The sequence below is a fragment of the Adlercreutzia sp. CNCM I-6215 genome (assembly GCF_977072315.1).
Genome location: NZ_CDRVMA010000005.1, coordinates 1 through 57,671 on the forward strand (window position 1 = coordinate 1; position 57,671 = coordinate 57,671).

42 protein-coding genes are annotated in these 57,671 nt (G+C 63.4%); 32 read left to right on the plus strand and 10 right to left on the minus strand.

The window, feature by feature from the left end:
* Both ACW4LP_RS05045 and ACW4LP_RS05050 read left to right on the plus strand, forming a co-directional pair.
* Positions 1 to 456, plus strand: a 456-nt coding sequence (locus tag ACW4LP_RS05045) for a DDE-type integrase/transposase/recombinase (RefSeq protein ID WP_455803539.1), incomplete at its 5' end; no start/stop codon positions are given.
* A gap of 226 nt (positions 457 to 682) precedes the next feature.
* Entirely contained in the window at positions 683 to 1,477 is a 795-nt protein-coding gene (locus tag ACW4LP_RS05050) for an amidohydrolase family protein (RefSeq protein ID WP_114548516.1), read from the plus strand.
* Positions 1,478 to 1,576: 99 nt separating this feature from the next.
* Here the strand turns inward: ACW4LP_RS05050 and ACW4LP_RS05055 are convergent, their stop codons facing one another.
* From ACW4LP_RS05055 to ACW4LP_RS05065, 3 genes are all read right to left on the minus strand, one after another.
* The gene (locus tag ACW4LP_RS05055) at positions 1,577 to 3,280 is read right to left on the minus strand and encodes an FAD-dependent oxidoreductase (protein WP_114548526.1); all 1,704 of its coding nucleotides are present in this window, start codon (positions 3,278 to 3,280) and stop codon (positions 1,577 to 1,579) included.
* A 142-nt stretch (positions 3,281 to 3,422) separates the two neighbouring features.
* Positions 3,423 to 4,517, minus strand: a complete 1,095-nt coding sequence (locus tag ACW4LP_RS05060) for a helix-turn-helix transcriptional regulator (RefSeq protein WP_412324262.1) — start codon at positions 4,515 to 4,517, stop codon at positions 3,423 to 3,425.
* Positions 4,518 to 4,898: 381 nt separating this feature from the next.
* The gene (locus ACW4LP_RS05065; protein ID WP_455803540.1) at positions 4,899 to 6,209 is read right to left on the minus strand and encodes a hemolysin family protein; all 1,311 of its coding nucleotides are present in this window, start codon (positions 6,207 to 6,209) and stop codon (positions 4,899 to 4,901) included.
* A gap of 187 nt (positions 6,210 to 6,396) precedes the next feature.
* Here ACW4LP_RS05065 and ACW4LP_RS05070 point away from each other — a divergent pair, with 187 nt between their 5' ends.
* Both ACW4LP_RS05070 and ACW4LP_RS05075 read left to right on the plus strand, forming a co-directional pair.
* The gene (locus ACW4LP_RS05070; protein WP_451917264.1) at positions 6,397 to 8,358 is read left to right on the plus strand and encodes an MDR family MFS transporter; all 1,962 of its coding nucleotides are present in this window, start codon (positions 6,397 to 6,399) and stop codon (positions 8,356 to 8,358) included.
* 333 nt (positions 8,359 to 8,691) lie between these two features.
* A complete protein-coding gene (locus tag ACW4LP_RS05075) occupies positions 8,692 to 9,633 on the plus strand; it encodes a serine O-acetyltransferase (RefSeq protein WP_114538884.1) in 942 nt (313 codons plus the stop codon).
* A 101-nt stretch (positions 9,634 to 9,734) separates the two neighbouring features.
* On the opposite strand, the gene ACW4LP_RS05080 is transcribed toward ACW4LP_RS05075, so the two are convergent.
* Entirely contained in the window at positions 9,735 to 9,890 is a 156-nt protein-coding gene (locus ACW4LP_RS05080; protein WP_173111157.1) for a polysaccharide deacetylase family protein, read from the minus strand.
* A 163-nt stretch (positions 9,891 to 10,053) separates the two neighbouring features.
* Here ACW4LP_RS05080 and ACW4LP_RS05085 point away from each other — a divergent pair, with 163 nt between their 5' ends.
* From ACW4LP_RS05085 to ACW4LP_RS05095, 3 genes are all read left to right on the plus strand, one after another.
* Positions 10,054 to 10,425 carry a hypothetical protein gene (locus ACW4LP_RS05085; RefSeq protein ID WP_451917265.1) on the plus strand — a complete coding sequence of 124 codons (372 nt, stop codon included), beginning with the start codon at positions 10,054 to 10,056 and terminating at the stop codon, positions 10,423 to 10,425.
* Positions 10,422 to 10,922 (plus strand): type II toxin-antitoxin system VapC family toxin, encoded by a 501-nt coding sequence (locus ACW4LP_RS05090; protein ID WP_455803541.1) that lies wholly within the window; start codon positions 10,422 to 10,424, stop codon positions 10,920 to 10,922. Before ACW4LP_RS05085 ends, ACW4LP_RS05090 begins: the two co-directional genes overlap by 4 nt.
* 211 nt (positions 10,923 to 11,133) lie before the next feature.
* Entirely contained in the window at positions 11,134 to 12,306 is a 1,173-nt protein-coding gene (locus ACW4LP_RS05095; RefSeq protein ID WP_451917267.1) for an iron-containing alcohol dehydrogenase, read from the plus strand.
* Between the two features lie 18 nt (positions 12,307 to 12,324).
* Here ACW4LP_RS05095 and ACW4LP_RS05100 read toward each other — a convergent pair whose 3' ends face one another.
* On the minus strand, positions 12,325 to 13,014 hold the full coding sequence (locus ACW4LP_RS05100) for a hypothetical protein (protein ID WP_451917268.1): 690 nt from the start codon (positions 13,012 to 13,014) through the stop codon (positions 12,325 to 12,327).
* Between the two features lie 250 nt (positions 13,015 to 13,264).
* Here ACW4LP_RS05100 and ACW4LP_RS05105 point away from each other — a divergent pair, with 250 nt between their 5' ends.
* From ACW4LP_RS05105 to hydF, 9 genes are all read left to right on the plus strand, one after another.
* Positions 13,265 to 14,638, plus strand: a complete 1,374-nt coding sequence (locus tag ACW4LP_RS05105) for an ATP-binding protein (RefSeq protein ID WP_451917269.1) — start codon at positions 13,265 to 13,267, stop codon at positions 14,636 to 14,638.
* A gap of 389 nt (positions 14,639 to 15,027) precedes the next feature.
* Entirely contained in the window at positions 15,028 to 16,308 is a 1,281-nt protein-coding gene (locus ACW4LP_RS05110) for an ATP-binding protein (protein ID WP_114538890.1), read from the plus strand.
* 114 nt (positions 16,309 to 16,422) lie between these two features.
* Entirely contained in the window at positions 16,423 to 16,914 is a 492-nt protein-coding gene (locus ACW4LP_RS05115; protein WP_114548512.1) for a helix-turn-helix domain-containing protein, read from the plus strand.
* A 199-nt stretch (positions 16,915 to 17,113) separates the two neighbouring features.
* Positions 17,114 to 18,424, plus strand: a complete 1,311-nt coding sequence (locus ACW4LP_RS05120; RefSeq protein WP_302222648.1) for an aminotransferase class I/II-fold pyridoxal phosphate-dependent enzyme — start codon at positions 17,114 to 17,116, stop codon at positions 18,422 to 18,424.
* Positions 18,425 to 18,552: 128 nt separating this feature from the next.
* Positions 18,553 to 20,391, plus strand: a complete 1,839-nt coding sequence (locus ACW4LP_RS05125) for an NAD(P)-binding protein (protein WP_451917270.1) — start codon at positions 18,553 to 18,555, stop codon at positions 20,389 to 20,391.
* Positions 20,385 to 22,259, plus strand: coding sequence for a [Fe-Fe] hydrogenase large subunit C-terminal domain-containing protein (locus tag ACW4LP_RS05130; protein WP_451917271.1), 1,875 nt, complete (start codon positions 20,385 to 20,387; stop codon positions 22,257 to 22,259). Before ACW4LP_RS05125 ends, ACW4LP_RS05130 begins: the two co-directional genes overlap by 7 nt.
* Entirely contained in the window at positions 22,259 to 23,479 is a 1,221-nt protein-coding gene (gene hydE / locus ACW4LP_RS05135; RefSeq protein ID WP_412668982.1) for a [FeFe] hydrogenase H-cluster radical SAM maturase HydE, read from the plus strand. Before ACW4LP_RS05130 ends, hydE begins: the two co-directional genes overlap by 1 nt.
* Positions 23,476 to 24,921 (plus strand): [FeFe] hydrogenase H-cluster radical SAM maturase HydG, encoded by a 1,446-nt coding sequence (gene hydG / locus ACW4LP_RS05140; RefSeq protein WP_451917272.1) that lies wholly within the window; start codon positions 23,476 to 23,478, stop codon positions 24,919 to 24,921. The genes hydE and hydG overlap by 4 nt, the downstream gene beginning before the upstream one ends.
* Positions 24,922 to 24,932: 11 nt before the next feature.
* Complete coding sequence (gene hydF / locus ACW4LP_RS05145; RefSeq protein WP_451917273.1) at positions 24,933 to 26,237, plus strand: [FeFe] hydrogenase H-cluster maturation GTPase HydF; 1,305 nt, start codon at positions 24,933 to 24,935, stop codon at positions 26,235 to 26,237.
* Positions 26,238 to 26,689: 452 nt separating this feature from the next.
* Here the strand turns inward: hydF and ACW4LP_RS05150 are convergent, their stop codons facing one another.
* Positions 26,690 to 28,864, minus strand: coding sequence for a YhgE/Pip family protein (locus ACW4LP_RS05150; protein ID WP_451917274.1), 2,175 nt, complete (start codon positions 28,862 to 28,864; stop codon positions 26,690 to 26,692).
* Positions 28,861 to 31,455: a YhgE/Pip family protein gene (locus ACW4LP_RS05155; protein WP_451917275.1), complete on the minus strand. Its 2,595-nt coding sequence runs from the start codon at positions 31,453 to 31,455 to the stop codon at positions 28,861 to 28,863. The genes ACW4LP_RS05150 and ACW4LP_RS05155 overlap by 4 nt, the downstream gene beginning before the upstream one ends.
* Positions 31,456 to 31,834: 379 nt before the next feature.
* Here ACW4LP_RS05155 and ACW4LP_RS05160 point away from each other — a divergent pair, with 379 nt between their 5' ends.
* From ACW4LP_RS05160 to ACW4LP_RS05235, 16 genes are all read left to right on the plus strand, one after another.
* Entirely contained in the window at positions 31,835 to 32,431 is a 597-nt protein-coding gene (locus tag ACW4LP_RS05160; RefSeq protein WP_114548524.1) for a hypothetical protein, read from the plus strand.
* A 1,081-nt stretch (positions 32,432 to 33,512) separates the two neighbouring features.
* The gene (locus ACW4LP_RS05165) at positions 33,513 to 34,421 is read left to right on the plus strand and encodes a homocysteine S-methyltransferase family protein (RefSeq protein ID WP_237975237.1); all 909 of its coding nucleotides are present in this window, start codon (positions 33,513 to 33,515) and stop codon (positions 34,419 to 34,421) included.
* A gap of 27 nt (positions 34,422 to 34,448) precedes the next feature.
* On the plus strand, positions 34,449 to 35,360 hold the full coding sequence (locus ACW4LP_RS05170) for an energy-coupling factor transporter transmembrane component T (protein ID WP_227069386.1): 912 nt from the start codon (positions 34,449 to 34,451) through the stop codon (positions 35,358 to 35,360).
* On the plus strand, positions 35,333 to 37,327 hold the full coding sequence (locus ACW4LP_RS05175) for an ATP-binding cassette domain-containing protein (RefSeq protein ID WP_451918289.1): 1,995 nt from the start codon (positions 35,333 to 35,335) through the stop codon (positions 37,325 to 37,327). The genes ACW4LP_RS05170 and ACW4LP_RS05175 overlap by 28 nt, the downstream gene beginning before the upstream one ends.
* A complete protein-coding gene (locus ACW4LP_RS05180) occupies positions 37,315 to 38,103 on the plus strand; it encodes an ECF transporter S component (protein WP_227069388.1) in 789 nt (262 codons plus the stop codon). Before ACW4LP_RS05175 ends, ACW4LP_RS05180 begins: the two co-directional genes overlap by 13 nt.
* A 410-nt stretch (positions 38,104 to 38,513) precedes the next feature.
* Positions 38,514 to 40,847, plus strand: coding sequence for an anaerobic ribonucleoside triphosphate reductase (locus ACW4LP_RS05185; protein ID WP_451917276.1), 2,334 nt, complete (start codon positions 38,514 to 38,516; stop codon positions 40,845 to 40,847).
* 166 nt (positions 40,848 to 41,013) lie between these two features.
* Positions 41,014 to 42,099, plus strand: coding sequence for a hypothetical protein (locus ACW4LP_RS05190; protein ID WP_451917277.1), 1,086 nt, complete (start codon positions 41,014 to 41,016; stop codon positions 42,097 to 42,099).
* A gap of 309 nt (positions 42,100 to 42,408) precedes the next feature.
* The gene (locus ACW4LP_RS05195) at positions 42,409 to 43,692 is read left to right on the plus strand and encodes a Fic family protein (RefSeq protein ID WP_451917278.1); all 1,284 of its coding nucleotides are present in this window, start codon (positions 42,409 to 42,411) and stop codon (positions 43,690 to 43,692) included.
* Between the two features lie 144 nt (positions 43,693 to 43,836).
* On the plus strand, positions 43,837 to 44,724 hold the full coding sequence (locus ACW4LP_RS05200; RefSeq protein ID WP_455803542.1) for an alkaline phosphatase: 888 nt from the start codon (positions 43,837 to 43,839) through the stop codon (positions 44,722 to 44,724).
* A gap of 438 nt (positions 44,725 to 45,162) precedes the next feature.
* The gene (locus tag ACW4LP_RS05205; protein ID WP_451917280.1) at positions 45,163 to 46,131 is read left to right on the plus strand and encodes a substrate-binding domain-containing protein; all 969 of its coding nucleotides are present in this window, start codon (positions 45,163 to 45,165) and stop codon (positions 46,129 to 46,131) included.
* Positions 46,132 to 46,143: 12 nt separating this feature from the next.
* Positions 46,144 to 47,136, plus strand: a complete 993-nt coding sequence (gene pstC, locus ACW4LP_RS05210; protein WP_451917281.1) for a phosphate ABC transporter permease subunit PstC — start codon at positions 46,144 to 46,146, stop codon at positions 47,134 to 47,136.
* A complete protein-coding gene (gene pstA / locus ACW4LP_RS05215) occupies positions 47,133 to 48,131 on the plus strand; it encodes a phosphate ABC transporter permease PstA (protein WP_455803543.1) in 999 nt (332 codons plus the stop codon). The genes pstC and pstA overlap by 4 nt, the downstream gene beginning before the upstream one ends.
* On the plus strand, positions 48,128 to 48,955 hold the full coding sequence (gene pstB / locus ACW4LP_RS05220; protein WP_455803544.1) for a phosphate ABC transporter ATP-binding protein PstB: 828 nt from the start codon (positions 48,128 to 48,130) through the stop codon (positions 48,953 to 48,955). The genes pstA and pstB overlap by 4 nt, the downstream gene beginning before the upstream one ends.
* Before the next feature lie 282 nt (positions 48,956 to 49,237).
* On the plus strand, positions 49,238 to 50,281 hold the full coding sequence (locus tag ACW4LP_RS05225) for a Na/Pi cotransporter family protein (protein WP_451917283.1): 1,044 nt from the start codon (positions 49,238 to 49,240) through the stop codon (positions 50,279 to 50,281).
* 206 nt (positions 50,282 to 50,487) lie between these two features.
* Positions 50,488 to 51,219: a response regulator transcription factor gene (locus ACW4LP_RS05230; protein WP_412324309.1), complete on the plus strand. Its 732-nt coding sequence runs from the start codon at positions 50,488 to 50,490 to the stop codon at positions 51,217 to 51,219.
* Positions 51,216 to 52,130, plus strand: a complete 915-nt coding sequence (locus ACW4LP_RS05235) for a sensor histidine kinase (RefSeq protein WP_418133406.1) — start codon at positions 51,216 to 51,218, stop codon at positions 52,128 to 52,130. Before ACW4LP_RS05230 ends, ACW4LP_RS05235 begins: the two co-directional genes overlap by 4 nt.
* A gap of 72 nt (positions 52,131 to 52,202) precedes the next feature.
* Here ACW4LP_RS05235 and ACW4LP_RS05240 read toward each other — a convergent pair whose 3' ends face one another.
* From ACW4LP_RS05240 to ACW4LP_RS05250, 3 genes are all read right to left on the minus strand, one after another.
* Positions 52,203 to 52,865 carry a 4Fe-4S cluster-binding domain-containing protein gene (locus ACW4LP_RS05240; RefSeq protein ID WP_455803545.1) on the minus strand — a complete coding sequence of 221 codons (663 nt, stop codon included), beginning with the start codon at positions 52,863 to 52,865 and terminating at the stop codon, positions 52,203 to 52,205.
* Between the two features lie 108 nt (positions 52,866 to 52,973).
* Positions 52,974 to 53,987, minus strand: coding sequence for a DUF4430 domain-containing protein (locus ACW4LP_RS05245; RefSeq protein WP_455803546.1), 1,014 nt, complete (start codon positions 53,985 to 53,987; stop codon positions 52,974 to 52,976).
* Complete coding sequence (locus ACW4LP_RS05250) at positions 53,977 to 56,649, minus strand: hypothetical protein (RefSeq protein ID WP_451917286.1); 2,673 nt, start codon at positions 56,647 to 56,649, stop codon at positions 53,977 to 53,979. The genes ACW4LP_RS05245 and ACW4LP_RS05250 overlap by 11 nt, the downstream gene beginning before the upstream one ends.
* Between the last annotated feature and the right edge of the window lie 1,022 nt (positions 56,650 to 57,671).

Sequence of the window (57,671 nt, forward strand, 5' to 3'; positions counted from 1 at the left end):
CGGAAGGTGTACCTCTCGCCGGCCGTCGACCTGTTCGACGGCGACGTCGCCGCCTTCTCGGTGGGCACCTCGCCGTCCAAGGCGCTCGTGGCCGAGATGCTCGCCGGCGCCGTGGCCGCCGCCGGGGGCGGCTTCACGCTCCACAGCGACCGCGGCTGGCACTACCGCACCCCCGACTGGGTCCGCGCCTGCGGGGAGGCCGGGGTGGAGAGGTCGATGTCGCGCAAGGGGCACTCGCCGGACAACGCCGCCTGCGAGGGGTTCTTCGGCAGGCTCAAGGTCGAGTTCTTCCACGGGAGGGACTGGCGCGGGGTCTCCGCCGAGCGGTTCGCCGCCGAGCTCGCCGAGTGGATCCGCTGGTACCGGGAGGGGAGGCTGAAGGCGTTCGACGAGGGAGGGCGCAAGGTGTACGATACGATAGCCGGCCGCAGGAGGCGGCTGGGGCTGGCCGCCTAGGCCGTCCGGAAAAACGTCCGCACCCCCTTTTAGCACTTCAGGACTCGCATAATCGCACTTTTCTTTGCATTGAAATCAAAAAAGTTGTTTTTGGCCGGTTTAGCATCGCGTGGTTGCAGTCGCCGCTGACTGATTTTGGCGATAAACTGGGCAAGTTGGTCATTTTTTTGCAGCGTGTCCTTCCTTACAATAAGGGAAACTACTGCTGAATACCGAAGGATCCACTATGCCCGTCATTGATGCCCATTCCCACATTTATCCCGACAAGATCGCCTGCAAGGCCTCCTCGGCGGTGGGCGATTTCTACGGCGTGGACATGAACGCCAAGAACGCTTCCGCCGCCTCGATGCTTGCGGCCTGCGAGGGCTCGCCCATCACCCATCATCTGGTGCATTCCGTGGCCACAACGCCGGGCCAGGTGCCCATCATCAACGACTTCATCGCCGAGCAGTGCCGCGAGCACGAGAACTTTATCGGCTTCGCTACCATGCACCAAGATTTCGAAGACATGGAAGGCGAAATTGATCGAGCGATTCAGCTGGGACTGAAGGGCGTGAAGATTCACCCCGACACCCAAAAGGTGAACATGGACGACCCGCGGCTCATGCGCCTGTACGAGATTATCGAAGGCCGGCTGCCCATCGTCATTCATACGGGCGACTACCGCTACGATTACTCGCATCCGCGCCGCCTGAAGCGCATCCTACACACGTTCCCGAAGCTGGTAGTAGATGCGGCCCACTTCGGCGGCTGGTCGGTGTTCGATTATGCCCTGGAGTATTTGGAAGACGAGAACTGCTACGTAGACACCTCAAGCGCCCTGGAATTCTTGGGCCCCCGCCGCACCGTGGAGATCGCCCGCGCCTACGGCATCGAGCGCGTGATGTTCGGCAGCGACTTCCCCATGTGGAGTCCCGTCAACGAATACAACATGCTCGCCGCCATGCCCTTCACAGAAGACGAGTTCGAAGCCATCACCTGGCACAACGCCCAACGCTTCATTGGCCAAAAAATCAAGTAGCTGCTGTTCAGCTTAGAACAACGCACGAGCCCCGACGCGCGCTATGGGGGAGGGAGTTGCGCGTCGGGGCTCGAGTTATCGCAATGGAGTATGCATCGCTTAGGCTTGCTCGGCTAGATATTTACCAGTCAGATAGCCGTAAGTGAGCGCAGCAGCATGGCTGGCGCCGGATAAGGTGAAGGGGTAGTCCTCCACGAAGCGTCCGCCTTGCACGTTGCCAACGGCAAACAGGCCGGGAATGGGCTCCATGTCGTCGTTGAGCACGCGAGCATTGTCGTCGGTTACGAGGCCGCCCATGGTAACGAGCAATCGCATGCAGCTCACATCTTCCACCGACGTGTGCTTGAGCATATCGTAGGTGATCGCGTAGAAGGGAGGATCGACCACGGGGAACATCTTCTCTGCTGCCTTGCCGAAATCCTCATCGACTCCTTTTTCGCACAGCTCGTTGTAGCGCGCGACCGCTGCGGTTAAATTCTGGGTGGCATCTGCGCTGAGTTCCAGCTGAGAGGCGAGCTCTTCGAGTGAATCGGCTTGAGCTGAAAAACCCTCGCCGTCGCCATAGCTGCGGATATTTTCCATGACCATCTCGAGCATCGGGTACTGCTCGGGCCAGTGGCTGTCTATGATTTGGAAAACCTTGCTGCCTGGTTGGTTCTGCATGACCTTAGCGATATTGGTCATGCTGAGGTCTTCGTTGGTGAAGCGCTCGCCGTGCTCGTTGACCTGCAGGAAGAACTCCTGGCCGAACTGGAGAATATGAGCCATTACCGCATGGGGTCCCACGTCCAGGTGGCCGCCGACGTTCATGCCCATCTGCTGGCCGTCGCCGGTATCGGCGGGGTTGCCGTCGTGATCCGTCACCTCGTATGAGAACAGGAATTTGTCCTGGTTCTTCAGAATCCACGGAGCATACTGCCCCAGCATTTTCTCGTTGTGGGAATAGCCGCCCGTGGCGAGCACCACGCCCTTGGAGACACGATAGCGCGTGTAGCCCTCGCCCTCATCATTGCGGCAGATCACGGCGGTTATCTGGCCGTCAGCAGCCTCGAGCTTCACGGCTGGCGAATAGAATTGTACCTGCGCGTTGCCGGTGGCCACGGCTGTATCGACATTGGCCTGCAGAATGGGCGTATGGGTCTCGTCTCCTCCGCTGATGCAGCAGCATCCGGCAAAGAGGCGCTCGTGGTCGATGCCGAAGCGATAGATGCCGCTCGTGAGCGTATCGGCGCAGACGAACAACTGACTAGGATCTTCGGGAAGCTCGTCTTCCATGCCGAGCCACAGGAGTCCGTCGTATGCGGAGGTGTACCACTCGAAAGCCTCTCCGCAGTTCTTCAGCCACTTCGTGGTTATGCGATAGTCTGCGCGATGCGACATTTGCGTCATGAGCTCGTTGGCCACCTCGGTGGGGCTGATGTCCTCGATTCCGATGGAGCGCGTCTTCTCGGTGCCGAAGGCGGCGAACATGTTCGAGCGAGCACTGGGCTTGCTGCCCTTCTCGACGCCGATTACCTTGAGTCCTCCTTCAGCGGCAGAACGCAGGGCTCCTACCCCCGCCACGCCCAGGCCAACCACGCACACGTCGCAATCAACCGTCTCGATAATCTTGTCCTCGGGGATGTCGGTTTCCACCAGGGTGCCAGTGTCAGCGAGGGCGGTCTGGTCGTCGCCAGCTGCCTCGGTTGGCTGCTTCGGGGCGCAGCCGGCGAGGCCTGCGCCGGCTGCTGAAGCGCCTGCCAGGCCGAGTGCTGCTAAAAAGCTTCGACGGCTGATTGCTCCCTTCTTCCCAAACTCCTTCATCGTCACGGTATCCTCCTTTTGTCGCATATCAGGACGGCACCTATATCACCGCATTCGGAAGTCGCGCAAAACAGGAGAAACGTATGAAATACAAGAAAAAGCACCCTATACGAAAAGTACGACAATCATCTGACCAGGTGGTTTATTCCTTCGAGGTCGTTTCAACGAGTGAGATAAGCTCTTGGCGCGAATGGACGCCGCATTTGGTGTAGATGTGCTGCAGGTGAGATTTCACCGTGCTCTCGCTGATTACGAGCTTCTCTGCAATGTAGGGGGCGCTTCGTCCGACGATATAGAGATTGAATACATCGCGTTCGCGAGTAGTCAGGCCCCTGCTGTCGCTGAATGATTCAAGGAGACGACCCGAGAGTGAGGTGAGCTTCGCGCCGCCGCTTGCGGACAACAGCAGCGACATGGTTCGATCCTCCAGAATCCAAATGGATGCCACGACGAGCAGAAGGGCCATGAAGAGCATGGCGACCCTGCTCGCGATGTGGGGTCCGAAAAAAGCGGAAGCCAGCAGGGGGAGGGACCCTAAAGTCCCCACACACCAAGCAGTGGCTAAGATTCTCACACGAGTACCAGGATACAGTCGCCCCAGGAGCAATCCCATGTAGAGGGCGCCGCATTCCAAAAGAGAGTATGCGATGCCGGCCAACACGTAGGCAAGGTAGGTGAGAGTCGATGAGAACAGCACTAAGATAAGAGCGACCAGCGAAAGGGTCGCAACTACTTTCGTCCATACCGGCAGATTGAAGTCTCGCCCGCGGTTAAAGAGCCAGAGCACGAGTGCGAGCGATATGGCGGTAATGATGACGGGGAACATCTCTCCTTCTGCCTGCTGCAGGAAGACCGAGTACTGCAAGGATCCTACCACCAGTCCGATAACAAAAAAGCTGCAGAGGATTTTCGCCAACGAAGATGGCTCGAGGGTAAAAGACCGCTCGGCCTCCGATGAGGAAGGCGCGGGGCGCTGGATGAGGCAAAGTGCCACCGCAGAGGCTGCCACGCTCATGCCGGCGAGGGCTTGGCACCATGACGCAGACAGAAGCGAGGGGAGAATCGCCGCCGCCGATGCGAGCACCTCGACCTCTATCATCAGTTCGACAATGCCGATATCGCGCTGGGCGCAGACTGCCGCCAGCCAGCAGAAGAGAAGAACGGTTCCCCCGGCAGACATGAGGATGAGTCCGAAAATGGAGAGGGGCTCTCCTGTGCCTTGTACGGCCAGGCCCATTAGGCAGCATGAGGCGCTTGCTATGGCGAGGGGAACACTCGCGAGTGCGCGTCCCCCTCGGTTGCCCGCGATGATCAAAGCGCAAGAAACGAGGGAGGCGACGGCTACGTCTACAATGGTCGCCGGCACGCTGCCTTGTCCCAGGGGAAGATACCAGGAAATCTCGCAGGGCGCCTCAAATGACTGGGCCGCCAGAAGGGCGGAGATACCCGCCACAGCTATCAGGAGATTTCTGCCGAGCCACCGCCCATGATTGCGCTGCAACGGTATGCCCCTTCCTGTTGTGGCCCTCGATCATACGGGGACATTATACATGGGGCCGTCGCTCGGTCGAAGGGCGGCCCGAAGACCGCCCGGATACGAAGCTCTCGGGGCCGCCCGCTACTCCTCCTCGGGACGGTCGATGGCCATGCAGATGCGGTCGATGCGGAGGCGGTCCATGGCGAGCACGGTGAACGTCGCCTTCGTGCCGCGATCTTCCAGCACCGCCACGTCGCCCTCCTTGGGGATGCGGTCGAACAGCGACAGCAGAAGGCCGCCGGCGGTTTCCACGTCGTTGGCCGCCTCGGGCTCGAAGCCGAGCAGTTCCACCAAGTCGTCGATGGCCAAGGTGCCGTTGATCTGGTAGGTGCCGTCAGGCAGTTCCTCGATGTCGTCGTCGGTGTCGTGCACGTACTCGTCGTCGATGCGGCCGACGATCTGCTCCATGATGTCGCTCATGGTGACGATGCCCGCCGTGCCGCCGTGCTCATCCACGACAACGCACATCTCGGTGCGACCCTCCTGCATGGCCTGCAGCAGCTTCGCGATGGGCGCGCCCTCGGGCACGGGCGGCAGCTCGCGAATCTTCCAATCGCTCATGGGCGCGTCCTTGGGCACGTCCACGAGGTCCTTGGTGTGCACGAAGCCGACGATGCGGTCCTTCGAGCCGTCGCACACCGGGTAGCGCGTGTACTTATACTGGCGCACGATGTCCCAGTTCTCTTCCAGCGTGTCTTCCAAATCGAGACAGATGACGTCGGTGCGCGGGGTCATGATCCCCTCGGCGTCTTTGTCGCCCAGATCGAAGATGTTGTCGACGAACTCGTTCTGCTCCGGATCGATGAGGCCGCTTTCCGTGGACTCGTCAATGAGCAGCTTGATCTCCTCGCCGGTGTACACCTCGTGCTCGTCGGCCGGGTCGTGGCCGAACAGCCGCATGACTCCGTTGGTGATACCGTTGAAGATGACCATGATCGGGTAGGTGACGCGGTAGAACACGCGCAGGGGGCCGGCGGTGTGCAGGGCGTACTTTTCGGTGGCGAAGATGGCGAAGGATTTCGGGATGAGCTCGCCGACCACTACGTGCAGGGTGGTCACGATGAAGAAGCCCACGGCCACGCAGATGGGATATATCGTCGCCTCGGGGAAGCCCCAGGCCAGAAGCGGTGCTTCCAGAACGGCGGAGACGGCCGGCTCGCCCAACCAGCCGATGGCCAGCGATGCCAGCGTGATGCCGAGCTGGCAGGCCGACAGGTAGGCGTTGATGTGCGTGGTCACGTCGCGGGCGGCCTCGGCGCCGCGGCGCTTCTCGGCGACGGCCATGTCAATCTGGCTCTTGCGCACGCGCACCAGCGCGAATTCCGCGATGACGAAGAACGCGTTCATCAGCAAGAAGAACACCACGAGCAACAGGCATATAGCGGTTTGCATACCGATCAATCATCCTTTCAGGGCAAAAACTCTGTTCCGCATTATAGAGGTGCGGGAGATAACATGAGCGAATCTATAGATGATTTTCCCAAACAGTCGCCGAACTGATACCGCAGAAGATACCGGCGACGCTCATACTAGGAAAAAACAAGCGAGAGCGGGGCGAGAAGCGAGTGAGGTGTTGTGTATGAAGCTAACGCGCAAACAATGGATGATGCTGGTAGTGCTCGTGCTGGGCGCCTTTGTGACGGTGCTGAACCAGACGCTGGTGACGCCGGCGCTGCCGTCCATCATGACCGAGATGAATGTCGATCAGTCCACGGCCCAATGGCTGACCACCGGGTTCACGCTGGTGAACGCCATCATGATCCCCATCACGGCGTTTCTGCAGGATCGGTTCTCCACGCGGAAGCTGTTCGTGTTCTCGATGAGCTTGTTTGCTGTGGGCACGCTGTTGGCGGCTGTGGGCCTCAACTTCCCGGTGCTTCTGGGCGGGCGCCTCGTGCAGGCCGCCGGCGCCGGCATCCTCATGCCGGTGACCATGACCGTGCTCATGCTGGTGTTCCCGGTTGATCGCCGCGGCTCGGCCATGGGCATCTTCGGTTTGGTTATCGCCTTCGCGCCGGCCATCGGCCCCACGGTGGCGGGCTTCGTCATCGACCAGGCCGACTGGCACATTCTGTTCTACCTCATCTTCGCCCTGTCCATCGTCATCATCGTCCCGTCGCTGTTCCTGGTGGACAACAAGGCGCCGGCGAACAAGGGCGACTCGGTGCTCGATCCGCTGTCGCTGGCCCTTTCCACCTTGGGCTTCGGGCTTATGCTCTACGGTTTCTCGGCCCTGGGCTCGGCCGGGTTCACGCTGGTGCCGTTGCTCACCACCGCGCTCGGCATCGTCGGCGTTGTATGGTTCTTCATTCGCCAGACGCGTCTGCCGCGTCCGATGCTGCGCGTCGACGTGCTGAAGAACCGCCGGTTTCTCGTGGGCACCATCATCGGCATGCTCGTGCAGGGCGCGCTTCTGGCCGCCGGCATCCTCATGCCCATTTACGTGCAGTCGCTCCATGGGCTGTCGGCCACGGTGTCGGGCCTCGTGCTCATGCCCGGCGCTATCCTTATGGGCATCATGAATCCGCTCGCCGGCAAGTGGTTCGACCGTCACGGCCCGCGCCGCATGGCCATTGTGGGCATGAGTCTGCTGACGCTCACCACCTTCGCCTTCGCCATTTTGAACCTCACATCCAGCATCATTTACATCACCATCGTGTACACGGTGCGCATGTTCTCGATGTCGCTGGTGAACATGCCAATCACCACGTGGGGCATGAACGCCCTGGACAACAAGGTCATGAACCACGGCACCTCCGTGAACAACACGCTGCGCCAGGTGGCGGGCTCGCTCGGCACCGCTATCATCATCGCCGTGAGCACCCAGGTGCAGAACATCGCCTCGCCGGGCCTCGGCGCCACCGAGGGCACCATGCTGGGCATCAACGCCGCCTTCCTCGTGTGCACGCTTTTGTGCCTCATCGGCCTGGTGATGACCATCGCCCTTGTGAAGGACAAGCCCGGCGAGGAGGCCGCGGTGGACGAGGGGGGCACCCGCAAGTCGCTGCTCACGTCCATCATGAAGACCGACGTGTACTCGCTGAGCCGGGAGGCTACGGTGGAAGAGGCCATGCGCCTGTTCGTGGAGAAGAACATCTCGGCGGCGCCCATCGTGGACGAGTCCGGCGAGCCGGTGGGCTTCATCTCCGACGGCGACATCCTGAAGCGCCTAAGCCCGCGCAGCAACTCGTTCACCGATCCCATCGTGCTGATCAACAGCACCGTGAACGACGACGAGGGCTACGACGAGAAGCTGGCGAAGGTCATGCAGATGCGCGCCAGCGAAATTGGCGCCGCCAGCCCCATCTGCGTGAGCGTGCACGCGAACCTGACCGATGTGTGCCGTGTTCTGTCCGAGAACCACCTGAAGAAGGTGCCGGTGCTGGAAGCGGGCCACATCGTGGGCATCATCAACCGCAGCGACATCACCCAGTACTCCATGGCCGCTTACCTGGCCGACCATCCGGAGCGCGCCGTCTACTGCGGTGAGGGCCCGTCCGGCCAGTACGAGTGCGTGGAAGAGGCCTGCGAGGAGTGTTAAATTCAAGCAGCCCCGGCGAGCGAGGGCAACGGGGCTGCTTGCGTGTGGGAAGCCGCAGGGTCGGCTTCCGTGCGTATGGGAAGACGCCAGGTGCGCGGGGTGCGATTGCGCGCTTGCTTGCGACGGTGCGGGCAAGCGACGGTGCGCTGGGAGGGGGCATCCGGTATCTTTACCCCGATAGTAACTGTTTTGCGCGGCGGCGAGGGCTGCGGGCGGTCAAGCGTCTCCGATCTGCTATCCTATCGAAAACACCAGAGGCGCTGGCAACCCTTACGCCGCGGCGCCACCCTAGGGGCCGCCCGTGCCGGCAGCCCCGTTCGGAAAGGAAGGCCCATGTTCGGAGACAACCTAGAGCGCATCGTCGCGGCCATCGAGAAGAACTACGAGGCGGACGAGATCTTCTTCACCAAGCCCGGCCGCCGTTTCCCCAGCCGCACGGCTATCAAGGGGCTCATCACCGAGTTGCGCCGCGTGCTGTTCCCCGGCTATTTCGGGCCGGAGATGCTGTCGCCTTCCACGAGCCCCAGCTACTTCATCGGCCAGACGCTCATCGACATTGAATCGGTGCTGCGCCAGCAGCTCATTTTGGCGCTCACCTACACCTCCGATGATCGTGACGACCTCGTCGGTAGCGGCAATCACTTGTGCGGCGGTTGCACGAGTGACTCCATTTGCGAGCAGACGGCTGATATCTGCACGAAGTTCTTCGACGCCCTGCCCGAAATTCAGCGTACGCTGCTCACCGATGTGCAGGCGCTCTATGACGGCGACCCGGCGGCCGGCTCGAAGGAGGAGGTCATCTTCACCTACCCGGGCCTGTACGCCATCTACGTGTACCGCATTGCGCACGTGCTCTACGATTTGGGCGTGCCCATTATCCCGCGCGTGATGACCGAGATCGCCCATTCCTCCACCGGCATCGACATCGGCGCCGGCGCGCATATCGGCGAGTACTTCTTCATCGATCACGGCACCGGCGTTGTCATCGGCGAGACTACCACTATCGGCGACCACGTGAAGCTGTACCAGGGCGTTACGCTGGGCGCGCTCTCCACCCGCGGCGGCCAGCGCCTGGCCGGCGTGAAGCGCCACCCCACCATCGAGGACAACGTCACCATCTACTCCAACGCCAGTGTGCTGGGCGGCGAGACGGTCATCGGCGAGGGCTCGGTTATCGCGGGCTCCACCTTCGTGACCTTCTCGGTGCCGCCCCATTCCCGCGTCTCTGTGAAAGAGCAGGAGATCCGCGTCCGCCAGCCCGGCGAGAGGGACTAATCGACAGCAAGCAGCGTCGGAGGATACCAAACTGGCGATCTTGGCAGAGCGCTTGTGGAAACGGCGGGCATCGCCCAGAAGCCTCTTCGCTAGTCTCGCCTTTACTGCTCGCCGCCGTTGGGTTCTACGAGGTATTCGAAGCCTTCCTGGGTGTATTCGCCGGCGATGCGCACGCGGGGAAGGGCCTCTACAGGGTCGCCCACCTCAACGCGGCGGTTCTCGATGGTGAAGGCGCACAGTACCCCAGCTTCTTCCATGTTAGCACAGCCTCGCCGAGCCCCATGTTTTCACGTCTCAGGCCCAGCGAAGCAAATAAAAACCGGGAGCTGCGGAGGGAAGGTTTGTCGGGGACTCTCGACCTACTATGGATAGAAGGTCGAGAGTTATGATATACTGCTAGCAATTCTGAAAGGGGTTGCTATGCCGAACATGCAGATGAACTTCCGTATCGATGCCGAATTGAAGCGGCGCGGGGACGAGCGCTTTGCCCGGTTCGGGTGCACGCCGTCGGAGGCCATGCGGCGGCTTTACGAGGTGGCGGCGCGCTATGACGACGAGTCCGAAGCGGCCTTGCAGGCGGTCATCGGCTCCGAGACGGAGGAAGCCGACGCCATGAGCGAGGGCGAGAAACGCGCCCGAGCGATCGATGATTTCCTGGCATCGCTTCAGGCGCAACGCGAGGTCCTGGGTATTCCGCCAGCTGCCTCGCCTCAGGAGTTCTCGGATGAATATTGGGACAATCTTTTCTACGAGGCGAAGACCGAAAGACTGGCTGAAAGGGGACTCTGGTGACGGTTGCGGAGAATGCTATTGTTGTAGACAAAAACATTTGGCTCGATTTCTATCTTCACGAGCGGCCCCTTCATGAAGAAGCTGCTCGCTTTATTCGCGTTGCGGAGAAACACAACGCCAATTTGGGAACACCAGCGGATGCTGTCAATGAAGTTTTTTACACCATTGGGAAGTTTTTGAAGCAGCAAGTACGTGAGAACGGTGGCACTGTCGACGAGTGCACGGCTCGTGTTATAAACAACTTCGCGTGGGGGTGCGTCGACCACATGACCGATCTTGCGATATCGGTTCCCATGGACGATCGTACGGCGTGGCTAGCTCGCCACTATCGCGATATCACCTCGGATTACGAAGACGCCTCGGTTCTTGCTTGCTGCGAGCTGAGCAAGGCAAGCTATCTGGTGACCCATGACAAGCGCCTGGCTGCCCAAGCCAACATAGCCACCAAAACCGCTACCGAAATGGCCGACCTCATAACCCGCGCCCACGGGGATTAGCCTCCCTGACCAATGCGATGGCCCGGGTGCGATCCTGTGACAAGCTGCCCTGTTTGCGAAGATTGCGAGACATTTTCCGTGGTCTGACAGTTGCCTGTTTGTCAGCGATGCCCTAGCATCGACACAGAGCATGATTAGAGAACGCGCCCGACGGCGATGGTGCGGCGATGGCGATAAGGTGTCGCCCGGTCGAAAAGCAGAAAGGACTCCCATGGAAAACTTCGAATTCGTTTCCCCCACACATTTCGTCTTCGGACGCGGGGCCGAAGAGCAGGTGGGCGAGAAGCTGGCGGCGGCCGGGGCCAAGCGGGTGCTCGTGCACTTCGGCGGCGGGAGCGCCGTGGCCTCCGGGCTCATCGACCGCGTGGGCGCCTCGCTGGACGCCGCGGGCATCGAGCATTTGGAGCTGGGCGGCGTGCGCCCGAACCCCGAGATCACCCTGGTGCGCGAGGGCGTCAAACTCTGCAAGGAGGCAGGCGTCGACTGGATTCTCGCTGTGGGTGGCGGCTCGGTCATCGACTCAGCGAAGGCCATCGCCAACGGCGCTTGCGTGGAAGGCGACGTGTGGGAGCTCTTCGAAACCAAGGCCACCGATCACGACGTGCTGCCCATCGCCGTGGTGCTCACCATCCCCGCCGCCGGCAGCGAGGCGTCGAAGAACACGGTCATCTCCAACGACGAGCTGGGCCGCAAGACCGGGTACGCCAACAACGCTCACCGACCGAAGTTCGCCTTCATGAACCCGGAGCTCACCTTCACCCTGCCGCCCTTCCAGACAGCCGCTGGCCTTACCGACATGTTCTGCCACCTGCTGGAGCGCTTCTTCGACGACCTGGGCGCGGTGCCTGTGACCGACAATCTGAACCTGTCGCTCATGAACACCATCCGCGCCGAGGCGCCGCGCGTGCTGGCCGACCCCGACAACTACGATGCCCGCGCCAACATCATGTGGGCCGGCATGCTCTGCCATCAGGGACTCGCCGGAGTGGGCCGCCATGAGGACTGGGCCACCCACGGTTTGGAGCACGAGCTGTCGGCGCTGAATCCGTCCATCACCCACGGCGCGGGCCTGGCCGTCATGTTCCCCGCCTGGATGGAATACGTCTACAGCGAGAACCCGGCGCGCTTCGCCTTCTACGGCCAGGCCGTATTCGGGCTGACGCCGACCGGTGACGTGGAAGCCGACGCGCTTTCGGCCATCGACGAGACGCGCTCCTTCTTCGCGAGCCTGGGGATGCCCACCACTCTTGCCGAGCTGGACGTGGAAGAGACCGACATCCCGAAGATGCTGCCGACGCTGGCCCAGAACAAGGGCATCCCCTTCGGCACCTTCAAGAAGCTGACCCTGGAAGACGCCGAGGCCATCTACAAGCTGGCGCTGTAGGGGGAGGGGTTCGGAAGCCTAATTCTCGAGTAGCAGTTCTCCGTTGTCGAGCTTCTCCTGCAAGTAGTCGCGGAAGTAAGGGAGGTCGAACCCCACGAGGCCGCGTGCGCGTTTGCCAATGATGCCGGTGTCGATAAGCCGCTTGCGGTACTGCGCCACGACGGAAGAGGAACGCCCCAGCCGCTCGACGAGATCGGCGATGCGGCTGTCCCCTTCATCTTCCAGCATAGCTGCAGCGAAACGAAGGTCGCCGGGGGAGAGCTCGGCGAAGGTGGCGTCCAAAACACGGTAGGTCATTTCCTGCTGTGCGATGGCGATACCGCGCGCGAAGTCGGCCGAATCGAGTGTGCTAGCCCGGGGATTTTCGTCCCAGGCGTAGTACCCGACAAGCTGGAGCATGAAAGGAAAGCCGCCGATGGACTCCGTCGCTGCAGTCAGCGCCGCTGCGTCAACGTTGCGGTTGCCTGCTTGGGCCGTGCGCACGAGCGCTGCGGAAACCTCGCCGTCGGGAATGCGGTCAAGTGCCCTGCGGTTCGAGCGCCGGAGAAACGACACGGTCTTGTTGTTGAGCAAAGATGAGATGTTGTGCGGCAGTCCCGCCATGAGGAGCGCTACCTTGCGCCCCTCCCGAACAAAGTGCTGGTAGAAGGCGGCGAGCTGAACCATTTCGTCGAGCGTCGGGTCGACTTCGTCGACGGTGAAGAGCACGCCGACTCCTTGGGGTGAAAGGATTCTCCTCGATGCCCACAATGCCTCCTTCTAAGTTTTACTAAGGAGTTCTAAGTTTCACTAAGTTTAACTAAGTTCTTCTAAGGAGTTCTAAGTTTCACTAAGTTTCTCGATTCGGAATGAGGTTGACTTTTCAGCTGCTGATGTCGGGATACCGTTACCTATATAAAAACGTGGTGAATCCCAAAATTCTCCTATGCAAAAACGTGAATCACCCTGAAAGGATGCCATGAAGCGCCAGGCCATCGAAGATATGAAGCGCTGGAAAGAATCTCCTCGACGAAAGCCGCTCATCGTGAGCGGAGCCCGGCAAGTGGGGAAAACGTGGCTTATGAAGGAGTTTGGGCGAGCGTACTTCAGGGAAACGGCGTACATCACCTTCGATGACAATCCCCAGCTCATCGCCGCTTTCGAAGGATCGTTGTCGCCGAACAGGCTCCTTCCCATACTCCAAGCTGAAGCAGGCGTCCGCATCGACAAGCATACTCTGCTCATTCTTGACGAGATACAAGAATCCCCTCGCGCCATTCAATCGCTCAAGTACTTCAACGAGCAAACTCCCCATATTCCCGTTGTTGCGGGCGGATCGGCGCTCGGACTTGCGTTGCGGCGGGGGAAGCGAACGGAAAATAAGCCGCAGGCGCGGGCTTCATTCCCTGTGGGGAAAGTGAGCTTTCTCGATCTCTACCCTCTCAGTTTCCGGGAGTTTTTAGACGGTGTTGGTGAGGAATTGTTGGCTGAATTGGTGTCTGCTCTTGACTGGGACGCCATGGCCCCGTTCCACGACCGGTTGATCGAGCTGCTGAAACAATATCTATTCGTAGGGGGAATGCCGGAGGCGGTGCTTTCCTTCGCAGAAACGTCGGATCCAGCGGAGGCGCGCCGTGTGCACAGCGAGCTCTTGCGCTCCTACAGCGCCGATTTCTCAAAGTATGCCGACGATGCGCTAGCAGAACGGATTCGTCGTGTCTGGCGGGCGGTGCCGACAAACTTGGCCAAAGAAAACCGTAAGTTTATGTTTTCCAAGATACGGGAGTCGGCGAGAGCCCGGGAGTACGGAGATGCTCTGCAATGGCTGACCGACACCTCGCTTGTGTGTCCCTCGAGTTGTGTGAGCGTGCCCGAGTCGCCTCTTGCGTCTTATGAAGACGAGGGAGTGTTCAAGGTCTATGTGCTCGATGTGGGTCTACTTGGCGCAATGTGCAACTTGAGTGCCCGAACTATTCTCGATAGCGAGGCGTTGTTCAGTTCATTCAAGGGGGCGCTTGCAGAGCAGCTCGTTGCCCAAGAACTGCTTGCGAGCGGCCAGGCGGGCAACAAAGTGGATACGGGCAACAAGCTGCACTATTTCATGAACCAGTCGACGCGCACCGAAATCGATTTCATCGTAGATGGAAACGAGCGAGTGCCGCAGCCCGTGCCCATTGAAGTGAAGGCTGGAACCAATCTGAGGGCGAAAAGCCTTGCCGCTTTCGTCAAAAAGCATCTCCCAGTACTGGCCTTGCGCACTTCGTTGGCCCCTTTCTCACGTGATGGAGTGATTAAGAACGTGCCACTGTACGCGTTCGGTGCCTATTTCCACAAGGAGATCGCAGGACAATGACACCGCTCAGGCTGCCACGCAGGGGAGGGAGATACGTGGCGGCCTGTATGGGGAAGAGCGACTAGACGAGAGTAGCCGGCGGTTTTGGCGACTATCCTTGTTCTCGCGCTATGCGGCTAGGTAAACCGCAGCAGCGTTGGCGGCGTTGCGGCCAGAGTTGACGTTGTTGTTCCCTCGCACGGCACAAGGCGCTCGGCAAGATCCTCGACGTGGGTAATTACCACCTGGAGAAGGGTTACGTCCTCGGTGCGCCAAATGTCTCCCAAAAGTCCAACTTCCTCAACAAAAATGATCCAACTTCCTCAATGAAAACGATCCAACTTCCGCAATCACCTCGCTGACGTGGTATAGTAGGCGCACCGATCGATCATTGATGGAAGGGGCGCGCCATGGTGGAGAAGGACGAAGAGCGACAGGAGGGCTATTGGCCGCGCGTGGCCGACGCTGTGCTTCAGCGGGCGCTTCGGGCTTCCGGCGCCGTTCAGATCGTCGGCGCGAAATGGTGCGGCAAGACCGAGACGGCCAAGCAGCAGGCGCAAAGTGCTGTGTACCTCCAAGATCCCGACGAGGGTCCCTCTCTGGTCGCTTTGGCCGAAGTGCGCCCGTCGGTGCTCTTGGAAGGCGCCGAGCCGCACCTCATCGACGAATGGCAGATGGCGCCGCAGCTGTGGGATGCCGTCCGTTTCGCGGTCGACCAGGGGAAGGGCAAGGGCCGGTTCATCCTCACCGGTTCGGCTACGCCCAAGAAGAGACCGAAGCATTCCGGCGTGGGACGGATATCCCGTATGCATATGCGCCCCATGTCGCTCTTCGAGTCCCGCGAGTCTACGGGCGCGGTCTCACTAGCGGGGCTCTTCGATGGTGCCGCCGAGGTGGGCGCCATATCTGATCGCTCCATCGAGGACATCGCCTTTGCGCTCTGCCGTGGCGGTTGGCCGGAGGCCGTGCTGGAAAGCGATCCGGAGATCGCCCTCGACCAGGCTAAGGATTACGTTGCCGAGCTGCTCGACTCGGACATCGACGAGATGGACGACAAGAAGCGCAACTCGACGTGGCTGCGGGCCATTCTGCGCTCCTATGCGCGCAACATATCCACCGAGGCGAGCCAGGCGACCATCGCAGCGGATATGGGAGGAGAGCCACCTTCGGAGAACACGGTCGCCGATTACCTCGACGCGCTCCGGCGCACCTACGTTACCGAGGACTTGCCGGCGTGGAATCCGGCGTTGCGCTCCAAGACCGCCGTGCGCACCAGCCCGACGCGGCACTTCTGCGATCCGAGCATCGGGGCGGCCCTGTTGGGCGCGTCTCCGCGGAAGCTCTTGCTGGACTTTAGTACCTTCGGGCTGTTTTTCGAATCGCTGTGCGTGCGTGATCTGCGCGTGTATGCGGCCAAGCTGCGGGGAACCGTCTACCACTATCGCGATAAGACGGGTCTCGAGGCCGACGCCGTCGTCGTCTTGGACGATGGTCGCTGGGGGGCCGTCGAGGTGAAGCTCGGCGAGAAGCAGGTTGAAGAGGGCGCGGCCCACTTGTTGAAGCTCGCCTCGCGTGTTGACGATTCCAAAGAGGGAGCTCCCTCGTTCCTTATGGTGCTCACGGGCCAGCAAGCGGCCTATTGCCGACCGGACGGCGTCTACGTCGTCCCGATAACCTGCCTGGCCCCGTAGCGAGAAGGTTGTCCAAAAGCCTTTCTCCGCCCTGTTGGGGCTCCGAAAGAGTCTCGGATTTCTCAGCTGGCGGTCAGAGCGCGTCGTTGCTGCGAGCCGTCGGCGCAGCGTCTTTTGGCCCTTCTTGTCGCCGATGATTTCGAGTCTCTGGAAGCAGGCGATATCGAGGTGCTTATCGCCGGCTTTGGAGGGCATTGCGCGGCTGGGCTCTCCGAGGTGTTCGGTACCGATTGGGCCGATGGGGCCATCGTCGAGGCTCTCGGATGCGGCGAGGCGGCAAAAAGGATGGGCCACTCTGCTGTTTCGTGGGACATGCTGGGCCCAGATGCCTTCCGTGTTGCCCGACAAAACGGCTGGCTGCTCGAGCGCGCCTGCGCAGCGGGCCTTGATCGACTCGCTGCCTCCGATGCTGAAGCAGGCTCCAATCTCGTCGAGAGCCTGCGGGTCTACGTGGCTTGCGGCGGTGACGCGAACGCGGCGGCTGAGCGCCTCTGCCAGCACCCCAATTCGGTGCGCAACCGCGTCAACCGTGCTCGCGCGGTGCTGGCGATGGAAGACGCCACGGACAAGCAGCTGTTCGCCTACCTGTCGATGATCTTCCTCTAGGCACCTCGCTTTCGCAGAGCGCTGCGTGCGACAGGGCGCGGCTCGTTTGCGCCGTGGGCGGCCGCAAGCCCCGTTGTGGGCGCCCACAACGGGCCGCCTGAGAGCCTGTGGCCGCCTCCACATCCTGCTTCGGGTTCGCCTTTTATGCTGGACTCACGTTCCTAGCGGAGACCGTGGATCAGCGAGAAGGAGAACCCCCATGGAGATCAAGGATTTCGAAGTCGAGCAGTGGATGAACCTCTGGGAGACGAAGTGCACCTACAACGTCGCCGAGACGTGCGTGTACTCGCTGTCCCTCGACCAGCTCTTCGAGCTGACCGGCGGCGACAAGCAGGCGTTTCTGGACGCCTTCGCGGCGCGCCGCCTCACCTACGGCGACATCGAGGGTCGCCCCGACCTGCTTTCTGGCATCGCCAAGCTCTACCGCACCGTGGCGCCCGAGCACATCATTCCCACCCACGGGGCCGCCGGCGCCAACGCGCTCGTGCTCTCGACGCTGGTGAACCCGGGCGACCACGTGGTGTCGGTCATGCCCACCTACCAGCAGCTCTACTCCATCCCCGAGATGTGCGGCGCTGCGGTGGACGTGCTGCATCTGGAGAAGGAGAACGGCTACCACGTGGACGTGGAGGCCCTGGACGCCCTGTGCACGCCGGAGACGAAGGTCATCTGCATCAACAATCCCGACAACCCCACGGGTGCCCTGCTCGACGGCGAGACGCTGCGGGCCATCGTGGAGGTGGCGCGCAAGAACGACGCGTGGCTGCACTGCGACGAGGTGTACCGCCACTTGAACCAGACCGACGAGTACGCCGAGTCGGTCGTCGACCTTTACGACAAGGGCGTCACCACCAGCTCCATGAGCAAGGTGTGGTCGCTGGCGGGCATCCGTCTGGGCTGGTGCATTACCAAGGACGAACAGCTGCGCCGAGACCTTCTGTCCCATCGCGACTACAACCTCATCTCCTGCGGCTTGTTCGACGAGGCCGTGGGCGCCTACGCGCTGGCCCATGCCGACGCCATCCTCGACCGCAGCCGCCGTATCGTGCGGGAGAATTTGGCTACGCTTTTGGAATGGGTGGAATCGGAGCCGCACCTGTCCGTCGTTCCGCCCGAGGCCGGCACGACGGCGCTCGTCTACTACGACTACGACATCCCCTCCTACGATTTCTGCACCGATATGGTGAAGTTCAACGGTGCCTTCGTCACGCCGGGCGACTGCTTCGAGGAGCCGAAGAGCTTTCGCGTGGGCTACGGCTACTCCGACGATACGGCCAACTGCGCGAGCAACGGCGAGATCGAGCGCGGACTGGCTGAGGGCGCCTTCGGCCTGGATCATGTGCTCGGCGAGCTGGGAGACGTGCTGGTGGGGAAGGTGCCGGGCCGCACGAGCGCCGAGGACGTCACGGTCTTCGACTCGGCGGGCACCGCGCTGCTTGACATTGCCTGTGCCAAGATCGCCCTGGACGCCGCCGCGAGGCGCGGACTCGGCACCGTGGCAGAGCTCTAGAAGGTATTCTCAGGTGGTTTAGAGTTAATTCTGCGCCGTAGTGCTTTTTCCCATGGGCTTGTTACCAATCGGAAATACTAGACGCGTTATGGTGTGTCGGTTAGCGTCAATACAGGAAAGAGAGAGCTATGGGGCGTTTGACCGTTGAGGTGGCGGCGCGGGCCGATGCACGGACGGGGGAGTTCGTCGAGGCCTTCGCCCGACGCGTGGAAGCCATGCCGCCGGGCCAGTGTCCGGTGGGGATGGTGCTGGGACAGTTGCAAGCGAGCGCCGCGCAGACCTGCGGCAAGTGCACGCCGTGCGCCCAGGGCATGCCGAAAATTGAGGCGCTGCTGGGCGATGTGGCCGCCTTCCGCGCCACGGCGGCGACGGTGGATGAGATCCGAGATGCGGCCACGCTGCTGCGCGACACCGCCGATTGCGCCGTGGGCTGGCAGGCGGGGGCGATGGTTCTGGCGGGACTTGACGCCTTTGCCGACGAGTTCGCCAGCCACGTGGATGCGGGCACCTGCGCTCCCGGCACGCGTCAGACGGTGCCCTGCGTCACGCGGTGCCCGGCCCATGTGAACGTGCCGGCCTACATTGCGCTGGCCGAGGAAGGCCGCCTTGCCGAGGCGGTGAAGATGATCCGCAAGGACAATCCCTTCCCTACGGCCTGCGCGCTTGTGTGCGAGCACCCCTGCGAGGAGCGTTGTCGCCGCACGATGGTGGACGCGCCGGTGAATATCCGCGGCATAAAGAAGTACATTGTGGACACGGTGGCCGCCGATACCGTGGAAACCCCCGCGCCGCTGCCCGCCACGGGCAAACGCGTCGCGGTGGTGGGTGCCGGCCCCTCGGGGCTCACCTGCGCCTACTTCCTGGGGCTCATGGGTCATTCGGTGACGGTATTCGAACGTCGCAATCGCCTGGGCGGCATGATGCGCTACGGCATTCCCGCTTATCGGCTGCCCCGCGAGCGGCTCGACGAGGATATCCGCGCCGTGCTGGGTGCCGGCGACATCGAGGTGCGTACGGGCTGCGACGTTCAGACGGACGAGATGCGCACGCTGGTGGACGAGTTCGACGCCGTGTACGTGGCCGTGGGCGCCCAGGGCGGCAAGACCCTTTCCATTGAAGGGGCCGATGCGGCCGGCGTTATGAGCGCCGTGGACGTGCTGGAGGCCATCGGCGACGAGCAGTATCCCGACTTCACGGGCAAGAATGTGGTGGTCATTGGCGGCGGCAATGTGGCCATGGACTGCGCTCGCACCGCCGTGCGCGCCGGTGCCGCCTCGGTCACCGTGGCCTATCGACGCCGCCTGGAGGACATGACCGCGCTGCCCTCCGAGGTGGAGGCGGCCATGATGGAGGGCGTGGAAATGCGCTGCCTTCAGGCGCCGGCCAGCATTGAAGCGAACGCGGAGGGCTGCGCGACGGCGCTCATCTGCCAGCCCCAGCGCATCGGCGCGGTGCGCGGCGGCCGCCCGGCCCCAGTGCCGGCCGACAAGCCTGAGGTGCGTCTGGCCGCCGACCTCGTCATCATCGCCGTGGGCCAGGCTATCGAATGTGCCCCCTTCGAGGAGTTCGGCATGCAGCATGACCGCACCTACCTGTGCGCCGACGCGTGCCTGCAAGCGCCCGGCTTCGACGCCGTCTTCGTGGGCGGCGACTGCCAGTGGGGTCCCAAGACCGTCATCATGGCCATCGCCGCAGGCAAGACGGCGGCGGCCAACATCGACGAGCTGCTGGGTTTCCATCATAAGCTGGACTGCGGCGCCGCGGTGCCGCCGGCGCACCCCAACGACCGCACCGCCTACGGGCGCGTGCAGGTGGCCGAGCGCCCGGCGTGCGAGCGCAAGCGCGATTTCAAGTACGTGGAAGAACCGGTGAGCGCCGAGGAAGCCGCGCAAGAGTGTGGCCGGTGCCTGCGCTGCGACGTGTACGGCATAGGCGCGCTAACCGGAAGGGGGCTGGAAGCATGGTAACTATCACGATAAACGGTCAGGCGGTGGAAGCCCCCGAGGGCACGAGCGTGCTGGACGCGGCCACGGCGGCTGGTGTGACCATCCCCACGCTGTGCTACCTGAAGGACTTGAACTGCATCGGCTCGTGCCGCGTGTGTTTGGTGGACGTGGAAGGCGAGGGGCTTGCGGCCTCCTGCAACACCGCCGTGCGCGAGGGCATGCGGGTGCGCACCGACACCCCGCAGGTAGCGGCGGCCCGACGGGCGAACCTGCAAGCCATCATGGACGATCATCGGGCGCTGTGCGCCACGTGCGTGCGCCAGGACACCTGCGCCCTGCGCGATCTTGCCAGTACCTTCAACCTGACCGACGCCCCGGGTCCCTTGCCCGAGCCGGCGCCCTGGGACGCCGACTTCCCGCTGCAGCGCGACAGCAGCAAGTGCATCAAGTGCATGCGCTGCGTGGCCATCTGCGAGAAGGTGCAGCACTGCGCGGTGTGGGACTTCACGGGGGTGGGGCCGTCCACGAAGATCATCGTGCGCGACAACCTGCCCATCGCCGAGGCCGGGTGCGCCCTGTGCGGCCAGTGCATCACCCATTGCCCCACCGGGGCGCTTACGGCCCGTGACGACGTGAGCCTCATCATGGAGGCCATCCTGGATCCGGCGGTGGAAACCGTGGTGCAGGTGGCGCCGGCCGTGCGCACGGCCTGGGGCGAGGGCCTGGGGCTTTCCCGCGAGGAGGCGACGCCGGGACGCTTGGCCGCGGCCCTGCACGCCGTGGGCTTCGATCGCGTCTTCGACACCGACTTCGCCGCCGACCTCACCATTATGGAAGAGGGCAGCGAGTTCGTGGAATTCCTCGGCTCCGACGCGCCGCGCCCCATGTTCACGAGCTGCTGTCCCGGCTGGGTGCGCTTCGTGAAGCAGCACTATCCGCAGTTCACGGCCCAGCTTTCCAGCGCCAAGTCGCCGCACCAGATGATGGGTGCCGTGGTTAAGAACACGCTCGCCGCCGAGGCCGACGAGGCTGGCAAGCGGCTGTTTGTCGTGTCCGTTATGCCCTGCGTGGCGAAGAAGTACGAGTGCGACGTGCCGGAGCTTTCCACGGTGGTCGGCGCGACCCACGGGGCCGGCACGGATGGTGCGACCCACGGGGCTGGCACGGTCGGCGAGACCCAGGGGGCCAGTACGGATGACGCGACCCGGGGGGCTGGCGCGAGTGACGCGGGCCTGGTGCCCGACGCGCCGGTCGCGCCCGAGCTGGCGGCTGAGGCCGCGCCCGACGTGGACGCCGTGCTCACGGTGCGCGAATTCGGCTGCCTGCTGCGCCTGGTGGGCGTCGACTGCACGGCGCTTTCCGAGGCGCCCTTCGACAACCCGTTGGGACTTTCCACGGGCGCGGCCACCATCTTCGGGCGCACGGGTGGCGTCATGGAGGCGGCCCTGCGCTCGGCGGCCTACCTCATCACCGGCGAGAACCCCGATTTCAGCGCCTGCGACACTACGGCTGCAACGTCCGAGACGCCCTGGATGTCCCGCGAGCTTTCCATCGGCGACGCCACCGTGCGCATCGCTGTGGCCAGCGGCCTGGAGAATACGTCGAAGCTGCTGGACGCGTTGGAATCCGGGGAAGCCGCCTTCGACTTCGTAGAAATCATGGCATGTCCGGGCGGATGCGTGGGTGGTGGCGGCCAGCCCATCCAGTTCAACAGCGAACTGGCCCAGGTGCGGGCCGGCGTGCTGAACCGGCTCGACGCCGCGGACAAGCTGCGCTACTCCCACGAGAACCCCGACATCGCGAAGCTGTACGCCGACTGGATCGGCGAGCCGCTGTCGCATACGGCTCACGAGTGGCTGCACACCGACCAGGAGAGCTGGCAGATTTGATGCTCGAGCTCGTGGATAAGCTCGCGCGCGAGCACGCCCTTTCCCAGGACGAGTACGCCATGCTCATCGACGGCCGCACCCCGGCGCTGGCCGATGAGCTGGCTGGCCGCGCCCGAGAGGCGTGCGAGGCCGTCTACGGAAACGCGGTGTTTGCGCGCGGGCTCATCGAGTTCACGAATATCTGCAAGAACGACTGCTATTACTGCGGCATCCGACGCAGCAACGGCGCCTGCGAGCGCTACCGCCTTACTCGCGAGCAAATTCTGGCTTGCGCTGATGCGGGCTGGCGAGCGGGCTTCCGTACCTTCGTGCTGCAAGGCGGGGAGGATCCGGCTGTTACCGACGAGTGGCTTGCCGAGCTTATTGGTGCGTTGAAGGCGGCTCATCCGGGGTGCGCCGTCACGCTGTCGGTGGGGGAGCGCTCGCGGGAAAGCTACCGGCACCTGCGCGCCGCCGGGGCCGACCGCTACCTGCTGCGCCATGAGACGGCCACGGCCGCCCATTACCGGCAGCTGCACCCGGCGGCCATGACGCTTCAGCGCCGCATGGCGTGCCTGTCCGACTTGCGAGAGGCCGGGTTCGCCGTGGGCGCCGGCTTCATGGTGGGCTCCCCCTTCCAGACGACGGAGCACCTGGCGGCCGACCTCGCGTTCATCCAGGAGTTTCGCCCCGAAATGTGCGGCATCGGGCCGTTTGTGCCCCATCGCGACACCCCCTTTGCCGCCGAGACACCCGGCACGGTGGAGCTTACCTGCTACCTGCTGTCCCTCGTGCGTCTGGCGCATCCGACGGTGCTGCTGCCGGCTACCACGGCCCTGGAAGCGCTGGATCCCCGCAGCCGCGAGAAGGGCATCCTCGCTGGCGCCAACGTCGTGATGCCGAACTTGTCGCCGCCCGAGCGCCAGGGCGATTATGCGCTCTACGACGGCAAGCCCCGCTCGTCGGCCGATGCGGCCCGCAAATGGGCCGACCTGGCGGCGCGGCTTGAGCCCTTGGGGCGCCGCCTTGTGGAAGACCGCGGCGATCCCGCTGCAGCCTGGGCTTCGGTTGTAGGCCCTGCTGCGGCATCGGTTGTCTCGCCCGCTCGGGGCGCTGTGGTACTGGCAGCAGCGTCGCGCCCGGTTTCTGCCGCCGCCGCTACCGCGCCTGGTTCGTCTTCCGCCGCTTCCTTTCCTTCGACCTTCCCCTCTGTCCCTTCAACGAAAGTGAACCCCTCATGAGCAGCTACAACGTGCGCTCGCCCCGGGCCGACGAGTTCATCAACCACGCGGAAATCCTCGACACTCTGGCCTACGCCGAGGCGCACAAAAGCGACGCCGCCCTGGCCCGTTCCATCCTGGAAAAGGCCCGGACGAACCTGGCGCCGGCTCACGACCACGGCACAACGCTCACCCATCGCGAGGCCTCGGTGCTGCTGGCTTGCGAGGACCCGCAGGTGAACGCCGAAATTCGCCGGCTCGCCCGCGACATCAAGCAGGCCTACTACGGCAACCGTATCGTGCTGTTCGCGCCGCTGTACCTTTCTAACTACTGCGTGAACGGGTGCCTGTACTGCCCCTACCACGCGAAGAACCGCGACATCCCGCGTCGCAAGCTCACGCAGGAAGAGATCCGCGCCGAGGTCGTCGCCCTGCAGGACATGGGCCACAAGCGCCTGGCCATCGAGGCGGGGGAAGATCCGATCCACAACCCGCTTGACTACATTCTGGAGAGTCTTGAGACCATCTACGGCACCAAGCACAAAAACGGGGCCATCCGCCGCGTGAATGTGAACATCGCCGCCACGACCGAGGACGCCTACCACCAGCTGAAGGCCGCGGAGATCGGCACCTACATCCTGTTCCAGGAGACCTACCACCGCGCCCGCTACGAGGAGCTGCACCCCTCGGGCCCCAAGGCCGACTACGCCTGGCACACCGAGGCCCACGACCGCGCCATGGCCGCCGGCATCGACGACGTGGGGCTCGGCGTGCTGTTCGGCTTGGAGGGCTACGCCTACGAGTTCGCCGGCCTGCTCATGCACGCGGAGCATTTGGAAGCGGTGTTCGGCGTGGGCCCGCACACCATCTCGGTGCCGCGGGTGAAGCCGGCGAGCGACATCGACCCCGACGCTTTCGACAACGGCATTCCCGACGAGATGTTCGAGAAGATCATCGCACTCATCCGCATCGCCGTGCCCTATACGGGTATGATCATCTCCACCCGCGAGTCGCAGGCGGTGCGCGCGGCGGCGCTTCAGCTGGGCGTCTCGCAGATCTCCGGCGGCAGCCGCACGAGCGTGGGCGGCTACGGGGAAGAGACGCGGCCCCACGACACCGAGCAGTTCGACGTGTCCGATACGCGCACCCTGGACGAGGTCATCGGCTGGCTCATGGACGAGGGCCACCTCCCCAGCTTCTGCACTGCCTGCTACCGCGCCGGCCGCACCGGCGACCGCTTTATGGAGTTCTGCAAGAGCGGCCAGATCCAGGACTTCTGCCAGCCGAACGCCCTGCTCACGCTGGGGGAGTACCTGTGCGACTACGCCAGCCCCGCCGTGGCGGAGAAGGGGTGGAAGATGATCGACACCGAGCTCGCCCGCGTTCCCGACGACCGCCGCCGCGCCCTGGCCGCCGACTACCTCGCCCGCGTCCGCACCGGCGAGCGCGACTTCCGGTTCTAGGAGGAGTCCGCATGTCTCTGAACGATACCCCTTCCGGCGAGCGCGCCCACATCGTCTTTTTCGGCGTGCGCAACGCCGGCAAGTCCAGCCTGGTGAACGCGCTGACGAACCAGACCGTCTCCGTAGTGTCCGATGTGGCCGGCACCACCACCGACCCGGTGCGCAAAGCCATGGAACTGGCGCCGGCCGGTCCCGTGCTCATTGTTGACACTCCAGGTATCGACGACGCCGGCGACGTAGGCGACCTGCGCGTCCAGCGGGCCGAGGCCGCCCTGAACGAGGCCGACGTGGCTGTGCTCGTGGTGGATGCCACACGCAGCCTCACCCCTTTCGACGAGAAACTCCTCGCCGCCTTCCAAACGCGCCGCATTCCCTATGTGATTGCGGAGAATAAGGCCGATTTGCTTGCGGAAAGCGGGCGAGCCGGCGCTGCGGAGTCGTCGCTGCCTTCGCCGCGCCCGGGGACGGACGCTTCGGATAGCGAGCCCCTCTCGGAAGGCGCTGACCACAACGCCACGGCCTCCGCCGAAAACGATGGCGCTTCCGCACGGGCCGCCCGCGTGCGCGTGTCGGCGCTGACGGGGGAGGGGCTGAGCGACCTGAAGCGCGCGCTTGCCACCCTGGCCACTGGTGCAGTGGAGGAGCGGCGGCTCGTGGGCGACCTGCTTACGCCCGGTGACGTGGTGGTGCTCGTCATCCCGCTGGATTCTGCCGCGCCCAAGGGTCGCATCATTCTGCCCCAGCAACAGGTCATGCGCGACGCGCTGGACGCCGGCGCCTTCCCCTGCGCCACCGGCGTGGAAGGCCTGCCCGACCTGCTGGCCGCCCTCGCCCGACCGCCGCGCCTGGTGGTGACCGACTCCCAGGCCTTCGGCGAGGTGGACGCCCTTTTGCCGGCGGATGTGCCGCTCACATCGTTTTCCATCCTCATGGCCCGCTACAAGGGCGACTTGGCCGCTCAACTAGAAGCGGTACGCGCCCTGGAAAGCCTCACCGACGAGGACACCGTGCTCATCGCCGAGGGCTGCACCCACCACCGTACCTGCGAGGACATCGGCACGGTGAAGCTGCCCCGGCTCATTTGCGCTATCAGCGGTGCCGAGCCCCAGTTCGCCTTCACCTCCGGCCGCGACTTCCCCGACGATCTTTCCCCCTATGCCGCCATCGTCCACTGCGGCGGCTGCACCTTGAACGCCCGCGACATGGCCTCGCGCCTCCAGCGCGCCCGCGCCCAGCAGGCCCCCTTCACCAACTACGGCATGACCATCGCCCGCGCCCACAACATCCTCCCCCGCGCCCTCGCCCCGCTGGAATGAAGCTGCTACGCGAGAGGAAAAGCGGTCAAAAACCGTGTGCAGACTGCACGGGTGCCCCTCGCTAGGTCGTTACTGGCCAAAAACGGCGCGCAAACTGCACAAGCGTCTGCAAACTGCACAAGCGTCTCATGATTAAGCCGCTGTTGGCCAAAAACCATGCGTGAACTGTATATAAAGGGGCGTGCCTGACGCTTTTTGGCCAAAAAACCCGCGACAGCTGCAGTATTGGCCCGCGATTTTGAAGGCGTCGCTTCCCGCGTGTCAAGTTTTACCAGGTCAGAATCCCGTTGTAGCGAACGTGCGAGCGCGGAGGAAAGCGAAAGGAGAAAAAGAGCCCTCCGAAAAGCAGTCAGCGCGTATTTTTTGGCCATTTGACGAAAGCGCGGCGAGGCTCGTCTCATCTAGCTTGGCGAGCTTAAGACCATCGACAGGTGCCTGTACGCGGCGAGGCGCTAGAGGAACTTCGTCTCGTCCAGCTTGGCGAGCACCCACCGGTTCAGCCGGATGACGGGGCGCCGCAGGACGAGGCCGAGAATGAGGCTCGGCACGAGGATGGCCGCGAGCAGGCCCATCTGCACGAGGTACTGGTCGCCGTAGATGCCGGCCATGGCTCCTTCCAGCGCCGGCATGGAGTGGGCGAAGGGCAGCCACGGGTAAATCTCCTGGAACAGCGGGGCCGACAGCATCTGCACCGGCATGAGGCCGCCGGCGCCGGCCAGCTGCAGCACGAGCCCGATGATGGCCAGCGCCTTCCCGATGTTGCCGAAGGACACCGTCAGCGTGTACACCAGGTTCGTGAACACCACCGATGCCAAACAGCACGCCGCCAGATACAGCCAGAAGTGCTCGCATTCCACGCCGAGGAAGAACACGTTGCCGAGCCTCGCGATGAGCGCTTGGGCGAGGCCTATCAGGCAGAACACTCCGTAGCGTCCGAGGTACAACTCAGCTGCCCGCGGCGCGCGCCCGAACTTCCGCGTTAGGGCGGCCTGGCGCGCGGGGGAGACGGACACGCTCATAAGGGCTACCATGAAGATGGCGCCGATCCACAGCGCGAGGGAGGTATAGAAGGGGCTCATGGCGCTGCCGTTGTCGGCCATGGGGTACACCGCGTGACGCTCCAGGTGCGTCGGCGCGGCGAGGAACTGGGCGATGGCGACCGGGTTGTCGCCGATGATGCGGCGCACCTCGTCGATGTCGCCGGTGTCCAGGGCGTGCCGCAGGTCGTCGCGGGCCTGGGCGAGCTGGCTTTCTGCCGTGCGCAGGGTTTCGGCGGTCTTGCGCAGCGACGCCTCGGCGGTGGCGAGGTTCGCGGCCAAAGAATCGGTGGAATCCCCCAGGCTGTCCGCCGTGTCCTTCAGCGAGCCGGCCAGAGTTTGGGTGTCGGCGCCCACCTTCTGCAGGCTGTCGGCCAGCGACGCCAGCTCGCCCTTCAGCTGGTCGTTGTAGGTGCTCATCGAATCACGCAGAGCTGCCCGCGCTTGGTTGATGCTGTCGGTCACCTTGGCGTGCTTCTCGTCGATGGATGCCGCGTCCGCGCCAATGGCGTTCTCGGCGGTGTCGAGGTTCGCCTCCAGGGTATCCAGCTGGGCGATGATGCGGTCAAGGGCGCCAATGGCGGGGCTTGACGGATCGGCGCCGGCCAGGGCGTCGCGCATGGTCTGGTAGGCCTGCGCAAGGCCCTGCACGTCCGAACGGCAAGCGGCTAGCACGCCCTGGGCCGCCGCCGGATCGTCCTTCATGGTGGCGAAGGCCTCATCAGCGGCGCGGGCCACAGCATCGTAGCTGGCGTCGGCGGCTGCGAGCGTCTTCTCGGCTGCGGTGCTTGCGGCGGAAAGGCCGTCTTGAGCGCTCGTCAGCCCGTTGCGCGCTTCGCTCACCAGAGGTGCCGTGGCATCCGGTGCCTTCCCTGCCTCCTTTAGAATGCTTGCCGTCGCATCCACGAGTGAGGTGGTGGAGCTCATGAGATCGGCGTAGGCCTGAGCCTGATCGGCCGCCGCTCCTACTTCGCCCACGGCCTCGCCAAGGCGCGACCCCAGGGTTTGCGCGTAGGTGAGGATGCCGTCCCCGCTCATGAACGAAGTGAGGCTGCTCGTGGTGCCCAGGGCCACCGATGCCACGGTTTCCGTGAACGTCTCGTCGATGGTCTCCTGCAGGGTGCTCGCGCCTGTCGCCGTCACACGCTGGGCGATGGCGTTCTCCTTCTCGTTGTCGTAGTAGATGATCCTCGGTTCGGTGATGTCGTCGGTAAACACGGTCATGAGGTCGCGCGAGAACTCCTTCGGGATGACGAGCGCCGCGTAATACTCTCCCGAGCGCACGCCGTGCACGGCCTCATCGGCGCTGACGAACTGCCAGGCGAACTGGTCGTTGGCCCGCAGCTTGCCGATGATCTGCTCGCCGGCGTTAATGGGCGTCGGGATAAGGTCGGAGGTGTAGCCGGCGTCTTCCGAGGCCACGGCCACTTTGATGTTGCCGGTGTTGCTGTAGGGATCCCAGAAGCCGAGCGTCGTGAACCAGGCGTACATGGGCGGCACGAGCGCGAGCCCCATCACCACAATGGCGGCAATGACGTTCCGGAACAGGTTCCGCACGTCACCGATGAAAATGTCCCAAATCACCCTCACGCCGAATCACCACCGATTTGCCCGCTGGCGCGCTTCTGCAGTTCCTCGGTGCTCAGGTTCGCCAGGGCAAGCTGGTGCGCGAGGTTGGTGTCCAGGTATGAAATCACGATGAGATACGTGTCCACCACGATGACCCCCACCACCATGGCCATGAGCATCATGACCCGCGTGTCCACATCGGCATGCACCAGCACCATAATGGCGAAGGTGACAAGCGGCTGCGCGACAAGCGCCACCCAGCCGATGCGCCGCAGCACCGGGTAGGCGCGGTGGAAACGCTCGGCTCGGGCGATGAGAGCCTGGCGGAAGGCGTCGATGTTCAGCAGCGCGCGGACGAGCGTGCGCGTGCGGTATCGGGCGGGCGTCTGCCCCGCGGCTTTGGCGCTGGCCGTGACCGGCTCGGCCAGAAGCAGGTCGGTTGCTCCCAGCTTCTCGTCGAACATGAGGTTCAAATTGAAATCGCAGCGCCCGATGCCCAGCCCGATGGCGAACCCCAGGGGCACGAACAAAAGTCCCAGCAGCAACATGTCGTGCAGGTAATCCATCGCGCAAAAGCCGCCGATGGCCTCGCGCATGGCGTCGATGGAATAGGTGAAGGGCAGAAGCGGGTGAATGACCTGGAAAAAGTCCGGCATCATCTCGATGGGGAACATGCCCGAGGAGCCGGGAATCTGCACGATGAGCAGAATGACCGCGATGGCCTTCCCGATGTGCCTAAATGCGTAGGCCAGCGCGAACATGAGGTTCACGTCCACGAACACCGTGAGCAGCCCCGCGCCGATGAAGGCCGCCGGACTTTCGCACTGAATCCCGAGGGCCAAATCGCCCACGCAGCAGACGAGCCCCATGGCCAGCCCGCACACCACGTAGAACAGCCAGCGTCCGAAGTAGGCCTGCACGGCGGTGAACTTCGGCAGCCCCTCCGGATCGACGCGCAGCTTCACCATGGCCATGAGGATGAAGCCGGCCACCCACAGGGCCAGGTTCGTGAAGAAGGGGGCAACACCGCTGCCGTAGTTCTTCACGGGATACACCAGTTGCGTGTCCAGGGCCACGGGTGCGGCCATGAAGGCGCCGATCTTCTCCGGGTCGGCCTTCAGGTATTCCGCCAAGTCCTTCACGGTGGCGGAATTCTGCAGGGCGGTCAGGTCGGTGAGCGACTGCTCCAGGTTCGTCTCCATGGTGCCCAGGGAATCGGACGTGGTGGAAAGCGAGGTCTCGGAAGAGGTCAGCGTGTCGCCGAGCTGCCCCAAAATGGCCCGCGCCTCGGCGAGCGAGGGAGTGAGCCCGCGCAGGGCCCCTTCCAAGGTGCCGCAGGCTTCCACCAGGGAATCCAGGCTGGTCGTGATGTCTGGCAGCACGCTGCCCTGGAAGGTGGCCGCGGTGGCGCGAATAGTTTCAGAGGCCGAGTGCGCCGCCGTATCCAGCGCGCTCGCCTCGGTTTCCAGGGAGTCGGCCGTGGAAGCCAGGTCGTCTGAGGCCGTGCGCAGGGCGTCGGTGGTGGTCGTCAGCCGCTCGTTGGCGGCCCGGGCTTCGGAGAGAGCTTGCGCGATGGCCGGATCAGCGTCGGCCGCTCCGGCCTGGGCGGTGAGGTCGCTCACGAGCGTCTTGTTGTCGGCCAGCAGCCCCTCGGCCGTGGCGAGGGCCGTATTGGTGGCCGCCTCGGCCGCTGCGACATCGCCGCTCACAGTGCCCAAGGCGCGCTGGGCCTGCGCAGCGGCGCTCGACAATTGCAACGCTCCGTCGGTGGCGTTCTTGGAAAGCGCCGTTCCGTACTCGTTCACGGTGCTCCGCGCCTTCGCGAGCAGTTCCTTCGATTGCCCGATGGCCTCCAGCAGATGTGGCACATCGTCTTGAAGCCCCGCCAGAGTATCGTCGGCGCGAGCGACGGACGTCCGCGTGTCGTCCACGTTGCCGACGAGTCCTTCCAGGGTCGCGCGGGTTTCGCCCACGGTCTCCTTGGCGCTGCGAACGCCGGCGGTGAGGCTGCCCTCGGCGGCGTCGGCCTTCTCTTCCGCCTCGGCCCCCACCTTCTGGGTCGTTTCCACCACCTTCTCCGACACCGTCTTCACGAAGTTCTCGTTGACGGCCGCCTCGACGGCGTTGGCCGCCGCGTCGGTCACCTTGGGCGCGATGGAGGAGGGCTTCTCGTTCACGTAGTAGTCGATGGTCGGCTGGGTGAAGTCGCCGGTGAACACGCTGGCGAAGTCTTCGCTGAAATCCTTCGGGATGACGAGTGCCGCCCAGTAGCGTCCCTCGTAGACGCCGTTTATGGCCGCCTCGGCGTCGGTGAATTCCCAGCCCATCTCGTGGTTGTCGTGCAACTGGGCCACCACCTGTGCGCCCACGTCCAAATGCCCCGTCTCAGGGCTGTCGGCCCCCGCATCCTCGTTGGCCACGGCCACCAGCATATCGGCCGTGTTGCTGTAGGGGTCCCAGTTGGCTGCTACCACGTACCAGGCGTAAGCCGACGGCATAACGATCATGCCCAAGGCGATGACGAGCGCGACAGGGTTGCGCAGCACCCGTTTCACATCCCGCGCGAAAATGGCGAAGATCACTCCCAGATATGTCCGCATCCGCTTCAGCATATGCGCCCGCTTGCGCCTTTCTCTGCCCGTTTGCTGACCTTGCTTGTAATGAGAAAAGTTTCCCACATCAAGTTCTCTGCGCCACGGACAGCGGGGGATTGTCGCTATGCTGAAACGGGTGCTGCGTCTGACGATAAAGTGACGCGCTCCGGTCGCCGTTTGTCCCCGCCGAACTTCGTTCTTGCTCTGCGGCAAGGGGCGAAGCCTCACCGAAGCGGTTGCCCGCGCTGCCCGTTTGTCGCCGTGTTGTGGCTTGAGTTGCGATGCCGTTGCTTTACACTACGGGCAAGCAACGAAGCGCCGAAGAAGGCGCCCCGTGATGCAGGCCGACGCGCAGGAGGTTGCGCCGCCTGTGAACCTGAAGGAAAGGAGGCCCTCCGTGGCCGATCGCAACATTGAGAACGCGAGCACCGAGGTGCCGGAGATTCCCGACGAGCTGGAACGCGTGCTCGTCTTCGCCCTGGACGAGGCCAAAGAGAAGATCGAGGGCGGCGAGGACGTCATCCCCTTCACCACGCTCGTCGTGAAGGACAATCTGTTCATCGAGTCGCACCCGGGCGATTCCGCCGAGGAGTGCTTCGAGGCGGCCGAGAAGAACGTGCGTGGCGCTCGCGGGGCCGACTGCTACGCCTTCTGCTACGACGGCTACATTGAAACCGACGATGGCGTGAAGGATGCGCTCATTGCTGAGGGCGGCGTGCCGGGCGCCGATGAGGGCTACGCCATCGCCTATCTGTATGAGGTCGATGACGAGGGCGCTTATACCTTCGAATCCGAGGCCGCCTACATCGGCGAGGCCCCGAACTTCATGGCGGCCCTGAAAGAGCCGGTCGCCTACACCGACGACGAGATCGACGAGCGCTACCGCGACGAAGATGACGCCGAAGAGGCTGCCGAAGTTGCCGAGGCCGCCGACCTCGCCGAGGCTGCTGAAGAGGCTGTGGCCGTGGTTGATGCGGAGGATGCTACGGAATAGTTTGACCGCGGCTCTGCCTGAGTCGATAGGTTTGAACCGAGCGCCAGCTCATGTCTTTGTGGCAGAGCTGGCGTATTTTGTTTGCGGCTTAGGATATGTTTGCCGGATTTTGCCTCTCGATAGAAATAGATGTGAGTTTCGAGCATAGCGAAGGAGAATTTCGGAAATAGATGCGAGTTTCGGGCGTAACGAGGGAAGGCTTCGGAAATAGATGCGAGTTTCGGGCGCGATTTGGACAAAATCAGCGCGTGCGGTGCGAAATGATGCTCGAAACTCTCATCTACTTCCGGATTTGGGCGGTCACTGTGAGATTTGCCCGGTTCGGCTGCTCGAAACTCGCAACTATTTCCAGAATTCAGCAGACGCAGAAAACTGATGCCTACAAAAAAGCCGGCGGAACTCCGATCCAGTTCCACCGGCTTGTGCCAACAGGGTTGGCAGGTTGCTCATCGTCGCGAGCACGGCGCTTGTTTCAAGGGCAGCGCCAAAAAAGAAGTGAGGCGGCAAGGAGGGGTGCCTCGCCGCCTCGGAGGAGGGGGTAGCGGCATCGAGTGCCGCATTCTGCTTTCAAGGGGATTGAAGCAGAGCGATGGAAGCAGGGGAACTTCCAAATCGCTGAAACGAATTATAGGTCAAGACTTGTTTTGGTCACCATAATGTGCTTCATTTTCCACGAAGAACGGCATCATTTCGGCGGTGAGTAGCATATAACCCCTTGTCAGAGCCCGTTTACCCGCGTCATAAGCCCGTTCGCCCTCTGAGAATTTTCTTCACATTCAATAAGAAAGTTTCAGATTGCCCGTCTCCCTCCTTTCCGAACCTTTTATCTTCCTTCGTTGATGCAGGGCCCTCGGCATCGGAAAACGCCTTCTGGATGTACGAAACGATGCGCAGGATGCACGGCGGTGTTATGGACGAATAAGAATGTCACCCCCTGGTTGTTTGATTTTGTCACCCTCTAGGACGCAGGATGCACGGCGGTCGCAAAAGATTATTTGGAAGGGGTTCATGTCGAAAAAGGTTTATCCCTCAAGCAATCTTGTATCATGGAAGGCAGCAAATTCGTGGAAAGGAACTCCTCATGGCCGATCTCGCGCTGCGCTTTGGCAAGGACATGCTCGTCGTTTCGTCGCCGATTCAGGAGGCCCTGCGTCGGGCCGGCATCGAGTCGGTGTGCGATCAGGCGCTCGCGCTTTTGGTGGAGCCGGAAACCATCGAAGAAGCTTACCGCATGGAAACGGTGGCCGGCCCGCAGTGTATGGTCACCCCCGTGGCCGATTTCACGCCGGCTCGCTTGGTGGCCGTTGGTGCCGAGGGCAAAGGCGAAGCGCTGGCTGAGGCGGCTCTTGCGGTCATGGCGGAGTTCAAGCCTCAGCACACGCTTGTGGAAATCGCCCCCTGCGGTTTGCCGCTGGATCCCGACTCCAAGGCGTCGCTTGTGGAAAATCGCGACCAGTACGCCCGCGCAGCGCAGCTGTTTTGCGACTGCACCTTCGACGCCTTCTTCTTGAATGGGTTCACGACGGCCGATGATCTGAAGTGTGCGCTCATGGGCCTGCGCAAGGTGACTGATGCCCCCATCATTGCTTCGGTGGATGTGCAGGGTGACGGCGGCTTGGCGAGTGGCCGGGGCACCTGGCGCGAGGCCGTGGAAGTGATGGCAGAATACGGCGCGGCGGTGGCCGGCTTCTCCACGCTGGCCACCCCTGATCAGGCGCGCGGTTTGGCCGATGCGGCCCGCGAGACACTGGAGGCGCGCGGAGCGGATTTATGTCTCATGGCCACGCTGCAGGTGTTCCAGCGCGACGCCAAGCAACAGGGCCCCACGACCGAGAACCCCTACTACAGCCCCGACACCATGATGCCCGCGGCCCTTGAGCTGCGCGCGGCTGGCGTCCAGTTCCTGCGCGCCGCCGGTCAGGCGACCCCGGCTTACACCGGGGTGCTGGCCGCCACCGTTGCGGGCCTCGATGTGGCGCCGGTCCTGTAACGTTCTCGCCGAGAAGCCGCGTTGCCCATGAGCACCCTGCCATACCAAGGCCGTTGCGCCTTTGCGTCTCTGCATCCCGCGGTGACGCTCGGCTTCTTCGCGGGGGCTATCGTGCTTTCCATGGTGCTTGCGAACCCCATTTGTCAGGTGATGTCCGTTCTTCTTGCGGCGGCCTGTTATCTGACGTTTCGTGGCCGTGAGGCTTGGCGCTTCATCGCGGGGCTCACGGCGGTGCTGCTTGTGGTGACGCTGTCGGCGCCGCTGTTCAACACGCAGGGCGCCACGGTGCTCCTCCGCTGGTGGGGTGGCCGTCCTTACACGTTAGAAGCGCTGGCTTTGGGCGCCTCCACGGGGCTTATGCTCGTGGCCATGATGCTGTGGTTCGCCTCCTTTCACCTGGTCATGACTTCGGACAAGTTTACTTACCTGTTCGGCCGCGCTATTCCGGCGCTGTCGCTGGTGCTCACCATGGTGCTGCGCCTCGTGCCAAGTTACCGCCGCAAAGCCGACGCCCTCATGACGGCACGGGCTTGCATTGGGAAAGGCCCGGCGGAAGGCGCCTCCGTGGCGGCGCGCGTGCGCGACGGGGGCAGTGTCCTCTTGTCGCTGTCGGCCGACGCTTTAGAAAGTGCCGTGGTGGCCGCCGATTCCATGACGGCTCGTGGCTTCGGGCTGTCGGGGCGCACTCATTTCGCGCTCTTCCGCTGGGAGGCGCGCGATACGGTGCTGGTCGTGGCGATGGGCGCGCTGGTGGTTGGCGCAGTGGCCGCGTTCGCCCAGGGAGGGTTCGCGGTCACGTACTTCCCGACGATCGTGTGGCCCTCTGCGGGAGCGGCCGTGCTTATGGGGGCCGTTTGCTATGGCGCTTTTCTGGCTATTCCTGCGGTTACCAATTGCGGAGGGAGGGCGTTGTGGCGCTATTCGCTTTCGAAGAGCTGACGTTTCGCTACCCGGAGGCGCCCCGCGATGCCCTTCGCGATGTTTCTGTGGCCATCGAGCCGGGCCAGTTTGTGCTGGTATGCGGTCAGAGCAGCTGCGGGAAGACAACGCTCTTGCGCCAGTTCAAGTCGGCGCTCGCTCCCCATGGGCACCAAAGCGGACAGGTGCTGTTCGATGGCGTGCCTCTCGCCGACGTGCCCGAGCGCGAGCAAGTGGCCCGCATCGGATTCGTCATGCAAGACCCCGATGCGCAGATCGTGACCGACAAAGTGTGGCACGAGCTGGCCTTCGTCTTGGAAAGCCTCGGCTGCGACGAGCGCACCATGCGCTTGCGCGTGGCGGAGATGGCCAGCTACTTCGGCATCCAGCACTGGTTCCATAAGAACGTGGGCGAGCTTTCGGGCGGCCAGAAGCAGCTGCTGAACCTAGCGTCGGTCATGGCGGCCCGGCCCGATGTACTGGTGCTGGACGAGCCCACGAGTCAGCTGGATCCCATTGCCGCCAGCGACTTTCTGGCTACGGTACACCGGATCAATCGCGAGCTAGGGACGACGGTGGTTATGAGCGAGCATCGGCTGGAAGAGGTGTATGGGCTGGCCGACCGCGTGGTGGTGCTGGAGGAGGGGCGCGTCGTCGCCGACGGGGAGCCGCGGGCTGTTGCGGGCCAGCTGCATTGTGCGGTCAGCCCCATGGCATTGGCGCTGCCGGTGGCGGCGCGGATCGCTTGGGGTGTGGAAGGTCGGCTGGGTCGTCGCAGTGGGGAAGGGGCGCCGTGCGATCGACCGGGTTGCGCCGACGGGGAGGGGGCGCCGTGCGATCGGCCGGGCCGCCGCAGTGGGGAGGGGGCGCCGTGCGCTCCTCCGGCCCGCGCTGTCGGGAGGGGGGCGCCGTGCGCTCCTCCGGCCCGCGCTGTCGGGAGGGGGGCGCCGTGCTCAGACAGCATTGAAGTGCAGGGCTCTTCGAGGGTCGCTGACGTTTCTGTATGCACTTCAATGAACTGCGCGCGGACCCCCTCCCCACTGCGGCGGCCCTACTCTTCCATAGTTGAAGAGGGAGTGGCTTTGCAGGTTGAAGTTCCTCTTACCGTGCGGGAGGGGCGGGCTTGGTTGACTCGTGAGGTAGCCGTCCATCCGCCGCGTCGGTGGGCGCTTCCGGCGGGGGAGGCTTGCGACTCGGCGTCTGCGCGGGTGGCGGTGGAGCTGCGGGATGTTTGGTTTCGCTACGAGCGCGATGGCGCCGATGTGCTGCGGGGGACGACGTTGACTGTGCCGGGAGGGTCGTTGTTCGCGGTAGTGGGCGGCAACGGCACGGGGAAGTCGACGATGCTGCGCGCTATCTGCGGCGTTGCGCGGCCCTATCGCGGGAAGATCACCGTGCTCGGGCGACGGCTGAAGGAGTGGAAGAAGGCCGAGCTGTTCCGCGGCGGAGTGGCTCTGCTTCCGCAAGATCCGCTGAACCTTATGGTGAAGAAGACTGTTCGGGGAGATTTGGAAGAGATGCTGGATGGTCGCGGCCTCACGGCGGAGCAGCGCGTGGCCGCGGTGCGGGAAGTGGCGACACTGACGGACATTGCGCCGCTGCTCGACGCCCATCCTTTCGACCTGTCCGGCGGCGAGGTGCAGCGGGCGGCGTTGGCCAAGGTGCTGCTGAGCGAGCCGCGGTTGCTGCTGCTTGATGAGCCGACCAAGGGGCTCGACGCTTTCTTCAAAGATAAGCTCGCTGCGTTGCTGAGAAGCCTGACTGCTCGGGGCACGACCGTGCTCATGGTGTCCCACGACATTGAATTCTGCGCCAGCTATGCCGATCGGTGCGCGCTGTTCTTCGACGGAGACGTGGTGACGACCAATCCGCCGCGGCAGTTCTTCGCGTCGAACAGCTTCTACACCACGGCAGCCAATCGCATAAGCCGGGGCTTCTTCGAAAATGTGGTTACCGTGGAGGAGGTGGTGGAGCTATGCCGAAGCTGATCGAAGGAGCCCGCTCCGCCGAGGCCTTCCGCGAGCGCCGTCGCGCCCGAGTCAAGACGATCCTGACGATTCTTGCGGCGTTGGTGCTCGCGCCGCTGACCGCAGTCGCGGGTATGGCCGTCCCCGGCAACGGCTACTACCTCTCCGGCACGCTCATCGTGCTGTACGCTATCGTGCCCTTCTTCGTTTCCTTCGAAGGGCGACGCCCCACAGCGCGCGAAATTGCCGTGGTGGCCGTGCTGACGGCGCTCGCCGTGGCGGCCCGCGCGGCGTTCATCTGGGTGCCGCATTTCAAGCCCATGGCCGCCGTCATTATGATCGCAGGGCTCGCCGCCGGCCCCCAAACCGGGTTCCTCGTGGGTTCGGTGGCGGCGCTTGCCAGCAACTTCATCTTCGGCCAGGGGCCCTGGACGCCCTGGCAGATGCTCGCCTTTGGAGTGGCGGGGCTCGTGGCAGGGCTGCTTGCCGACGCCCGTGTGTTCCCGCGAGCGAACCTTTCCTGGCCGCGTCGTATTGCGCTGGCAACCGTGGGGTTCGTGCTTATTGTGGGGCTCGTGGGTCCCATTCTGGATACGTCCACGTTCTTCTATCTTTCCACAGCCCCCACGCCGGAGCTGGCCGCGGTGGTGTACCTTGCCGGCCTGCCAGTGAACGCCATTCATGGGGCGGCCACAGCCCTCACGCTGCTGGTCGTGGCGAACCCCCTGCTCGACCAACTCGCCCGCGTCCGCGTGAAGTACGGTTTACTCGATCGGTCGCGCCCCAACTGCCCATAAGTCGCGCCCCAACCGCCTGCAAGTCGCGTTTCAGCCGTAGTCGGTTCTCGCGCGAGCCTACATCGTTGACAACTTTCAAGCGGCTCATCGACCACACGTCGAAATTAATTCTGTTCTTTTCTGGTGCCGAAAAACACATCTTGTTCGATTGCACCCGAACACTTTCGCGAGTACTATATGTATCCGCCCTTGGAACTGCAAAACACAATATATTGTGGTTCCGATGGTGAATAACCTGTGGAAAGCCTGTTGGAAAACAAAAGCGAAAAGAGGGTCTACCCCCTTGGTAATCGCGAAGGGCAGCGGTAGGGAAAACATTGCCGCGCTTCTGCATGTTGTGGTTGGCAAGGCCGCGAGAAGCGGTGCGAATACGACGCGACAGCCGCGTCGAAGAAAGGATGTAGGAAGTTATGGTCAAGACCATCATCAAGCGCGACGGGCGCACGGCGGAATTCCATCCGGAAAAGATCGCTGATGCGGTGGAGAAATCGTTCCAGGCCTGTGCGGCCATGCAGGGGCGCGACACCGCCGAGAAGATCGCCGCCACCGTCGTCGAGAAGCTTGAGAGCGGCGCCATCGAGGGCACGCCCACCGTGGAAGGCGTGCAGGACTTGGTCGAGGAGACCCTCATCGAGTCCGGCTTCGTGCAGACCGCTAAGGCCTACATCCTCTATCGCGCCGAGCGCAGCCGCGTGCGCGACGTGAACTCCCGCCTCATCCAAACGCTGAAGGACATCACCTTCTCCAAGGCCGCCGATTCCGACATGAAGCGCGAGAACGCTAACATCGACGCCGATACCGCCATGGGTACCATGCTGAAGTACGGCTCTGAATCTGCCAAGCAGTTCTACGAGATGTGCGTCATCGACCCGCGCTACGCCAAGGCACACCGCGAGGGCGATATCCACATTCACGACATGGACTTCTACACCCTGACCACCACCTGCTGCCAGATTGAGCTGCGGAAGCTCTTCAAGGGCGGCTTCTCCACCGGTCACGGCGTGCTGCGCGAGCCCAACGACATCTCCAGCTACGCCGCGCTTGCCTGCATCGCCATCCAGTCGAACCAGAACGATCAGCATGGCGGTCAGTCGGTGTGCGACTTCGATTACGGCCTGGCCGTGGGCGTGGGCAAGACGTACCGCCGCCTGTTCAAGAAGCACGTGGCCGAGGCCGTCGACCTGCTGACCGACATCGCCGACGACCGCACCTTTGCCGAGAGCCTGCTTGCCCGTGTGGAAAGCGAGACCGGCACGGTTGCCAGCCTCGAGATGGCCCCGGAGTTCCGCGCCGCCGTGGTGGCCGGGCTCGTTGAGGGCGGCGTGGATGCCGCTACGGCCGAGCGTGTGGTGGCCTACGCCGAGAAGAATGCCTCCCGCGACACCGACCGTCAGACCTTCCAGGCCATGGAGGCGCTGGTGCACAACTTGAACACCATGCATTCCCGCGCCGGCGCGCAGACGCCGTTCAGCTCGGTGAACTACGGCATGGACACGTCTCCCGAGGGCCGCATGGTCATCAAGAACATGCTGCTGGCCACGGAAGAGGGCCTGGGCTCCGGCGAGACGCCCATCTTCCCCGTGCAGATCTTCCGCGTGAAGGAAGGCGTGAACTACAATCCGGAGGATCCGAACTACGATCTGTTCAAGCTGGCCATGCACTGCTCGGCCAAGCGCCTGTTCCCGAACTTCTCCTTCCTGGATGCCCCGTTCAACGCCCAGTACTACAAGGGCACGCCGGAAACCGAGATCGCCTACATGGGCTGCCGCACCCGCGTCATGGGCAACGTGTACGACCCCGATCGCGAGGTGACGCCCGGCCGCGGCAACCTGTCGTTCACGTCCATCAACCTGCCCCGTCTGGCCATCCGCGCCAAGGGCGACATCGACCTGTTCTTCGACCTGCTCGACTCCAAGCTGCAGCTCGTGACCGGTCAGCTGGACGAGCGCTTCGAGATTCAGGCGCGCAAGAAGGTGTACAACGCGCCGTTCCTCATGGGCCAGGGCGTCTGGATTGATTCCGAGAAACTCTCGCCCACCGACGAGCAGCGCGAGGTGCTGAAGCACGGCACGCTGACCACCGGCTTCATCGGTCTGGCCGAGTGCCTGGTGGCGCTTACCGGCCAGCATCACGGCCAGTCGGCCGAGGCCCAGCGCCTGGGTCTGGAGATCGTCGGCCATATGCGTTCCTACTGCGACCGCGTGTCGAAGGAGCGCGGCATGAACTACACGCTCATCGCCACGCCGGCCGAAGGCCTTTCCGGCCGCTTCGTTCGCATCGACCGCGCCCGCTACGGCGTTATCCCTGGCGTGACCGACCGCGACTACTACACCAACGGCTTCCATGTGCCGGTGTACTTCGATATCTCCGCCTACGACAAGATCGCTCTGGAGGCGCCCTACCACGCGCTCACCAACGGCGGCCACATCAGCTACATCGAGCTGGACGGCGATCCGTCCGATAACCTGGAGGCCTTCGAGAGCGTCATCCGCTACATGAAGGACTGCGGCATGGGCTACGGTTCGGTGAACCATCCGGTTGACCGTGATCCGGTGTGCGGCTACAACGGCATCATCGAGGACGTTTGCCCCAAGTGCGGCCGCACCGAGGACGAGCACAACCAGCCCTTCGAGCGCATTCGCCGCATCACGGGCTATTTGGTGGGCACGCTCGACCGCTTCAACGACGCCAAGCGCGCCGAAGAGCACGACCGCGTGAAGCACGACGTGCCGACAGCCGAGTAGAGCATCGCGCCTCTAAGCACCCGAGCACACCGAGGGCCGTCCCTGCGACGGCCCTTTTTTGTTTCGGGTTTCAATGTCATGTTCAAGCCATTCGGCAAGTAGGGTGCAATGACGCTCCTCCACGGGCCTGTCGTATAATGGGGCCGCGATGGAAAGGAGGTGCGGCGTGCTGTATCAGTTGATGAACAAGGACAAGGTGGTGGCCACCTACGAGGAAGAGAAAAGGCTGGATGACTATCGGTATACCGAGATCGAGCGCCTTGATGGCTATGTGCCCTGTGGCTTCGTAGACATCAACGACTGGATCGACGGTCGTCAGATCGCCAAACACCGCACGTCCATCGAGAGGCTCATGCGCGAACTGGGCCTTACCACGCGTCACGACTTTATCTCCATGGCGCGTTGCCTTGCGCTCACCGATACCTTTTGGATGAAGCGCGCCGATGAGGATATCTCTTGGAACGACGTGTCGCTGTACCGCAATCCTTTCGACGACGTTATCGCTCGTATTGCCTTCGACGGCACGGGCATGTACGGCCGACAGAATTCTCCCACGTCTCCCGAGTTCGCTACCTCGGGCTCCTTCGCCAAGTGCTGGGTGCGCGAGGACGACCAGGTATCGCTGCTCAAGCGTGGTTCCGAAGGCTACGCCAACGCGGGATTCGAGCCCTATTCGGAAGTGCTGGCCGCAGAAGTGTTGCAGGCAGCGTCTATCGACCATGTGCCCTATACCATCGAGAATTTTCACGGCAAACTTGCGAGCAAGTGCCCGCTGTTTACTTCGGAAAAGGTGGGATTTGTGTCGGCCCATCGGTTCTTTGACGGTCCTTTTGATGTGGAAGACGTGCTTGCCTTCTGCGACGCGCACGGCGGCGACGAATCGTTCCGTGAAATGATCGTTATGGATGCGGTTATGGCAAACGTCGATCGCCATGCGGGTAACTACGGGTTTCTGGTCGATAACGACACGGGCGAGATTCTGCGCATGGCGCCGCTGTTCGATCAGAACATGGCTTGTCTTCCCATTATGATGGAGCATGACGATTTCGACGAGTACCTCAGCATGATCGGCCCGAAGATTGGTGCGTCGTTCGTCAGCATCGCCCGGGCGCTCATCACCTCGGATATCCGCGCGAAGCTGGTGGCTCTAAAAGACTTCGAGTACACCGATCCAGGCATGGGCTACCCTGCTTGGAAGCTCGCGGCTGTCAATCGCTGCAAAGATCGCATGATCGCCGACATCCTGGCATAGTCGCAAGTATTGCGGCCGCAAATGCCACTTCGACCCCGCTTTGGTAAGGCCGACTGGGGACGGTCTGCCATACCTGCCCTCAACTGGCATTTTTCTGCCATTTCAGGCCCAAAATGGCAGAGACGCCCCGGGCTCATTGACCATTCCGGCCTTCAACTGGCATTTTCTCAGCTGAAAGAGAACCGGCTCTTCGCCGGGAAGGATTCGTTGCGGAAGGGCGGAGAGCGGTAGGGAGGGAAACCGCTCTTGAAAAAGAAAGGTTAATGCACTAACCTTTCTTTTCTGCAACGAAAAAGAAAGGTTACGAGCATGGGGGTTTATCTCAACTGCTTTTGGCAGCCCGACAGTGGAGGCATGAACAAGGCCGAGCGCATGGGAGGCCCGTACCATCCGTATCTTCCCTACACACTTGCCGATTACGAGCTTCTTCTCAGCCCCTCATGCGCAAGCGCGGTGGCGGATGCCCAGGAGGCTCTGGCGAGGCTTGAGCTTTCGGGCTCGCGCATCGATACCGAGCCGTTGGCGCGCATGATGCTGCGGGCCGAGGCCGTCTCTTCCTCGCGCATCGAGGGTCTTGAGATGCCGGCGGGTAAACTTTTGGAATACGAGGAGCTCGACCGCCTCGGCGTCGATCATCGCCTTGATGGTACGGAGGCCCAGATTCTCGGCAATCTTCATACGCTCGTCGATGGTCTGGCGCGGGCGGTGGCGGGCTCTCCGCTCACGGTCGAGGAGGTGTGCGAGCTCAATCGTGTGCTTCTGACCGGCACGCGTCTCGCAGAGAGGGGAGGCGTCATTCGCGCCGAGCAGAACTGGATCGGCGGCAATCGCATCAATCCGTTTGGCGCCGCCTACGTGCCCCCCACGTCCGATGCCGTGCCGGCTCTTATGGAAGACCTCGTCACCTTCGCCAATCACAGCGAGCTCCCTCCCATCGCCACCGCTGCCATAGCTCATGCTCAGCTCGAGACCATTCACCCCTTTGCGGACGGCAACGGACGTGCGGGCAGGGCGCTTGTTCACCTCATCCTGAAAAAGGGAGGCACGACGCGCGTCACCGTGCCGCCGATATCGCTGCTGTTGGCCACCGACCGCGAGCGCTACATCGCCAATCTCGCCGCCTTCCGCTTCGAAGGCGATGACGAGACCAAGCGGCGCGAGGCGGTGAACGGGTGGGTGGAGTACTTCGCTCGGACGACCTGCGAGGCCTGCTCCCGCGCCTCCGCGTTTGAGGAAACGTTGCTCGCTATCAGGGAGGGATGGCGCGCGAAGGTGCCGTTTCGCGAGGGATCGGCGGGCGCCCAGCTTCTCGGCATCCTCTTAGGAACGCCGGTCATCAGCATCAAGACCGCCCAAGATCTCACGGGAAAGAGCTACCCGGCGGCCCGCACGGCCGTGGGTGAGCTCGCCGCGGCTGGAATTCTGAGGCAGAACGCGAAGAACCGCAAGAGCGGTATATTCGTGGCAGGGGACGTCGTGGAGGCCTTCAACGCCTACGAGCGCTCGCTGGCCACCATCTCGGGTGACACCGCTGCGGAGAAGCCGAAAAGGCCTGTGCCTCAAAGGGATGCGCGGATGTCCAAGGGCTACTGAGCAGATACTGGTTGATGAAACCGGAGCCGAGCCTCGCGGGAGTGGCGTCCATGGGCGCACTGTTCGGCTGCTCCTCGGGCGAGCCAAGTGCGGTGGCCATGGCCGCCACCGGCGACGGCGGGGCGCAAGGGGGGCTCTGCGGCCGTGGCGCCGAAGTACGTGTTCCTCTCCATCGGCGACGGCATGAGCTACCCGCAGATTCAGGCGACGGCCTACTTCAACGGTGCCCAGCAGAGCGGGGAAGAACCGACCATCGAGCGCGTGAGCTTCATGGACTCCCCGGTCATCGGTTCCCAGTGCACCTACGACAGCACCTCGTTCTGCCCCGATTCCGCTTCCACGGCCACCTCCATTGCCTCTGGGCGCAAGACGGCTAGTGGGGTCATCAACGTGTCGCCGGACGCTTCCGAGCGCTTCGAGACCATCGCCGAGAAACTGAAGCGCCAGCTCGGCTACAAGGTAGGCGTGCTCACCAGCATGAATTTGAACCACGCGACGCCGGCGGCCTTCTACGCTCATCAGCAGTCGCGCAAGAACTACTATGAGATTGGCCAGGAGCTTATTGCGAGCGGGTTCGACTACTTCGCCGGTGGCGGCCTGCTCAACCCCACGGGTGCCAGCGATAACCGCATCGATCTGTACGAGGCGGCCCGTGATGCCGGCTACGAGGTAGCGCGCACCTACGACGAGGCCGCCGCGCAAGTGGCCGAGGCCGAGCCGGGCAGCCTGATGCTCACTGCCTATGAGGACGAGCAGCTGCGCGAGGCCTACGAGCGAACCGTGGCCGTCGGCGCCGGCGATCAGGAGGACATGACCCAGGAGGAATACGTCCACTACGGCATCTACGAGCCCTTTACCGTAACGCTCACGCACCTGCTCAACCGCAAGTCGGGCGTCGATTTCTCTACCTGCGCCCATTCGGGTCTCACCGTGCCCGTGTTCGCCCTAGGCGCCGGTGCCGAAGTTTTCGACGGCTTCTACGACAACACCGAGATCTACGAGAAGCTGGCCGCGCTGACTGGCGTCGCCTAGGTTGTTCTGTCACCCTTCATCTGTTTTCTCCTCTCTGTCTGGCCGGAGCGCCCCCCTCCCAAGCGCTCCGGCCTTCTTGCGGTGAGTCGCACGATTAAGTAACTTTCTGGCATATGAAAAGCGCCTGAATGACCGGAGGGATGCCAAAGGTGCCTGAAGCGCGCGGGAGACTGCCAGGGCAGCTGCTCGGAGCAGCCATTGCCATACGAGTCAAATGACAGTCAAGCAAGCGCTTCGGGCGTTCGGCGCTGGGGTTTTACCAAAACTTTTCGGAACTGACGGTGGCTCTTTACGGATGTTGCTCAGTTCTTTTACGGAGCGGGGCCATCATGAATGCACGGAAGCGACGTTCCCTTGTGGGTCGCTTCCGCGAGTTGAATGGCCCTTGCGGGCGGTGGTTCTGGGATGCCGACCCGCGCGTTTGAAAGGAACGACGACATGAAAGCATCTTCGGTATCTTCTCGTTTGCCGCGGTGGTTGCGGCAGCTGGCGGTGCTCGCTGGAGCGGCGGCTTTGTGCGGGGCTCTGGCAGTGGCGCTTGCGGGTTGTGTGGGCGCGTCGGCCGGCGATACGGCTGCAGCGGGCGACTCGGCCAGCGCATCTGGCGGCAGCGGCGCATCCGCCAACGCTCCCATCTCGGTGTACTCCCGCGAGGACGGCTCCGGCACCCGCGGCGCCTTCGTTGAGCTGTTCGGCATCGAGCAGAAGGACGCCAACGGCGACAAGGTGGACATGACCACTCCCGCGGCCGCCATCACCAACTCCACGGCGGTCATGATGACGTCGGTGGCCGGCGACCCCAACGCCATCGGTTATATCTCCTTGGGCTCGCTGGACGACACGGTGAAGGCGGTGTCCATCGATGGCGTTGCGCCCACCGCCGCGGCCGTGAAGGACGGCTCCTATGCCATCGCGCGTCCCTTCAACATCGTGACGAAGGGCGAGCTCGCCGCGCCGGCCGCCGACTTCCTCGCGTTCATCATGAGCGCCGAGGGGCAGGCCGTGGTGAGCGACAACAACTACATCGCCATCGACGATGCGGCTGCCCCCTTCGCTTCCAACGGCGTCAGTGGGAAGGTGGTCGTGGCCGGTTCCTCCTCGGTCACGCCGGTCATGGAGAAGCTGGCCGAGGCCTTCCAGTCGGCTAATCCCCAGGTGACCGTGGAAGTGCAGCAGTCCGATTCCACCACGGGCGTGAACATGGCGCTCGATGGCACCTGTGACATCGGCATGGCTTCCCGCGACCTGAAAGACTCCGAGGCCGGTGCTGGCGCCGAGGGCACCCCCATCGCTCTGGACGGCATCGCGGTCATCGTGGCGCCCACCTCGTCGGTGAGCGACCTGACGAGCCAGCAGGTGTGCGACATCTATACCGGCGCGGCTACCAGCTGGGCCGACGTCGCCTAAGCGGGATCGACTATGCTGTTCTCCCTGCTGAACACGCCGCCAGCAAGTGCATCGACGGCCGCCGGCTCCGGGGGCGCCGGAGCGCCCGGAGCCGGCGCAGGTCTCGCAGCTGCCGGTGCCCCCGCGGCGGCCCGCGTGCCCAAGCGCGGCCCGCATGCCCTGCGCGAAGGGGCCGCCCGCGCCCTGTTCGCCGCAGCCGCGGCCCTCTCCATCGCCGCCGTGGCGCTGATCTGCCTGTTTCTGCTGGCCAACGGCGTGCCGGCCATGGCCGAGATCGGGCTGCCGGAATTCCTCTTCGGCACCACGTGGCGCCCGGCCAATGACCTCTACGGCATCTTCCCCATGATCGTGGGCAGCCTGTACGTGACAGCCGGTGCCATGATCGTGGGCGTGCCGGGCGGCCTGCTCACGGCGTTGTACCTCTCGCGGTTCGCTCGCGGCCGCACGGGCTCCTTCCTGCGCTGCGGCGTGGAGCTGCTGGCCGGCATTCCATCGGTGGTCTACGGCTTCTTCGGGCTGGTCATCATCGTGCCCTTCGTGCGTCTGCTCGGGCCGGGCACGGGGCTTTCGGTGCTGGCGGCCAGCCTTATCTTAGGCATTATGATCCTGCCCACCGTCATCACCGTGGCCCAAAGCGCTTTGGATGCCGTGCCCTCCCGCTACTACGAGGGTGCCCTGGCCCTCGGCGTCGATCACGAGCACGCCGTGTTCAAGGTGGTGGCTCCGGCGGCCGCCTCCGGCATCATGGCCGCCATCGTGCTGGGGCTGGGACGGGCCATCGGCGAGACCATGGCCGTGGTCATGGTGGCCGGAAACATGCCCATCATTCCCGACTCGCTGCTGTCTGGCGTGCGCACCATGACGGCCAACATCGTGTTGGAGATGGGCTACGCCGCCGACCTGCACCGCGAGGCCCTCATCGCCACCGGCGTGGTTCTGTTCGTGTTCATCCTGCTGATCACGATGCTGCTCAACGTTATTCGGAAGAGAGGTGAGGCGCGATGAGCGATGGCTTCAACCTGCGCTTGCGTCGCCCGCGGCCCTCGGTGGTCGCCTGCTCGCCGACCTTGGGAGTCCTGGGCGCCGTCAATCTGATGCCTGCTTACTTCGCCGAGGAAGATGCCTTGGAGATGCGCATCGCCCGCTCGTCCCGTCGGCGCCGCGCGGTGTCGGCTCTGCTGCGCTGGCTCACTTACCTCGCCGCAGCGGTAACCGCGGCCGTGCTGCTGTTCGTGGTGGGCTACATCCTGGTGCGAGGCGTGCCCGCGCTTACCCCCGACCTGTTCCAGTGGGAATATACCTCCGAGAACGTGTCGCTTCTGCCGGCGCTTGCCTCGACGGTCATCATGGCGCTGCTGGCTTTGGCGCTGGCGGTGCCCGTGGGTGTCGGCGCGGCCATCTACCTAGTGGAATACGCCCGCCGTGGCAGCCTCTTCGTGCGCCTGGTGCGCGTGACCGCCGAGACGCTGCAGGGCATTCCCTCCATCATCTACGGCCTGTTCGGCATGCTGTTCTTCGTGACGGCTTGCGGCTGGGGCCTCTCGCTTCTGTCCGGTGCCTGCACCCTGGCCATCATGGTGCTGCCGGTCATCATGCGCACCACCGAAGAGGCGCTCATGGCGGTGCCCGATTCCTACCGCGAGGGCGGCTTCGGCCTCGGCGCCGGGCGGTTGCGCACGGTGGCTTGCTGCGTGCTGCCCTCGGCAGTGCCCGGCATTTTGGGCGGCGTCATTTTGGCTCTCGGCCGCTGTGTGGGCGAGGTGGCGGCCTTGCTGTTCACCGCCGGCACCGTGGCCCAAATCCCCGACTTCGGCGGCCAGGGCATCTTCGCCCTCTTCGACTCCTGCCGCACCCTGGCCGTGCACATGTACACCCTGGCCTGCGAGGGCCTGCACGTGAACGAGGCCTACGCCACCTCGGTGGTGCTGCTGATCCTCGTTCTTCTGCTGAACGCCGCCATGCGCGTGGTGGCACAGAAAATGGAAGTGAGCAAGAAATGACGAGCTTTTTGAAAGAACTCGCGAAAGAGACGAGCGTCCCCGCGGCAGCTGAGGTTCCAGAGGCCGCACCCGCTCCTGCGAAGATGGCCGTCGAGCACCTCAACCTGTTCTACGGCGACTTCCAAGGCCTGCGCGATATCAACCTCACCTTCCCAGAAAACCAGGTGACGGCGCTCATCGGCCCTTCCGGTTGCGGTAAGTCCACGCTGCTGAAGACGCTGAACCGCATGAACGATTTGGTGGAAGGCTGTCGCGTGGAAGGCTCGGTGCTTCTGGACGGTGCCGACGCCTACCGCACGCTGGATCCTACCGACCTGCGCCGGCGCGTGGGCATGGTGTTCCGGCAGCCGAACCCCTTCCCTATGAGCATCTACGACAACGTCGCCTTCGGTCCGCGCAGCCATGGGGTGCGCGCCAAGGCCGATCTGGACATCATCGTAGAGGAGTCGCTGCGCGCGGCCGCTATCTGGGACGAGCTGAAGGATCGTCTGAAGAAGAACGCACTCGGCCTGTCCGGCGGCCAGCAGCAGCGCCTGTGCATCGCTCGCGCCCTGGCGGTGCAGCCCGAGGTGCTGCTGCTCGACGAGTCCACGAGCGCCCTGGACCCCATTTCCACGGCGAAGATCGAGGAGCTTATCGGCCAGCTGAAGGAGCGCTACACGGTGATCATGGTGACCCACAACATGCTGCAGGCCCTGCGCATCTCCGACAAGACGGCGTTCTTCCTGCTGGGCGAGGTGGTGGAAGCCGGCGACACCGACACTATCTTCTCTGCCCCCACCGATCCGCGCACCGCCGATTACGTCGCTGGCCGTTTTGGGTAGCGGCATTCCCGTTTCCGTAGGGGCTGACCTTGGTCAGCCCTCGCGGGTGGGTTGCGTCCGCATGGCAAAAGAGGGGCGACCAAGGTCAGCCCCTACGGAGGGTTGGGCTTAACGGTCGGTAGCGCCGCACGATTTTACTTTCTTTTTACGTGGCTCTTACGGCGGCTGCTCAATGGGGCTTCATACTCCTTCCCTGCTGAGACGAGCGCGGGCCGCAAGGGCGCGACCTGCCGATGAGCGCGGCTCGCAAGGGGCGGGTCGCCGTAAGAAGGAGACGCATAGGTGGAAGAACTGCTGCAAATCGGGCTGGGACTGTTCGGCGGTCTGGCTCTGTTCCTGTACGGCATGAACCTCATGAGCAACAACCTGCAGGAGGCGGCTGGCGAACGCATGCGTGCCATTCTGGCCGCCGTGACGAAGAACCCCTTCTTCGGTGTTCTGGCCGGTGCACTGGCCACGGCGGTGCTGCAAAGTTCCAGCGCCACCACGGTCATGGCCATCGGTTTCGTGGCTGCCGGTCTCATGGGGTTGCGTCAGGCCATCCCCATCATCATGGGCGCGAATATCGGCACCACCATCACGGCGCAGATCATCGCCTTCAAACTGTCCGATTACGTGCTCGGCATCGTGCTCGTGGGCTTCCTCATCATGCAGCTCGCCAAGCAGGGACAGATGAAGTACGTCGGCACCGCCGTCTTCGGCTTCGGACTTTTGTTCCTCGGCATCGACACCATGGGCGCTGTCATGAAGCCTTTGGCCGAGAACCCCGTGTTCACCGACCTGATTGCCCAGGTGACGGGCGTGCCGGTGCTCGGCGTTTTGGTGGGCACCCTCATGACGCTCGTGGTGCAAAGCTCCAGCGCCACCATCGCCGTGCTGCAGAACTTCGCTTCCACGCCGGGCGCCGATGGAGCGAGCATCATCGGCCTCGACGGCGCCATCCCCATCCTTCTCGGCGACAACCTGGGCACCACCATCACGGCGCTGCTCGCCGCCATCGGCCAGTCTCGCGACGCCAAGCGCGTGGCCCTGTCCCACTGCATCTTCAACCTATCGGGCTGCCTCTTGTTCGTGTGGCTCGTCGGGCCCTTCGCGTCAGTGGTGGCGGCCATTCCCCCGGCCGGCCCCGAAGTGGAAGTTATCGCCCGGCAGATCGCCAACGCCCACACGCTGTTCAACGTGACCATGACCGCTTTGTGGCTACCGCTGGTCTCGGTGATGGTGAAGATCGTCATGGCGATTCTCCCCGAGAAGCCGCGTCGACCGCGCGACCCGCTGGTGGACACCCTGGAGACGCCGCTGGCCCCCGACGCAGCGGCCGCCTAAGCTGCCCTTGCGACCGACGGCGCTACCCCGCACCGTCGGTCGCTTTCGCGCTGGTTTCCGGTTGCGCGGAGGTGTCGCTGGGGCGGCACTGGGACGGCACTGCCTGTTCGGCCGGCCCCACGGCTCTTTGACGCCTTGCCGCCCATCTCTGCGTCGCGCGGCTGTTGCGCTACAATGACCGCGCACCTGTTCCAGAAAGGATTCCCATGAGCAAAGCCCCGCTCATCTATTACGTGGAAGACGACGAGCATATCCGCGACCTGACTGCCTATGCGCTGCATCAAGCGGGTATGGAAGTGCGTGCGTTCCACGATGGCGACGGTCTTGTTGAGCGGTGCGCGCTCGAGCCGCCCGATGCGGTGCTGCTGGACATTATGCTGCCCGGCGACGACGGTCTCGTTCTGCTGCAGGCCCTGCGCGGCAATGCAGCGACCGAGAACCTCCCCGTCATGATGCTCACGGCCAAGGGCACCGAGTTCGACAAAGTAGTAGGGCTCGATGCCGGTGCCGACGACTATCTGGCGAAACCCTTCGGCATGATGGAACTCATCTCGCGGGTAAACGCGCTGCTGCGGCGCGCGAGCCGTCCGAGCCAAGGCGCCGCAGAAGAGGTGGCGGAACCCAGTGACCTTATGGCCGTCGGCGCGATCAAGCTGTCGCCGTCCGCCCGCACCGTGGTGGCGAATGGCCGGGAAGTCAACCTCACACGCAAGGAGTTCGACCTTCTGCGCACGCTCATGGAGAACAAGGGCCGCGTGCTCACCCGCGAGCAGCTGCTCGAGCAGGTGTGGGGCGTAAGCTTCGTCGGCGAGACGCGCACGGTGGACATGCACGTGAAGACGCTTCGCCGCAAGCTGGCCGAAGCGGCCCCCGGTTCCGAAGAAGCCGTCGCCACCGTGCGCGGCGTGGGCTATCGCTTGAAGAAGAGCGCCTCATGAGTGCCACCAACGCCTCACGCAACGGCTGCGAGGCCGAAGCTGCTGAAGTGCCGGTAGCCGCTCCTGAGGTAGAGGCCGACAAGCCGGCGCGCTCGAGATCGGCCCTCGCGCGCAACGAAGAGCTGGCTCGCGCCGAGAAGATGCGCCGCGAATTCTCGGCCAACGTCTCCCATGAGATGAAAACGCCCCTGCAGGTGATCTCCGGCTATGCGGAGCTGATGGCCAACGGCCTGGTGCCCCCTGAGGACGTGCCGCGTTTCGCGCAGCTCATCTACGAGGAGTCCCAAGCCATGCGCGCGCTCATCGACGATGTGCTTATTCTTTCGCGTCTCGACGAGATGGCGCCGGGCGACAACGAAACCGAGGCAGTGAATCTGGAAGAGGTGGCCAGTCGGGTGGTGGGGCGCTTGACCAAGCTGGCCGCCGATGCGGGAGTGACCGTTGGCCTCAAGGCCGAACCGGTCATCATTCGGGGCAACGAAACCCTGCTCAAGCAGATGATCTATAACTTGGTCGAGAACGCCATCCGCTACAATCGCGAAAATGGTCGCGTGTTCGTGGAGGTGTACGCGGAGGACGTTGTCGGTGCGGAGGATGCGTCTGGTAGGGGGTTCGTGCACGGCGTTGCGCCGGGCGAAGGCGATGCTGAGGAGGGGGTCAAGGCGGCTGCTCCGGTGCGCATGGGCGTCATCCGCGTGAACGACACGGGCGCGGGTATTCCCGCCGACAAGCTGGAGAAAATCTTCGAGCGCTTCTATCGCTTGGAGAAAAGTCGCTCCAAAGAGCTGGGCGGCACGGGGCTGGGCCTTGCCATCGTTAAGCATGCCGCTCTCTACCACGGCGGCGAGGTGTCCGTGGAGAGCGAAGAAGACGTCGGCACCCGTTTCACCGTGCGGCTACCCATCGGATGACAAAGATTTCCAAAAAAGTGGTGACCAAAAATGTGAAAACTTTTGTCGGTCATGGCTCCAAAAGGCGCTCGCCTACCAGTTGGAGGGCTTCTCCAGCGAGAACGAGGTGGGCTGCCATTCCACGACAGAGCCGGCACGCCTGGTGGCTGGCACATCGATCAGGCGCTGGTTGGAGGAGCCGCACCACTTCAGCTCAAGGGACTTGCGCGACTCCACGAAGGGGCCATCTACGAGCACGTCGATGGAATCCAGCAGGTCTCCCACGGCCAAGTCGTCGGCGATGTCGGCGAGAGCCCCACTGACCATCGCTTCCTCAGGGTTCTCGTGGAGCGCCTCGCCGCCGAGTGCCCCGATCCGGCGATCGCGCTCGGCGCGGGCTTTGTCGGCTCGTTTCGCCAGATCTTCATAGAGGTAACCGGAATAACTCCAGACTCCGTAACCGTTGCGCTTCAGCTCGGCCGCCAGGGCTGCGCAGGCCTTCGGCTGTTCGAAGGGCTCGCCGCCGGAGAGGGTGACGTCGTGCACGAGGCCGTTGGCACGAATATCGGCCAGAAGAGCCGCGAGGGTCGTTTCGGTGCCGCCCTCGGCTGGCTGGCTTTCGGGGTTGTGGCAGCCGGGGCAATGGTGCGAGCATCCCTGCACGAACACGGCGTAGCGCAGGCCAGGGCCGTCCACGATGGAGTCGGGCACGGTGCCATACAGCGAGATGGTGGTGTTTTCGAAGTTGTTTTCCATAGCCGCCATTGTAGCGCACCCCGGCCCGTGCAGCCGTCGCCTGCGCTTCTGTCATAAAGTTGGCACGACCGTAAAGCCCATTGTGCGTTCGGGCAATTTGCTGCCCTCTTAGCTCACGTAGACCCAGCGAACAGCATCGCCCTCGTGGAGGATGTAGTTGCTTGCGGCCGTCATGGGCATGGTGCCGTTAACGGCGTAGATCCACCCGCTGGTGCCACTCATCATCTTCTCGGCCAGGCCATTTACGGCCGACACATAGGAGGATGAGCCCTCCAGGGAAAGCCCTGTGGCCGCGAGGGCGTCGTAGGCCGTGGCGCCCTCGGGCAGCTTCAGCGTGGCGGAAGCCATGGTGGCGGGAAAGCCCAGGCTTGTGGCGGCGGAGCTGTCGACGACGACGGACACGGCGATAGAGGCCGGGGCAGGGGAAGGCGATGGATTTGACGGGTTGAAAGGTCCCGACGAATCCGAGGACGTGGAAGACGACGCAGGAGCGGAAGAGCTGCCGCTCTGGCCGCCTGCGGCGTTCGAGGCGCCTCCCGAGGCAGGGGCGCTCCCGGGGCGATCGGCGCCCGCAGCGCCGTCCGGATCGTCGGCGCTTGTCGTGCCATTGCTTGTGCCGGAGACTTCGTCATCATGCAACGAGGGCCCGTTCTCGGATGCGCCTCCGTTGGAAGACGAGCTTTCGGATGGTGCGGCGTTTTCGGCGTTCTCCGATGAGGATCCTTCCGCCTCCGCGTTCTGGACTGCTGGAGTACCCGTACCGTCGACGTCTGTTCCGTATGCGAGCGTTGCGTTGGGGCCTGAGGGGGAAGCGCCGGGCAGAGCGGCGTTTCCCGTCAGGGGCAAGTTGGCGTTCCCTGCGAGCAGTAGTAGCGAGAGCGCCAGGCCTGCTGCCGAGCAGAGGCCCAAGGCGCTTCCCGCGAGAAGCCGATGCCGGCGCCGAGAGCCCTGGAGCTGAGCGGCTTCAGGGCTCTCGGCTGCGATCGTGGGCGTCGGCTCGCAGTCCGCGTCGATCGCAACGGGATGCGCCGGATCAGAGGCCGCGACCTCGGTGCTGGGCGTTAGTTCGGTGGCGTCGATTGGGCGCTCTTCGCTGGTCTCTGCCCCCTTCTTAGGCGTCATGGCTTCCCGTTTCCTTGTCGATGCGGCGGCGTGGCCCTCGAACGAGGTGGGCAGCTCCAAGGAGTCCGGCGACGGAGAGGAGCGCCAGCGCCACCGCCGCTGTCTGGTTGCCGTTCTCGGTTGCAGCGCCCTCGGCCAGTGAGCTGTTGGAAGCGACGGAGGAAACGCGATCAATGTTCGCGCCGCTCGCCTTCGCCAGCGGCGTGGGGTTGTCCGCTACCGCTTCTGCGATTCTGTCGGGGGCAACCCCACCGGCGTCTGCGTCGGTGCCAGCTGCCGCCGCCCTGGTGTTGGAGGAGCCCTGCAGCACAGTGGTGTCGAAGGGGGTTCGGGCCGCAGCGCCGGCGTTCAGCGGCGCGCCGCTTCCCGCGCCGGCCATTGGCGTCTTCCCGTTTGCGGACGTCCCGAGGGACGTTGTGCCCGCGTTCTGGGAAGTCGGATTCTTGGGATTGCTCTTGCCCGGGCCTGTAGGACTCTCCGGCTTCTGGGGCGTTTCCGGGTTCTGCGGCTCGCCCGGCGTCTCGGAGTCGGTGCTCGGCCGCGGTGCTGGCGGCTGCGAGGAGAGGCCCAAGGCGAACAGATGGCCCGAGTCGTTCACATAGTAAAAAGTGCCCGCGCCGCCGTAGGCCACCGAGGCCATGGCGTAGTTGTGCATCCCTGCCGGGGGATCGAAGACGAGCTGTGCCTCCTGGTCGCCCAGTCGATAGGCGAACACGCCGCCGCCTGAGGTGTAGTCGGGCCACGAGCCGCCCGCGCCGTTGCAGGTGAACAGCGCCACCACACCCGCACTGTCGCGCACCAGAAGCGGGGTGCTCTTCACCTCGCCAGGCAGCGGGCTTCCGTCGGCGGCGGTCACGGTAGCCGTCAACGCCAGCGTAGCGGCGTCGATGGCCGCCAGAAGCCCCTGGCCGTTCTGGCTTCCGCCCACGTACAGAACGCCGTCGGCGAGAGCCGGCGTGGAAGTTGAGTAGTCGCCAAACGATACGGCCCCTACCTGTGTCAGCGCTCCATTGGCCCCGACCGACACCTTGTGCAGAGTGCCGTTGGTCGTGACCACGTAGGCGAACCCGTCGACGGTCACCACGGTCGAACGCACGGGGGCACCCAGCGCGAGAGTCGCCGCCGGCTCTCCGTCTGTCGAAGCAGCCGAAACGGCTCGCAGCACGCCATCGTCCCCTGCCACCACTAGGTAATCGCCCACTGAAGCCGCTCCCGACCAGTAGTAGCCGGCATCGGTATTCTTTTGCATCCAGCGGATGGCGCCGGTGCTCGCGTTCACGCACAGCGCCCAGCCTTCGTAGGTTTGCGACCAGTCGGCTGCTGCCGTGAAGGCGTACAGGTAGTCGCCGCTCACGGTGAGGGTGGAAAGCCCCTGCTGGTCATAGGCGACCGCTGCAGCCCCGCCTCCAGACCCCGAGGCCACCTCCTGCACCGCCGCCGGCAGCGCCTCGGTGAGCCACCGCGTCTGCAGCGTGAGGGCCGAAAGCGCCTGCAAGCGTCCGTTGTTCAGTGGCACCACGATAAGGCCCTTCGTGTAAACGGGGCGACAACCATAAGCGGTGCCGTCGGCCAGCGGCACTACCTCAACCACGGCACCGGTAGACGCGTCCAGTTTCAGGAGCCGCGAGCCGGTGGCGAAGAACACGTATCCGCCGGCAACCACGGGCTCCGACCACGAGGCGTAGTCGCCCTGGGCAAAGTCGTAAGTCCATCGCGCCGGCAAACTGCCCAGCGTGGAACCCACCACCGCCGGTTCTCCCGCGGCTGCGCCAAAGGAACCCCAATCGGCTTCCCACTCCGCGCCTGGCTCATCAGGATTCACCACGATGTCGGGCGTGGTGGCCGGCCCTGTTGCATCCACATAAACGAGTTCTAGCACGTCTCCGTCTTGGGGATGGTAGCTGCTGGCCATGACGTCGGCGTACTCGCCGTTGATAAGGAACGCCCAGTACGACCAAGGCGCGCCCGCGCTCATGGCCAATGTTTGGCTGCGATCGGGAGTTGTGATCGAGTAGGGGCAGCCGCCATCAAGGCTGTAGAAATATCCCGCCTTGTCAAGCAGATCAGCAAAGACGTCCCATGCGGAGGTTTTGGCGCTATCCTTCACAGCGTATTTTTGGGGTGACACCCAGTTAACCGCCTGAAGAGGCTCGCCAGTGGCGTGAGGCAAAAGGCCAGTTACACGTGCAGAAATTGTGGCCGATACCGGTTTGGCGGGCTCCGGCGGCACAGGATCTGCCGGTTCAATCGCTTCTCCCTGAGCTATAGGCTTGCGCATGGGACCGGCTTCCATGGTGTTGAAGCCAGCGGAAACCAGACATTTCAGATGCTTGCCCACATAGGAATCGGGGATGACGAAAGAAGGCTTGTGGACGTTCTCGTCAGCCAGTTCAACATACTCCCCGTCCCAAGAATCGGCACTGTACCAGGTATAGGTAAGTTCATCGGGCGACAGATAGCTACCAGCTGTACCAGCATTGGTAGTATTGCGAGCCGCCACGCCAATGGTTCGGCCCGACCAGAAGGTGAAGTTGCTATCTGCTGGCATCTGGTCGAGAGCGGCGTAGTACAGCTCGTGTGTGCCTGGCTTTCGGAAGGGGCCAGCAGCAGAGGCATTCGCAGAGACCACCGTGTTGTCTCCCGTGCACGCCGCTACCGACACCCAACACCCTTCAAGGGATTCGGGCACCGTGAAAGTCGAACCTGTTTCCCCTTCGATGATGTGCCAGCTGTTATCGTCGAAGTCAGAGCTCTTCGGTTTCTCTGCTGACCAGCGCCAGGTATATTCAACGTTCGTGTTTATAGGGGCATCACCCCAGTGAGTGCTCTTATAAGCTTGGGCCTGCAACGTACCTCCGATTTCCTTTGAGGAGGATGCGTTCAAAATGCTCACCCAGTAAAGCGTCGTTACGCCCTTCGGCAACACCTTTCCCGGCTTGGTTTCGCACGTGCTACTGCCTGGAACCCCATTTTTGGCTTTGGCAACAACTTTGAGATAGCACCCAGTACAATCTTTCGGGACTTTGAATGACGCCCCCTGAGTAATTTCTTTAAAGGGGCCATCCTGCGAATCGCTCACTTGCCAGGAGAAATCAACGTCCGAAGCTCCATAAAGGGTGTGGGGATCATCAAAGTCATAAGCGCGAGCTTCAAGGACATCTTCGACATTGCAGGAAGGAACGCTTTCCAACTCGCTGCTGCCAAAGCCTTCACCGTTCCAAGAAAGCAGAATGTAATCCAGCTTGATTTGGTCGGGAGCGATTACGGGACCGGGAGTGTTGTAGCCTATTGAGGCAGGTGTGTCGAAAGAGCCGCTTGGGCCATAAAGCGTCTGCCCATCGCCTTCGACACGCACGCGGATGTATTTGCCCGCAAGCTTGGTGGCGAGCTCCTTGGTTATGGTGAGGGAAGGGCAGGTCTCGCCTTCAATGGCCGCAAACTCCTCGTCGGCTGCCTCGCGGGAATCAGCGGCGAGCCACTGATATGACCAGCGATCTTGCGACGGAATGCGTGCAGCGGGATCCGCTTGGCCGTCGAACACATTGGCCCAAAGCGTTGTGCCTACCTTAAGAGATTTCGCTTCAATTATGTTAGAACTTGTTGAGGCCGAGTTCGATGACGATTGGAGAAGTGCGTAAGACTTTTCGTCCAAGGCTGTTTTCTTTGGCACGGGGGGTTTGATGG

Coding starts and splice junctions, on each gene's coding strand:
- ACW4LP_RS05050 (WP_114548516.1), top strand. CDS start 683: ATGCCCGTCATTGATGCCCATTCCCACATTTATCCCGACAAGATCGCC.
- ACW4LP_RS05055 (WP_114548526.1), bottom strand. CDS start 3,280: ATGAAGGAGTTTGGGAAGAAGGGAGCAATCAGCCGTCGAAGCTTTTTA.
- ACW4LP_RS05060 (WP_412324262.1), bottom strand. CDS start 4,517: ATGGGCCTGGCCGTACAAGGCACAGGAGAGCCCCTCTCCATTTTCGGA.
- ACW4LP_RS05065 (WP_455803540.1), bottom strand. CDS start 6,209: ATGCAAACCGCTATATGCCTGTTGCTCGTGGTGTTCTTCTTGCTGATG.
- ACW4LP_RS05070 (WP_451917264.1), top strand. CDS start 6,397: ATGAAGCTAACGCGCAAACAATGGATGATGCTGGTAGTGCTCGTGCTG.
- ACW4LP_RS05075 (WP_114538884.1), top strand. CDS start 8,692: ATGTTCGGAGACAACCTAGAGCGCATCGTCGCGGCCATCGAGAAGAAC.
- ACW4LP_RS05080 (WP_173111157.1), bottom strand. CDS start 9,890: ATGGAAGAAGCTGGGGTACTGTGCGCCTTCACCATCGAGAACCGCCGC.
- ACW4LP_RS05085 (WP_451917265.1), top strand. CDS start 10,054: ATGCCGAACATGCAGATGAACTTCCGTATCGATGCCGAATTGAAGCGG.
- ACW4LP_RS05095 (WP_451917267.1), top strand. CDS start 11,134: ATGGAAAACTTCGAATTCGTTTCCCCCACACATTTCGTCTTCGGACGC.
- ACW4LP_RS05105 (WP_451917269.1), top strand. CDS start 13,265: ATGAAGCGCCAGGCCATCGAAGATATGAAGCGCTGGAAAGAATCTCCT.
- ACW4LP_RS05110 (WP_114538890.1), top strand. CDS start 15,028: ATGGTGGAGAAGGACGAAGAGCGACAGGAGGGCTATTGGCCGCGCGTG.
- ACW4LP_RS05120 (WP_302222648.1), top strand. CDS start 17,114: ATGGAGATCAAGGATTTCGAAGTCGAGCAGTGGATGAACCTCTGGGAG.
- ACW4LP_RS05125 (WP_451917270.1), top strand. CDS start 18,553: ATGGGGCGTTTGACCGTTGAGGTGGCGGCGCGGGCCGATGCACGGACG.
- ACW4LP_RS05130 (WP_451917271.1), top strand. CDS start 20,385: ATGGTAACTATCACGATAAACGGTCAGGCGGTGGAAGCCCCCGAGGGC.
- hydE (WP_412668982.1), top strand. CDS start 22,259: ATGCTCGAGCTCGTGGATAAGCTCGCGCGCGAGCACGCCCTTTCCCAG.
- hydG (WP_451917272.1), top strand. CDS start 23,476: ATGAGCAGCTACAACGTGCGCTCGCCCCGGGCCGACGAGTTCATCAAC.
- hydF (WP_451917273.1), top strand. CDS start 24,933: ATGTCTCTGAACGATACCCCTTCCGGCGAGCGCGCCCACATCGTCTTT.
- ACW4LP_RS05155 (WP_451917275.1), bottom strand. CDS start 31,455: ATGCTGAAGCGGATGCGGACATATCTGGGAGTGATCTTCGCCATTTTC.
- ACW4LP_RS05165 (WP_237975237.1), top strand. CDS start 33,513: ATGGCCGATCTCGCGCTGCGCTTTGGCAAGGACATGCTCGTCGTTTCG.
- ACW4LP_RS05170 (WP_227069386.1), top strand. CDS start 34,449: ATGAGCACCCTGCCATACCAAGGCCGTTGCGCCTTTGCGTCTCTGCAT.
- ACW4LP_RS05180 (WP_227069388.1), top strand. CDS start 37,315: ATGCCGAAGCTGATCGAAGGAGCCCGCTCCGCCGAGGCCTTCCGCGAG.
- ACW4LP_RS05185 (WP_451917276.1), top strand. CDS start 38,514: ATGGTCAAGACCATCATCAAGCGCGACGGGCGCACGGCGGAATTCCAT.
- ACW4LP_RS05195 (WP_451917278.1), top strand. CDS start 42,409: ATGGGGGTTTATCTCAACTGCTTTTGGCAGCCCGACAGTGGAGGCATG.
- ACW4LP_RS05205 (WP_451917280.1), top strand. CDS start 45,163: ATGAAAGCATCTTCGGTATCTTCTCGTTTGCCGCGGTGGTTGCGGCAG.
- pstC (WP_451917281.1), top strand. CDS start 46,144: ATGCTGTTCTCCCTGCTGAACACGCCGCCAGCAAGTGCATCGACGGCC.
- pstA (WP_455803543.1), top strand. CDS start 47,133: ATGAGCGATGGCTTCAACCTGCGCTTGCGTCGCCCGCGGCCCTCGGTG.
- pstB (WP_455803544.1), top strand. CDS start 48,128: ATGACGAGCTTTTTGAAAGAACTCGCGAAAGAGACGAGCGTCCCCGCG.
- ACW4LP_RS05230 (WP_412324309.1), top strand. CDS start 50,488: ATGAGCAAAGCCCCGCTCATCTATTACGTGGAAGACGACGAGCATATC.
- ACW4LP_RS05235 (WP_418133406.1), top strand. CDS start 51,216: ATGAGTGCCACCAACGCCTCACGCAACGGCTGCGAGGCCGAAGCTGCT.
- ACW4LP_RS05240 (WP_455803545.1), bottom strand. CDS start 52,865: ATGGAAAACAACTTCGAAAACACCACCATCTCGCTGTATGGCACCGTG.
- ACW4LP_RS05245 (WP_455803546.1), bottom strand. CDS start 53,987: ATGACGCCTAAGAAGGGGGCAGAGACCAGCGAAGAGCGCCCAATCGAC.